This window comes from Sphingopyxis sp. P1IMeth2 (assembly GCF_900185685.1).
Classification (GTDB): domain Bacteria; phylum Pseudomonadota; class Alphaproteobacteria; order Sphingomonadales; family Sphingomonadaceae; genus Sphingopyxis; species Sphingopyxis terrae_A.
The window spans coordinates 387,553-431,493 of the sequence record NZ_FYAT01000013.1; the positions used below are offsets into that span (position 1 = coordinate 387,553).

Below are 43,941 nucleotides of genomic sequence, written 5' to 3' on the forward strand. Positions count from 1 at the left end.
GGCTATCTGCTACGCCAGGGCGCATCGGTGCGCGTCTATTCGCCGACGGTTGCCGAACCCGATTTCGAGCCGACCGGCGATCTTGTCAGCGTGCCGTCGATGGCGATCCCGAACCGCCCCGAATATCGCATTCCGCTTCATTTCTCGGCCCGCGTGCGCGAGGATATCGCGAAATTCGCGCCCAATATCCTGCATATCTCCAGCCCCGACCGCGTTTCGCGGCAAGTGGCGGCGTGGGCTCGGCGGCGCAATATCCCGGTCGCCTGCTCGGTGCACACACGCTTCGAAACCTATTTCCGCTATTACAACCTGTCCTTCCTCGAACCGATTATGGTCGCGTGGCTGCGCCGGCTCTACCGGCGCTGCGACGCGCTGATCGCGCCGTCGGAAAGCTTTGCGCAGGTGCTGCGCGAACAGCGGATGAACTATGACATCGGCATCTGGACGCGCGGCGTCGAGCGCGACATTTTCCGGCCCGACAGGCGCGAGGCGAGCTGGCGCCAGTCATGGGGCATCGCCGACGACATGCCCGTCATCGCTTTCCTCGGACGGCTGGTCATGGAAAAGGGGCTCGACGTTTTCGCCGACACGATCGACGTGCTCGAACGCCGCAAGGTCCGCCATCAGGTCGTCGTGATCGGCGAAGGCCCCGCGGGCGACTGGTTCGAATCGCGGCTCCCGCAGGCGAAATTCGTCGGCTTTCAGGGCGGTCCCAATCTCGCCCGGGCAATCGCGTCGTGCGATATGCTGTTCAACCCGTCCGTCACCGAAACCTTCGGCAATGTGACGCTGGAAGCGATGGCGTGCGGCCTGCCGGTGGTCGCAGCGCGCGCGACGGGCAGCGCCAGCATCGTCAAGCATGGCCAGACGGGCTATCTCGTCGATCCGGGGTCGATCACCGGCTTTGCCGACGACCTTGAGCGCTATTGCACCGATGCCGGGTTGCGCGCGGCGCATGGTGCGGCGGCGCTGGCCGAAAGCATGGCCTATGAATGGGACGCGATCAATCAGTCGGTCGCCGACACCTATTTGCGGCTGATCCGCCAGAAGCAGCGGCAGCGGAGGTAGCGCGGCATGGCCGGGGATCTGTTCGGCGACGATGCGCCGGTCGGGGCAGCCGATGCCACCGGGCCGGTTCCGCTCGCCGAACGGTTGCGCCCGCGCAGCCTCGCCGATGTCGTCGGACAGGAGCATCTGACCGGCGCCGAGGGCGCGATCGGGCGCATGGTTGCGGCGGGGCAATTGTCGTCGATCATCCTGTGGGGGCCGCCGGGCACGGGCAAGACGACGATCGCGCGGCTGCTGGCCGAAGCTGTGGGGATGCGCTTCGCGCCGCTGTCGGCGGTGTTTTCGGGCGTCGCCGACCTTAAAAAGGCGTTCGCCGATGCCGAGAAGATGGCGGCTGCGGGCAAGCGCACGCTGCTTTTCGTCGACGAGATTCACCGCTTCAACCGCGCGCAGCAGGACGGCTTCCTGCCTTTTGTCGAGCGCGGGACGGTCGTGCTCGTCGGCGCGACAACCGAGAACCCAAGTTTTGCGCTGAACGCCGCATTGCTCAGCCGTGCGCAGGTGCTGGTGCTGCATCGGCTCGATGAAGCGGCGCTCGCGCTGCTTGTCGAACGCGCAGAAGCGGATGTCGGGCGGAGCCTGCCGGTGACCGCGGACGCGCGGGCGGCGCTGATCGCCAGCGCGGACGGTGACGGGCGCTTCCTGCTCAACCAGGTCGAAACACTGTTCGCGGCCGCGATCGCCGATCCGCTCGACGCGGCCCAGCTTGCGCAATTCCTGCACCGCCGCATGCCGGTCTACGACAAGGACCGTGACGGTCATTACAATCTGATCTCGGCGCTGCACAAATCGCTGCGCGGATCGGACCCGCAAGCGGCGCTCTATTGGCTTGCGCGCATGCTCGTCGCGGGGGAGGAACCACTTTATGTCCTGCGCCGCCTCGTCCGCTTTGCGAGCGAGGATATCGGGCTCGCCGATCCGCAGGCGCTGACCCAATGCCTTGCCGCCAAGGACGCCTATCAGTTTCTCGGCTCGCCCGAGGGCGAGCTCGCGATCGTGCAGGCGTGTCTCTATCTCGCGACCGCGCCCAAATCGAACGCCGCCTATGCTGCGCAAAAGGCGGCGTGGGCCGTGGCGCGCGAAACCGGCTCGCTTGCGCCCCCCGCGAACATTCTCAATGCGCCGACCAAGCTGATGAAGGATCTAGGCTATGGCGCAGGCTATGCCTATGACCATGATGCCCCCGACGGCTTTTCGGGCGACAATTACTGGCCCGATACCATGGCGCCCGCGACCTTCTATCGGCCCGTCGATCGTGGTTTCGAGAAGCGCGTCGCCGAGCGCATCGCCTGGTGGGACGAGCGCCGCCGCGCCGCGCGGGAGGAGCAGTGAGCGCCTTCCGTTTCGATGACTGGGACGATGTTGTCGCCTTTGCCTGCGCACTGCCCGATGTCGAAATGGCGCTCTTCTATGGCACTCCTTGCCCGAAAGTGAACGGCAAGGCCTTCGTTTCGCCGGGCCGCGAGGCCGGCAGTTTTCACGTCATGTGCCCGATCGAGGAAAAGGAGCTGTTGCTTGAAACCGACCCCGGTATCTTCTGGCAATCCCCGCATTATGAAGGCTGGCCCGGCCTGCTCGTTCGCTTCGCTCCCGCCGATCCCGGCCGGGTCGCCGACGTCATCCGCCGCGCCTGGTGGGATCGCGCCAAAAAGGCCCAGCGCGCGGCGTTCGGCCCGCGGCCCTGACGTGCGCGGGCGCGCGTTTCTCGTCGCCGCCATGGCGCTCACGGCGATGCCGGCGCAGGCTGCGGACGCGGGGGCCGATCTCAATCGCGCCTGGGCGGCGGGCTATCGCGCCGCCTTCACCTGCTCGGCGCTTTGGGACGGCGCGGGCAAGGCGATGGCCGATATCGAACGCGACGAGCTGACGGGCATCTATCCCGAAATCGAGGCCGACGTCCGCGCGTTGACGGCCGATGTCGACCAGACGGCACGCCGCGTTCTTGTCCGCTATCGCGGCGACATGCCGCCGCGCGTCGCGCAGTGGACCGGGCGGGACGGCTGCGTGACGCTGCCGATTGGCGCCGATCCCGCGTCGGGGCCCGGAGTTTCGCCGCAGAAGCGCGCCGACTTCGACGCACGGCCATGGCCGCTCGGCGATCAGGGTGCGCGCGCGCCGATCCCGCGCGGTCTGACGCGCTATGAAGCGGCAGTGATGAACATTGCCGGTTTCGGCGGGCGGACCAGCGCGCTGCTGATCGTCAAGGACGGCCGGATCGTCGTCGAGCACTATCAAGCCGGGCACGACGTCCATACCGCGCAGCGCACCTTTTCGGTCGCAAAGTCGCTGGCGGCGACGCTGATCGGAAACGCGGTGCTGCGCGGCAAGCTCGACGTGGCCGCGCCCGCGGCGATCGCCGAATGGCAATCGGCTGGCGATCCGCGCGCGCTCATCACCACCGAACAGCTCATGCGCATGGCAAGCGGTCTGACGAGCGACAGCGCCGGCAATCGCACCGATGCCATCTATATGGGCGGCGCATCGGTGCGCGCGTGGACGACGCAGTGGCCGCTGCTCAACCCGCCGGGCAGCCGCTATCGCTACGCCAACAACGACACGCTGCTCGCGACGCTGTCGCTGAAGGCCGCGCTGACGAAGGAGGGCGAGGCGCTCGATCCTGCGGCCTTTTTCGACCGGCTGGGCATGACGCGCACCTTCGTCGAACATGACAAGGACGGCGATTTCATCCTGTCGAGCCAGGTGTGGACGACCGCGCGCGATCTTGCCCGGCTCGGCCTCCTCTATCTCAACGATGGCATGGCGGACGGTGAGCGCATTCTGCCCGCCGACTGGCGGCGCTTCGTTTCGACGCCGAGCGGCCCGCAGCCGGACGGGCCATTCGGCTATGGTGCCGGTTTCTGGCTGCTCGACAAATCGGCGGGCGTGCCATCCGATGCCTTCGGCGCTTTCGGCAATCGCGGCCAATATGTGATCGTCATTCCGTCGCGGCGGCTGGTCATCGTCCGGCAGGGCTATGACGACGCGGCGCAGCGGCTCGATATTGCCAAACTCACCGCCGCCGTCGTCGCCGGCGACGACAAGGCCGACGCCCGGAAATAAGGCCTCACTCCTGGCCGGGATAGCGCACGAAGCTGGGCATCTCGTCGAGCTTTTCCATCCAGCCGATCCGTTCGGCGACCTGGATCTGCGCGCCTGCGGGGATCAGGTCGGGATCGTCGAGCGTCCCCGACTGCACGTCGATCTTGCCGGGGAAAATATGGTCGTTGGTATAGAAGAGGCCGGTACCGCAATCGCCGCAGAAATGGCGCCGCCCATGCTCCGAGGAGGCGTAGACCTGCGGCGTGCCGCTGAGCTCCAGATCGGCCTGTGCGACCAGCGCCCAGCCGACCATCGGCGCGCCGGCGTGGCGGCGGCAATCGCTGCAATGACACAGGGCGTGATGTTCTACCGCTGTCGGCATCGAATATCGGATCGCACCGCAATGGCACTGGCCGGAAGCGCGGGCAGGGGAATCGGTCATGTCTCTCTCCTTGGCTGGGAAGAGAACATACCATAAACATTTTCTCCAAGGCAATTACGTCGGCGGTCAAGCCGCGCGGTTACTCGCCCAGATCGACGTGGTGCTTCTGGGCCCAGTCGAGATATTGCCCGCGCGGGTTGGCGGCCGGGTGGGCGAGGATCGCCGGAACGTCGCGGCGCAGCGCGCCAAGGTCGAGCGAGCGGATCATCGCCTTTACCGGACCGACCCCGGCCGGCGTAATCGACAAGCGTTCGATCCCGATGCCGAGCAGCGCCATCGCTTCGAGCGGGCGGCCGCCCATTTCGCCGCAGACGCCAAGCGTGACCTTCGATCCCGACACCATTTTCACGACCCGCGCCAGATAGCGCATCACCGTCGGCGATAGCCAGTCATAGCGCTCGGCGAGCCGCGGGTGCGCGCGGTCGGCGGCGAAGAGGAACTGGGTAAGGTCATTGGTGCCGATCGACAGGAAGTCGAGGTGCGGCAGCATCAGATCGAGCGTCTCGATCAGACCCGGCACCTCGAGCATCGCGCCATAGCGGATCGCCGAGGGCAGCTTCTTGTTGTGCTGTTTCAGCCAGGCGCGCTGGTTGATGAACAACTGGCGCGCCGCCTCATATTCCCAGGGTTCGGACACCATCGGAAACATCACGTTCAGCGTGCGTCCCGCGGCCGCTTCCATCAGCGCCCGCGCCTGGACTTTCAATAGGCCTTCGCGTTCGAGCGCGAGGCGCAGCGCGCGCCACCCCATCGCCGGATTTTCCTCCAGCGCATTTTCGTCGACATTCATATAGGGCAGCGCCTTGTCGCCCCCGATGTCGACGGTGCGGAAGATGACAGGACGGTCGCCCGCTGCGTCGAGCACGTCGCGGTAGAGCCGCTGCTGCCGCTCGCGCTGCGGCAGCGTCGCCGACACGAGAAACTGGAATTCGGTCCGGAAGAGACCGATGCCGCGTGCGCCGGTGAGGTCGAGCGCCGCAACATCCTCGCGCAGCCCGGCGTTGATCATCAGCTCGATCGGGACCCCATCCTTGGTAATGGCGGGCAGATCGCGCAGCGACGCGAGGCTCGCGCGGCGCTTTTGCGAGATAACGAGCTTGGCATCGAAGGCGTCCTGCACCGCCTGCGTCGGGCGCACGTGCAGCGTTCCGGCGGCGGCATCGAGGAGCAGCATGTCGCCCTCGCGGATCGAGGTCCGGACGTCGCGGACCCGGCCCAGCACGGGGACGCCCATCGCACGCGCGACGATGATGACGTGCGCGGTCAGCGACCCTTCTTCCAGGATCACGCCCTTGAGACGGCGGCGATCATATTCGAGCAGCTCGGCGGGGCCGAGGTTGCGGGCGACGAGGATCGAATCCTGCCGCAGCCCGACTTGCGCCGCCGTCCCCATCTGCCCCGACACGATCCGGATCAGCCGGTTCGACAGGTCTTCCAGGTCGTGCATGCGGTCGCGCAGCAGCGCGTCGTCGATCTGGCGCATCCGCATCCGGGTGCGTTGCTGGACGCGTTCGATGGCCGCTTCGGCGGTCAGCCCGCTGTCGATCGCTTCGTTGATCCGCCGCGACCAGCCCTCGTCATAGGCGAACATCTTGTAGGTTTCGAGCACCTCCTCATGCTCGCCGCCGACGCCGAATTCGGCCTGGCTCGCCATGCGGTCGATCTGTTCGCGCATCTTGTCGAACGCGGCGTAGACGCGGTGGCGTTCGGCCTCGATATCGTCGGCGACCGTATGTTCGATATGCACGCGCGGCTGATGGAAAACCGCGATCCCGGCGCCCATGCCGTCGACCAGTTTCTGACCCGACAGGCGCTGCATCGACTGGTCGGTTTCGCCCGCATCGATCCGCGCTGCGGTATCGACCAGGTCGGCGTTGGCGATCAGTTCGGACAGCACCATCGCGACCGTCTGCAGCGTTTCGATCTCGATCTCTTCATATCGGCGCGGTTCGGCATGCTGGACGCACAGGACGCCGACCGCGCGCTCGCGCCGGATGATCGGCACGCCGGCAAAGCTGTGGAACAGCTCCTCGCCCGTTTCAGGACGGTAGGAAAAGTCGGGATGCGCCGCCGCTTCGTCGAGGTTCAGCGTTTCGATCTGCTCGGCAATCGTGCCGACCAGGCCTTCGCCGAGGCCCAGCCGCGTGACGTGCACCGCCTCCTGCTTCAACCCGCGCGTGGCATAAAGTTCGAGCGCGCCTTCGCGCAGCAGATAGATGGAACAGACCTCGCTATCGAGACATTCGCCGATGATGCCGACAACCTGGTTGAGCTTCGACTGCGCGTTGGTGCGCGCTGCCATCACCTCGTGCAGCCGCGTCAGGATCGTGCGGGCCGACTGGGCGGCGGATGTCGGCGGGGGCGGGGCGTTGGTCATCGTGCAATCCTGCTAACAGATGCACGGCGCCAACGCCATTGCCCGGCGCGACTTTTATCCCGCTATTCTGGCGGTTTCAGTTGCCGCCGACGGGCGCCCCGGACGGTCCCGAAACCGCCGTCGTGGTGGGTGCGGTCATCACCGGCGGGGGCGGGGCATATTTCGCGTCCCACGCGGCGACATCGGCCTGATATTTGGCATAGGCTTCATAGAAATCGACGAAGGGCTGGTCGAGCTGCGCAAGCTGGGCCGGAGCCTGCGGGATGACCTGTGCCGACGGGGTCGATGAGACGAGCTGGGCGACCTCGTTGGCGCGAGCGCAGAAGGCGCGCTGCGCCGGGGGCTGCGCGAAATAGTTGAAAAGCTGCGTCGACAGCTTGTCGCGCGCGGCGATGCCGTTGGTGCGCGTTTCCTTGCCCAGATCGGCGATGACCGTCTTTTCGGTAGACCGGATCTGCTTGGCATGCGCCTTGATGATATTGTTGTACGCCGACACCAGTGTCGCTTCTTCGGCGCCGCGGCAACCGATCGCCGCGACGTTGAGCGCAATCTTGAGCTGCCAGAAGGCGCGGTCGCCGCTGATGCCGCTGTTCGCGGTCATGAACCGGCCGTCAAGGCCGCGCGCGGGGAGGATTTGCGTAAGAGAGGCGTTGCCGGGGGGCAGGGGGCGCGGCGGGATGACCACGGCCACCGGCGGCGGCGGCGGCGGCGGCGGCGGCGGGGGCGGGGGTTTCGGCGCACAGGCGGCGACGCTTGCCAGCAGGCCGGCAACGATGATTTTACGCGACAAATTCATGACCTTCTCCCCAGCCGCATGCTTCATGCGGCGTCAACCCCGTGCGTGCAAGGCCGTTTCGGCCTGTTGCACCAAAGATGCGATGATCTCGGCAACGCTCTCTTCCTGCGTTACCATACCGACAGATTGCCCTGCCATTAACGAGCCGTTTTCGACGTCGCCGTCGATCACCGCGCGGCGCAGCGCGCCGGCCCAATAATGTTCGATTTCGAGCTGCGCCGCCGCCATGTCGACGGTGCCCCCGTCGAGCAGATTGGCAACCTCGCGCTGCTTGGCGGTAAAGGCTTCGGTGCCCGCATTCTTTAGCGCACGGACCGGGATGACGGGCAGGCGCGGATCGATCTGGACGCTGGCGATGGCGTCGCGCGCGGAGGCGCGAATGAACGCCTTTTTGAAATTGGGATGCGCGATGCTTTCGGTGGCGCAGACGAAGCGCGTGCCGAGCTGGACGCCCGCCGCGCCCATTTCCAGATAGCCGGCGATCGCCTCACCGCGGCCGATGCCGCCGGCGACGAAGATCGGCACCTCGGAAGCGAGCGCGGGCAGGATTTCCTGCGCGAGTACGCTCGTCGACACGGGGCCAATATGACCTCCCGCTTCCATCCCTTCAATTACCAGCGCATCGACGCCCGAGCGGACCAGCTTCTTTGCGAGCGCCAGCGTCGGCGCGAAGCATATCACCTTGGCGCCCGACGCCTTGATCGCCTCGAGGCTGCCTTTCGGAGGCAGTCCGCCCGCCAGCACGACATGGCCGACGCCATGTTTGGCGCACACCTCGATCAGCTCGAAAAGCTGCGGGTGCATGGTAATCAGGTTGACGCCGAAATTGCGGGTCGCCAGCGCCTTTGTCGCCGCGATCTCGGCATCCAGCAGCTCGGGCGTCATCGCACCGCAGGCGATCACGCCAAAGCCGCCGGCATTGCTGATCGCGCTGACCAGGTGGCGCTCGGAGACCCAGCTCATCGCGCCGCAGAGAATGGCGTAGTCGCTGCCCAGCAGAGCAGTACCGCGCGCCATGAGTTCGTTCAATTTGCTCATTGCTGCGCCTTTGCCAGCAGCCGCGCGCGCGCGCAATCCATTGCCGCGCACAGCCCCGAAGGCGGCACGGATTTCGCCGTTCGGCTGGGCGCGGGAAACTCTCCTTTCGGCGCCCAAAGCAAAACAATCATTGTCAACTAAAACAATTGGGATAGTCTTGGTGCCGAATCCACCAAAGGGGAAAGGAAATGTCATGACGTCGTCCCAAGACCCATCGCCCGGCGAGCGCGAGCCGCCCTCGCGCGCGGTTCAAGCCGTGCTCGATGCGCTTGAAAAGCTCCGCTTCGGCGCCATCCAACTGACCGTCCATGAAGGGCGGCTGGTGCAGGTCGATGTGACCGAACGGCACCGCTACCCCAACTGATACTCAAGCTCCCGACGGGGATAATCCCCGCCACCTGCCGCAGACCGGACCACCGGATGTGGCAATTTCTTGCAACAGGAAATTGTCATGATCCCAAAGTCATCGTCTCGCCGCCGGGTCGCTCCGGCCGCCATCCCGCTTACCCTTCTGCTGCTTCTTGGCGACGGTCCCGCCTTTGCAGCCGAAAATGCCGCTGACGAAACCGCAGCAGCAGACACCGTCGCGGGCGAAGGCCTGCAGGCCGCCTATGGCAATGAAATCGTCGTCACCGCCCGACGCCGAAGCGAAACCGCACAGGACGTCCCGATCGCCATTTCGGTCGTCGGCGGCGACCAGATCGACAGCACCGGCAGTTTCAACGTCGGCCGCCTCCAGCAACTCGCGCCGACGCTGCAATTCTACACGAGCAATCCGCGCAACTCGGCGGTCAATATCCGCGGGATCGGTGCGCCGTTCGGCCTGACCAACGACGGTATCGAACAGGGCGTCGGCATCTATGTCGACGACGTCTATTATTCGCGCGTCGCCTCCGCGACCTTTGACTTCCTCGATGTCGCGCAGATCGAAGTGCTGCGCGGTCCCCAGGGCACGCTCTATGGCAAGAACACGACCGCCGGGGCGATCAATATCACAACGAACCAGCCGACCTTCGATTTCGAGGGCAAGGCCGAACTCAGCATCGGCGACCTCAATTTCAAGCAGGCGAAGGCGGCGATTTCGGGGCCGCTGTCCGACCGGCTGGCGGCGCGCATCGCGGTGTCGGCGACGAGCCGCCGCGGCACCATCTACAATGTCACGACCGACCGCTGGATACAGAGCCAGGACAATATCGGCCTGCGCGGGCAATTGCTGTGGAAACCCACCGACACGCTCAACGTCACGCTCGTCGGCGACTGGAACAAGCAGGACGCTGTATGCTGCGGTTCGGTGTTCGTGCGCACCGGCGCGACGCAGCGGCCGCTCGCCCGCCAATATGCCGGGCTCGCGGCGGCGCAGGGCTATACGGTGCCGAGCACCAATCCCTTTGACCGGCTGACCGACCTCGATGCCAATCTCAATGCCGGGAACGAGATCGGCGGCGTGGCGCTGCGCGCCAAATGGGATGTCGGTCCCGGCACGCTCACCTCGATCACCGCGTGGCGCTATTGGGACTGGCAGCCCGAGAACGACCGCGACTTCACCGGCTTGCCGATCGTCACCAAGTCGCAGAACCCGTCGCAGCAGAATCAATATACGCAGGAATTGCGCTACAATGTTTCGGGCGACCGCTTCGATTTCGTGCTTGGCGGCTTCGCGTTCCACCAGCGCATCGACACGCAAGGGACCGAGGCGCATGGCGCGGCCTCGAGCCGCTGGACGCTCAATCCGGCGAGCGCGCTCGCCAATGATCCGACCGTGCTCGACGGGCTGACGGCGCGCAACATGCAATATCTCAAGAACACCAGCCTCGCGCTGTTCGGGCAGCTGAGCTGGAAGATCACCGATCGGCTGACGGTCCAGCCCGGCGCGCGGATCAACTATGACAAGAAGGAGGGCTATTATCAGCGGCTGGTGTTCGCGGGCGACGGGTCACCGGTGACGCGGGCGCTGAACGACCCGGTGTCGGTCGCGCGGCTGGGTGTGTTTGCGCCGCAGGAATATGCGCCGAGCTTCAGCGACTGGAACTTCAGTTACGACCTGACCGCGACTTACAAGGCGGCGCGCGGTGTGCTGGTCTATGCAACCTATGCCAGGACGTTCAAATCGGGCGGTATCAATCAGAATGGCGTGCCGACCGATGCAGCCGGCAACCCGCTGCTCGGCGCCGCGACGATCAAGCCCGAAGCGGTCGATCATTACGAGGCGGGGTTGAAGACCGAATATTGGAACGGGAAGGGGACGGTCAACCTGGCAGTCTTCCGCACCGACATCGGTGATTATCAGGCGAATGTGAACAACGGACAGTTCGGGGTGTTGCGCGGCTATCTCGCCAATGCCGACAAGGTCCGCACACAGGGGATTGAGGCCGACGTCGCGATCCGCCCGAGCGAACGCTTCAATGCCTATGTTAACGGCGCCTACACCGACGCCAAATACCGGCGCTTCGTCGATGCGCCATGCCCGCCCGAATCGTCGGGCGGTGCGAACAGCCCCGCGAACTGCGACATATCGGGCGCGCGGCTGCCGGGCGTGTCGAAATGGGCGCTGTCTTTCGGCGCCGAAGCCAATGTGCCGGCATCGCTGTTCGGTCAGGAGGGACAGGTCTATCTGGGCTATGACGGCAGCTATCGTTCGAACTTTTCGTCGAACGCGAGCCCGTCGATCTACACCTGGGTCGACGGCTATTCGCTGTCGAATATCCGCGTCGGCTTCCGGGCAGAACGCCGCCTCGATGTCTTTGCCTGGGTCCGCAACGCGTTCGATCGCGATTATATCGATCAGCTTTTTGTCGGTCCGGGCAATACCGGCCTGATCACCGGGCTTCCAGGCGATCCCCGGACGTGGGGCGGGACGATCAAATTCGGCTTCTGACCGGGGCGGCAGCGCAAGGCCGACGGAAAAGGGGCCGCCCGATGGGCGGCCCCTTTCACAGGCCGGCAGCGCTAGCGCTGCTGGCCGGGATTGCGCTCTTCTTCGCGGCGCTGTTCGCCCGGCTGGCGGTTCTGGCCGTCCTGCTGTTGCTGCTGACGGCGCTGTTCTTCTTCGCGATCCGCCTGCGGCTTCTGCTGGTTCTGGTTGGGGGTATTAGCCACTTTCCTTCTCCTTGCAGTCCGGCTGCAAGTATCGCGGCCGGACCCATGAAAAACCCGCGGCGAACGCGCGATGTTCCTCGGTTCGTCGCATCCGCGTCCGGTCGTGGCGGCGGGGCGACGAGTGACTGATCCCGATCGTCCTTCGCGTGTTAATGATCGGAAGGGTCGATCACTGAATACAGCTTATTCGGTTATGTCGATTGGGCCGCGCAGCCTATCCTCGGCCTGTCAGAAGGAGAGGATAGCGCCACCGACTCGGCGCAATGCCGGTCGGCCCGACTTTGCCCGTCACGCGTCCGTCACCGCGCCGCGTCACAATCCAATAATCCAAAAGAGGAGAGATTGCATGAACGACCAGACCCCCATCGACGCCGCAGGCGGCTGTCCCGTCCACAAGGGCGGCATGCGCGCGCTGCTCGGCCGAACGAACAAGGATTGGTGGCCGGACATGCTGGCGACCGACATCCTCACCCCCAACGGGCCTTCCAATCCGATGGGCGAAGATTTCGACTATGCCGAAGCGTTCAAATCGCTCGACTATCAGGCGCTGAAGGATGATCTGACCGCGCTAATGACCGACAGCCAACCGTGGTGGCCCGCCGACTATGGTCATTATGGGCCCTTCTTCATCCGCATGGCGTGGCACGCCGCGGGTACCTACCGCACCGCCGATGGCCGCGGCGGCGCCAATAGCGGGCAACAGCGTTTCGCGCCGCTCGACAGCTGGCCCGACAACGGCAATCTCGACAAGGCGCGGCGCCTGCTTTGGCCGATCAAGCAAAAATATGGCAACAAGATCAGCTGGGCCGATCTGTTCATCCTCACCGGCAATGTGGCGATCGAAAGCATGGGCGGTCCGGTCTTCGGTTTCGGCGGCGGCCGCGTCGATGTCTATGAACCCGAACGCGACATCTATTGGGGCAGCGAAGACAAGTGGGTGAACGAAGGCGTGCAGACGCGCATCGATCCCAAGCACGGCTTCGAAGTGATCGAGGGACCTCTCGCGGCGATCCAGATGGGGCTGATCTACGTCAACCCCGAAGGACCGCAGGGCAATCCGCACGATGACGAAGGCATGGCGCGCGACATGAAGGAGACCTTCGCGCGCATGGCGATGAACGACGAGGAAACCGTCGCGCTGACCGCGGGCGGGCATACATTCGGCAAGGCGCATGGCAATGGCGACGCTTCGAAGCTGGGGGCCGCACCCGCGGGCGGCGATCTCGCTGCGCAGGGCTTCGGCTGGGTCAGCGGCGAGGAGCATGGCGGCATCGGCGAACATGCCGTCACGAGCGGCATCGAGGGCGCCTGGACCAACACTCCCGACAAATGGACCGAAAATTATTTCCGGCTGCTGTTCGACTATGATTACGAGCTGGTGAAATCTCCCGCGGGCGCGAACCAGTGGCAGCCGATCGGTCAGAAGGAAGAGGATATGGCGCCGGCGGCGTGGGATCCGAACATCAAGGTGCCCACGATGATGACGACCGCCGACATGGCGCTGAAGCGCGATCCTGAATACCGCAAGATCAGCGAGAGGTTTCGCAGTGACCATGAAGCGTTCAAGGACGCCTTCGCGCGCGCTTGGTTCAAGCTGACGCACCGCGACATGGGTCCGAAAACCCGCTACCTCGGCCCCGAAGTGCCCGCCGAAGACCTGATCTGGCAGGACCCTATCCCCGCAGGGAACATGCCTTCGGATGCCGAGGTCAAGGCAGTGAAGGACAAGATCGCCGCGAGCGGCCTCACCGTCAGCCAACTCATCAAGACGGCGTGGGCCTCCGCCAGCACCTTCCGCAAGTCGGACTTTCGCGGGGGTGCCAATGGTGCGCGGGTTCGCCTCGCGCCGCAAAAGGACTGGGAAGTCAACGAACCGGCGATGCTGGCCAAGGTGCTCGATACGCTCGACGGGCTGCGCGGGTCCATGTCGATGGCCGACGCCATCGTGCTCGGCGGCGTTGTGGGTCTTGAAAAGGCGATCAAGGACGCGGGCTTCAACGTCGCGGTGCCCTTCACCGGCGGCCGCGGCGACGCCACGGCCGAACAGACCGATGCCGACAGCTTCGCGGTGATGGAACCCGAAGCCGATGCATTCCGCAACTATCTCGGCAAGAAGAAGCTGGCGGTGAAGACCGAGGAAATGATGCTCGACCGCGCGTCGCTGCTCGGCCTGTCGGTGCCCGAAATGACGGTGCTGATTGGCGGCCTGCGCGTGCTCGGTGCCAATCATGGCGATCGCGGGCATGGCCATTTCACCAAGCGTTCGGGCCAGTTGACGAACGACTATTTCGTCAACCTGCTCGACATGACCAATGTGTGGAAGGCCGTCGACGGATCGGATGACCAGGAATATGTGGCAACCGATCGCAAGAGCGGGGGCGAAACCTGGCGCGCAACCCGCGCCGACCTGGTCTTCGGTTCCAATTCGGAACTGCGCGCTGTCGCCGAAGTCTACGCCGAGACGGGCCACGAGGAAAAGTTCGTCAAGGACTTTGTCAAAGCCTGGACGAAGATCATGAACGCCGATCGTTTCGACCTCGCGTAACCGGGCAGGCGCCGGTCCCGAACATGCCTCGGGACCGGCCGCCAACCCTCATGGCGACGGGTCGCGACCCGCCTTCCGGGGACATGGGCTCGGGAGGCGGGTCATATTTTATGAGGGGGTCAATGCCGAAAGCTTCGAACGGTCGTTCATTTGCCCGGCGGCGAACTTACTAGAAATCGACGTCTTCATAATATTTGGGCGGCGTCACGATTTCCATCCGTTCGGCCAGCAGCGGCCGGAAACTCGGGCGCGACTTGAGGCCTGAATACCAGCCCTTAGTCTGATCGTGCCCGGTCCAGTCGATGCCGCCCAGATAGTCGGCGACCGAGATGTGCGCCGCGGCGGCGAGATCGGCGAGGCTCATCGTCGCACCGGCAAGCCAGGTGCGATGGTCGATGAGATAGTCGATATAGTCGAGGTGCTGGTTCGCCGCCTTCATCGCTTCGCGCAGCGCGCCGCCGTCGGGTGGCTGGCGGTGGACGATGCGCTTCTGCATCCGTTCGAAAAGCAGCGGGCCGGTGACTTCGAAATAGAATTCCTGGTCGAACCAGGCGACCAGGCGGCGGATCTCGGCGCGATTGGCGGCGGTGCCGTTGATCATTGCCTTGCCCTCGACCGTCTCCTCGAAATATTCGGCGATGGCGTTGCTGTCGATGAGCACTTGTCCGCGCCCCTCGTCCACCATCACCGGGGTACGCCCGGCGGGGTTCAGGTCGACGAATTCGTCACGGCGTTCCCACGGTGATTCGCGCACCAATTCATAACCAACGCCCTTTTCGCCGAGCAGCAGCCGGACCTTGCGCGAGAAGGGACAGAGAGGGAATTGATAGAGTTGCCACATGATCATCCGCATAGCGTCAGCGAGGCGGCGCGTCCAATGGCTATGGCGGACTTATCAACCGGGTCGGTTCGGGTCAGCACGCAAGCGGTGCGCTATTGCCGCGCAGTGGTGCGTTCAGCTTCCCATTGCGCCAGAAGATCATGCGCCATATCCTTGATAACCGGAGCATAAGCGGCGACGGCAGAAGCGGCATGGCCGGCCATGCGCGCGCTTGCGCGAACGTCGCCGCCCATACGCTCGGCATAGCCGGGGTCGCGCCCCGCGATGTCACCGATGGTTGCGTCGGCGGGTATGCGGGCGGCATCGGACGACGGATCGACGCGCGCGACGGCTTCGGCGAGCGGACCGACGGGCATCTGCATCATTGCACCGACCAGCGCCGTGATCGTGTCGGCCATCCGGTCCTGCGTCGCCGGATCGTTCAGCACGGCGGCAGCGTCGCGCGCATCCGCCGCCGACGCCGGCACGGGGGCGAGGAGTGCGAGAAGCGGAAGGGCGGCGCGGATCGGTCGCATGGAATCATCCTTTCGGAAGCGCGAAACATCAGCGCCGCACATAGCGGCCCGACGCTTTCGCGCGGCTGAATAACCTATCGTCTTGCGGCAGACTGGGGCCTTGATGCGGCAGACGTCCCCGGCGAGGGCCGGGGACACCGGCTATTCGGCGGCGACCGCCTGTGCAGGCCGGTCGCTGAGCGGATGCGCGAGACGCCCGATCATTTCCTTGGGACACACCTGCCAGAAACGCGTGCGCCAGCGATCCCAGTCGGCAAGCACCTCGGCCGACCATTTGCTGCCGGTTGCCGCCGCATGCTCCTCGACAAGTGCGCGCAAGGCGCCTTCCCAATGTGCGCTGTCGAGCCGTTGCCAGACGATCGATTCGGGATTGGCGCGGCTTTCGAAGCTTTCATCGACGTCGAGGACGAAGGCCATGCCGCCGGTCATGCCGGCGCCGAAATTCGACCCTACCGCACCCAGGATCACCGCCGTGCCGCCGGTCATATATTCGCAGCCATTGGCACCGCAGCCTTCGATCACGACTTTCGCGCCCGAGTTGCGGACCGCAAAGCGTTCGCCCGCCTGGCCCGCCGCGAGCAAGGTGCCTGCGGTCGCGCCGTAGAGGACGGTGTTGCCGACGATGCTGTTATGCTGGCTGACCAGCGGGCTCGACACGGTCGGCCGCACGATGATGCGCCCACCCGACAGGCCCTTGCCGACATAGTCGTTCGCATCGCCGAACACTTCGAGCGTGATGCCCTGGCAGAGGAAGGCGCCGAGCGACTGCCCGGCGGTTCCGCGCAGACGCACCTGCACATGGTCGTCGGCAAGCCCGGTCATCCCGAAACGCGCCGTAACTTCGGCCGAGAGGCGCGTGCCGACGGCACGGTGGGTGTTGCGGACGTTATAAGTGAGCTGCATCCGCTCGCCGCGATCAAACAAAGGTTTCGCATCGTTCAAGATCTGCGCGTCGAGGCTGTCGGGCACCGGGTTGCGGAAATTCGGTCCCTGCGAGCGGCGCTGCTCGTCGGGCGCATCAACCTTGGCGAGGATCGGATTGAGGTCGAGGTCGTCGAGATGCTCGGCACCGCGGCTGACCTGGCGGAGAAGCTCGGTGCGGCCGATCACCTCGTCGAGGCTGCGGCAGCCGAGCTTGGCGAGGATTTCGCGCACTTCCTCGGCGATGAAGGTCATCAGGTTGATGACCTTTTCGGGCGACCCCGTAAACTTCTGCCGCAGCTTCTCGTCCTGCGTGCAGACCCCGACGGGGCAGGTGTTCGAATGGCACTGGCGCACCATGATGCAACCCATGGCGACAAGGCTCAGCGTCCCGATGCCATATTCCTCGGCGCCCAGGATGGCGGCGATGACGATGTCGCGCCCGGTCTTGAGCCCGCCGTCGGTGCGCAGGCGGATGCGGTGCCGAAGGCCGTTGAGCGTCAGTACCTGGTTGACTTCGCTGAGGCCCATTTCCCACGGGGTGCCGGCATATTTGATGCTCGTCTGGGGCGAAGCGCCCGTGCCGCCGGTATTGCCCGAGACAAGGATCACGTCGGCGTGCGCCTTGGCAACGCCCGCCGCGACGGTGCCGATGCCCGCCGAGCTGACGAGCTTCACGCAGACGCGCGCCTTCGGATTGATCTGCTTCAAATCGTAGATGAGCTGTGCAAGATCCTCGATCGAATAGATGTCGTGGTGCGGCGGCGGCGAGATCAGCATCACGCCCGGCGTCGAATGGCGCAGGCGCGCGATGAATTCGGTGACCTTGAAGCCCGGAAGCTGGCCGCCTTCGCCCGGCTTGGCACCCTGTGCGACCTTGATTTCGATCTCGTCGCAGGCGCCGAGATATTCGGCCGTGACGCCGAAGCGGCCCGACGCGATCTGCTTGATGTTGCTGTTGGCATTGTCGCCATTGGCATAAGGCTTGTAGCGTTCGCTTGCTTCGCCGCCTTCGCCCGACACCGCCTTCGCGCCGATGCGGTTCATCGCAATCGCCAGCGTTTCATGCGCTTCGGGGGATAGTGCGCCCAACGACATGCCCGGGGTGACGAAGCGCTTGCGGATTTCGGTGATCGCCTCGACGCTGTCGAGCGCTATGCCGTGCGCTGGGAAGTTGAATTCCATCAGGTCGCGCAGATAGATGGGCGGCAGGTCGGCGACCCCGCGCGCGAATTGCAGATAGGTCGAATAGCTGTCGGTCGCGACGGCGGTCTGCAGCAAGTGCATGAGCTGCGCCGAATAGGCGTGCGCTTCGCCGCCCGCGCGCTGGCGATAGAAGCCGCCGATGGGGAGCGTCGTGACGCGCGCGTCGAATGCCGCCTCATGCTTCTCGGTCGCGTTGATGAAGAGCGACTGATAGCCTTCGCCCGAAATCTTGGCCGGCATGCCGGGGAAGAGATCGTTTACGAGCGCGCGGCTAAGGCCGACCGCCTCGAAATTATAGCCGCCGCGATAGGAGGAGATCACCGCGATCCCCATCTTGGCCATGATCTTCAAGAGGCCGTCGTCGATTGCCTTGCGGAAGCGCTGCAGCGCGTCGGCGAGCGCTAGGTCGCCGAACAGGCCGCGCGACAGACGGTCGGCGATCGCCGCTTCGGCGAGATAGGCGTGGACCGTGGTCGCGCCGACGCCGATGAGCACCGCAAAGCCGTGCGTGTCGAGTATCTCGGCCGAGCGGACGTTGATCGAGGCGTAGCTGCGCAACCCCTTGCGCACGAGGTGCGTGTGGACCGCCGCAGCGGCGAGCACCATTGCGACCCCGACGCGATCTTCGCCGATAGTCTGGTCGGAAAGGAACAGCTCGCTCCGCCCCGCGCGCACGGCGTCCTCTGCCTCGCGCCGGATGCGCGCGATCGCGTCGCGCAGCGTCGAGGCGTCGCCGCCGGTTGGGAAAGTGCAATCGATCTCGGCCACTGCATCGCCGAAATAGGCGCGCAGCCGGTCCCAGTCGTCGCCGACGAGCACCGGCGAATCGATGACGAGCACGTGCGGGCTCTGGCCTTTTTCGTCGAGAATATTGGCAAGGTTCGAAAAGCGCGTCTTCAGGCTCATCACATGCCGTTCGCGCAGGCTGTCGATGGGCGGGTTGGTGACCTGGCTGAAGTTCTGGCGGAAGAATTGCGCGACATGGCGCGGCTTGTCGGAAATGACCGCGAGCGGCGTGTCGTCGCCCATCGAGCCGATCGCTTCCTTCGCATCCTCGACCATCGGCGAAAGGATGAGTTCCATATCTTCCATCGTGAAGCCGGCGGCGACCTGGCGGCGCAGCAGTTCGGCGCGGTCAAAGCCCGGCAGGCTCGACTTGCCGCCCTTGGGCAGGTCGGCCATCGTGCGGAAACCCTTCACGCGCGCCGCATAATCGTGCGTTCCCGCGATCTTGTCCTTGATCGCGCGGTCTTCGTAGAGAGTGCCTTCGTCGAGGTCGACGGCGATCATCTGGCCGGGGCCGAGGCGACCCTTCTTGCGGATGCTCGCCTCGGGCAGCAGCACCATGCCGCTTTCAGAGCCAACGACGAGCAGATTGTCGGCCGTCAGCGTGTAGCGCAGCGGACGAAGTGCGTTGCGGTCCATCCCCGCGACTGCCCAGCGGCCGTCGGTCATCGCGAGCGCGGCTGGGCCGTCCCACGGCTCCATCACGCTTGCGAGAAAGTTGTACATCGCCTTGTGCGCGGCGGGCATTTCTTCATCGGTGGCCCAGGCTTCGGGGACCAGAATCAGCTTTGCGGTCGGCGCATCGCGGCCCGCGCGGCATAGCGTCTCGAACACTGCGTCGAGCGCTGCCGTATCGCTGGCGCCAGCCGGGATCACCGGCTTGATGTCTTCCGAATGTTCGCCGAAGGCGAGGCTCGCCATCTTGATCTCGTGGCTTTTCATCCAGTTCTTGTTGCCGCGGATCGTGTTGATCTCGCCATTATGAGCGAGGGTGCGGAACGGCTGGGCGAGCCACCATTGCGGGAAGGTGTTGGTCGAATAGCGCTGGTGGAAAATCGCAACCCGGCTCTCGAACAGCTTGTTCGCAAGGTCGGGATAGAAATCCGCCAGGCTCTCGGCGAGGAACAGTCCCTTGTAGATGATCGATCGCGCAGACAGGCTGCAGATGTAGAAATCGGCGATCTGCGCCGCAATCACCTTCTTTTCGATGCGGCGGCGGACGAGATAGAGCTGCTTTTCGAATTCGTCGATAGACTGCTCCTCGGGCAGGGGGCCGGCAATCATGATCTGTTCGATTTCGGGGCGCGTGCGCTGCGCCTTGTCGCCGATCACCGACACGTCGACCGGAACCTGGCGCCAGCCATAGATGGTGTAGCCCGCGTCGATGATTTCGGATTCGACGATCGTGCGGCATGCTTCCTGCGCGCCCAAGTCGGTGCGCGGCAGGAAGATCATGCCGACGGCGAGGCGGTTCGGCAGCACCTTGTGCCCCGATGCCGCGATCGCATCGTCGAAAAAGCGCTCCGGCAGGTCGACATGGATACCCGCACCATCGCCCGTCTTGCCGTCGGCATCGACGGCGCCGCGGTGCCAGACGGCGCGCAGCGCCTCGATCGCCGCCTCGACGACGCGGCGCGAGGCCTTGCCGTCGGTCGCCGCGACCATGCCGACGCCGCAGGCATCGGACTCGAGGTCGGGGCGATACATGCCGTCTTCGGCAAGCCGCTGGTGATCGGGGGTGGGGTAATGGGTCATGTCTTGGTTCCTGCCGGAATGGGCGTGGGTCAGGTCGAAGGCTTGAGCCGCTTGCGCGCGTTGGCGACGGCTTCCTGTTCGGCGTCATAGGCGGCCGAGGATGCCTTGTCGGCCTCGGCCTCCAAATCTTCTACCTTCTGCAGATCGGCGGCCGACCAGTTGCTGCGATCGTAAGCCTCGTCATAGTCGCCGGCCGCGTCGGCCGTCGCCGCGGCTGCATCCGCGGCGTCAGCGGCCGCGTCTGCGGCATCGCCCGCTGCATCGACGGCATCGACCGCGGTAGCGTCCGTGGTCATGTCGTCGTTCCACATGTCGCGGTTCTCCTTGAGCGTCTTGACGTCGACTTTCATCAGCTTGGCAAGCTTCGCCAGCTCGGCGTCGGTGAGGTCGCTCATCGCCTTTTCCTTGGGCAGATCTTTGAGCTGGCCTTCAAGCTCGGGGCCGCGGTCGATGAACTTGTTGATCAGCGGCGGCACGGCCTTGACCATCGCGATCATCACTTCGGGATCGGCCTGCAGCGACATCCATTCGGCGCCATAGGCCTGGCCCGTCGGGGTTGCGAGAAAGGCGTTGAGGTCGCCGAGCTGCTGCGCGCTGAACTTGCGCGCGTAAGCGCGGGCGAGGCCGTCGCGCATCGGCGGCTCGAGATCGCCGAGCGCCTCGCTGATCAGCGGCTTGATCACCTTGTTGATCTGATCCTCGCGTTCCTTGCGGTGCGGGTCGAACATATCGGCGATCGCGGTCTTGCTCGTCGCATCAAGCGCGGCAATCTTCTCGCTATCGACGCCCGTCTTGATCGAGAGCATCAGGTCGGACATGCTGCTCGTCTGATCCATGAAGGCGCGAAACAGCTTGCCGTACATATTGTCGAGCATCTTCTCGATGCTTCCCGCCGGGATCAGCGCGTTCGTCGTCTGCTGCGCGAGCGCGAGCTGCGCCGGATCGACCGGCGGCAGCTTGTCCACCTCGAAGATTTTTTCAATGAGCGCGATCGCCTGATCGATTTCCTTCTGCATCTTCGCCTTGGCATTAGCGAGCGACTGCTCGCTGTCGGGCTCGCTTTCACTCTCGGCGGGCATTGCAACGGTGACTGCCTCGGCAATCGGCGCTTCCTTGGGCGCCGCATAGGCGTGGGCAGGCGTCAGCGCCACGGCGCCAGCGAGCAGCAGATTTTTGAACGTCGACATTTTGAAATCCCTTCCCCTGTTGGTCAGGCTGCCTTCTTTTCGCTTTTCGCTTTCGCCTTCAACCATTTCGACATCTGTTCGCTGACATCGCGGCCGTCGCGGATGCCCCAGACGACCAGGCTGGCGCCGCGGACAATGTCGCCGGCGGCAAAAACGCCGGGAAGGCTGGTCATCATCGTCTGATGATCGACGCGCAGCGTGCCCCAGCGCGTGACCGACAGATCGGGCGAACCGAACAGGTGCGGCAATTCCTCCGGATCGAAGCCCAGCGCCTTGATCACCATGTCGGCGGGCAGGTCGAAGGTACGGCCCGGATCGGGTTCGGGGCTGCGCCGGCCGCTTGCGTCAGGCGCGCCAAGGCGCATCCCGGCAACCGCGACCTCCTTCACATGCTTGTCGGCGGCAAAGCTTTCGGGGGCGGACAGCCAGACGAACTCGACGCCTTCCTCTTCGGCATTGGCGACTTCGCGCTGCGATCCCGGCATATTCTCGCGGTCGCGGCGATAGAGGCATTTCACCGATTTGGCGCGTTGGCGGATCGCGGTGCGGACGCAGTCCATCGCGGTATCGCCGCCGCCGATGACGACGACATGCTTGCCTTCGGCATTCAGGCTGCCGTCGTCGAAGGCCGGGACCGCATCGCCAAACCCTTTGCGGTTCGACGCGACCAGATAATCGAGCGCCGCGATCACCCCCTCGGCGCCATTGCCAGGGACGTTGATCTCGCGCGCCTTGTAGACGCCGGTGGCGATCAGCACCGCATCGTGGCGCCGGCGCAGCTCATCCAGCGTCGCATCACGCCCGACCTCGAAGCCCTGATGGAAATGGATGCCGCTTTCCGCGAGCCGGTCGACGCGGCGCATCACCACATCCTTTTCCAGCTTGAAGCCGGGGATGCCATAGGTCAGCAGGCCGCCGGCGCGGTCGTGCCGATCGTAGACATGCACCTCATGCCCCTCCGCGCGCAGATATTCGGCGGCGGTCAGGCCCGCGGGCCCCGCGCCGACGACGGCGACCGACTGGCCCGTTGCGGGGCCGACATGGACGGGTTCGACCCATCCCTCGGCCCAGGCGGTGTCGGTGATATATTTCTCGACGCTGCCGATCGTCACCGCCCCGTGACCCGAAAATTCGATCACGCAATTGCCTTCGCAAAGGCGGTCCTGCGGGCAGATGCGGCCGCAGATTTCGGGCATGGTCGACGTTGCGTTCGACAGTTCATAGGCTTCGCGCAGCCGTCCCTCGGCGGTCAGGCGCAACCAGTCGGGGATATGATTGTGGAGCGGGCAGTGGACCGAGCAATAGGGTACGCCGCACTGCGAACAGCGCGACGCCTGATCGTCGGCTTCCGGCTGCGCGTAGCGCGCCGCGATTTCGTTAAAATCGCGCGCACGTTCGTCGGCCGAGCGCTTGTCCGGATAATGTTGTTCGCGCCCCACAAATTGGAGCATGCGTTCGGAAGCCATGCAAAATCCCCTTCGTTGAAGCGCGGATGCATGGCGGGAGCGCCGCTGTCACGGACATTTTGTGGAATAAGACAGTTATGCTGACCTAAAAATTAGGGGTTTCAGTTGACGGATGCGCGGACACGCAATTAAGTTTCGCAATTAGTAAAATATCGGACCTATCGCATGGTGAGCCAGATAAGCGCCGCGCCGCCGACGATGATTCGATACCAGGCGAACGGCGCGAAGCCATAGCGCGTGACTACTGCCAGAAACGCCTTGATGACCGCCCATGCGACGACGAACGACACCGCGGCGCCGAGCGCGATCAGGCCCATATCGTTCGAGGTGATCGCATCGCGATGCTTGGCGAGCTGCAGCACCGTCGCGCCGGTCAGCGTCGGCAGCGCGAGGAAGAAGCTGAATTCGGCGGCGGTCTTGCGGTCTACGCCCATCGCCATCGCCCCCATGATCGTCGCGCCCGAGCGGCTGACGCCGGGGATCATCGCGAGGCACTGGACCAGCCCGACCATGATCGACTGGCGCAGCGTCAGCTTGGCGACCCCGCCACTCTCCTTCGGCTTGGCGAGCTTTTCGACCAGCAGGATCGCGAAGCCGCCGATCACCAGCGCCCAGGCGACGACGACGGCATTTTCCAGCAACGTCTCGATATAGTCGCCGAACGCGAGCCCCAGCACCACCGCCGGAATGAAGGCGACGAGCAGATTGCGCACAAAGGCGATCGCCACCGGATCGCGCCGGAAAAAGCCGATGAACATGTCCCAGAATAATTTGCGATAGAGGACGACGATCGCAAGGATCGCCCCGGGCTGGATAGCGATATTGAAGATCGCCCATTTCGACGCGTCATAGCCGAGCAATTCGGTGGCGAGGATCAGATGCCCGGTGGACGAGACGGGCAGGAATTCGGTCAGCCCCTCGACGATGCCGAGGATGATCGCGGTCAGCCACAGGCTCATCGTCCGGCCTCCACGCGCAGGAGAAGGGCGGGGCGGGGCGATGCGGCAAACTGGATCATGGACTTCCCGAAGCTGGAGATGACAAGCGAAGGGGCGCCCGCGCGGTGCCGGACGCCCCTGTCCTGATGTTGAGACCTACGCAGCGCGGACGGATTTATCCAGCCGCTAATTGCGCCTGTCGTCGCGCGCGCGGCTCAGCGGGCCATCGCTGCGAAGCGGCCATGGCGGCGATACTGGACGAGCCAGCCGTCGGCGACGTCGGCCAGCGCGGTGGGGGCGATGCCCAGCGCGGCAAGGCCGTTGGTTCCGCTGACGATATTGTCGTGCTGCAGCATCAGCCATTGATCCTTGGTGATCGGAGCGCCCGGCGCCCAGCCGAAGCCGCGCGCCAGAAAGCCCGACACGGTATCGGGAATCTCGACGAACAGGCGGTTCCGACCGATCGCTTTCGCAATCCACTGCTGTAGCTCCAGCATGGTGAACTGCTGCGGACCGCCGAGCTCGAGCGTCTGGCCGGGGGTATCGAGTGCCGCGACCACCGCATCGGCGACGTCGCCGACATAGACCGGCTGGAATTTCGCCTTCGGCGCGATGACCGGCACCGCAGGCAGCGCGCGGATGAGGCCCGCGAAGCGGTTGATGAACTTGTCCTCGCGGCCGAAGACGATGGACGGACGCAGGATCGCTGCGCCAGCGAAAGCGGCGCGCACGGCGGCTTCACCGTCGCCCTTGCTGCGGCCATAGCCCGACGCGCTGGCCGGATCGGCGCCAATCGCCGAGATATGGACGAGCGCTTTCGCACCCGCCGCCTTTGCTGCGGCCGCGACATGGCTGGCGCCGGCGGCCTGGACCGCCGCCATATCGGCAAAGCTGCCGACGAGGTTAATCGCGGCGTCGCTGCCCGTCGCGGCGCGGGCGACGCTGCGGGCATCGCGCACATCGGCGGCGACGAACTGCGTCTGGCCCAGCCCGCCGAGCGGCTTGAGAAACACCGCCTGGCGCGGGTCGCGCTGCGCAATCCGCACGCGCGCGCCGCGTGCCAGCAGCCGCTGGACGACATAGCGGCCAAGAAAGCCGCCGCCGCCGAACACCGTGATCAATTGCCCGCTCAGATTCTGCATCACCCTTGCCTGTCTTGCCGATTCTCGAAGCCGGACGCCGCAGCGTCCCTCGCGTCCCCATGCCGCGAAGCGCCCGACGGGGCAAGCGCGAAGGGAAGGGCAGGGCCCGCTAGCGCAACAAAACCGCGCCTTTGAAATAAAATTTGCCGCGGGGCGGGCCGACGCGGTTGACAAGCCCGCCGCCCCGCCGCTAAGCGCCCGCTCCTACCCCGTGCCCAGATGGCGGAATTGGTAGACGCACCAGCTTCAGGTGCTGGCGATCGCAAGGTCGTGGAGGTTCGAGTCCTCTTCTGGGCACCATCGCTTCCTCCGGACATGTCCATAAATGTCCGGAGAAGTCCCCAAAATCAAAGGTTTTTGACGGCTTGCGCGTCCACCCGCATCCGGTCAAATTCGTTGCAATTGACGGTATCCGACGGTATTTTTGACGGTATCGAAACCGACAAAAAGGTGGCGTCATGCTTACCGATCTGGCCGTCCGAAAGGCAGTTGCACGCGAGAAGCCCTACAAGCTTTCCGATGGGGGCGGGCTATACCTGCTGGTCACAAAGGCCGGTCAGCGATGCTGGCGCGTCGATTATCGTTTCGGGGAGAAGCGGGCCACCGCAGCCCTTGGGGTCTATCCCACCGTTTCGCTGGCCGAGGCGCGGGCCAAGCGGCTGGAAATCAAGAAGCAGATTGCCGATGGCATGAACCCGTCGGCCAAGCGCAAGATCGACAAGATTACCGGGCCGCTGGCCAACGTGAACAGCTTTCAGGCCGTTGCCGAGGAATGGCTCGACAAAGCCCGCCGCGAAGGCCGCGCGGAAGTTACCTTGGGCAAGCTGAAATGGCTGCTGGAGTTCGCCCACCCCATAATTGGCGCACGCAAGATTGGTGAGATCAAAGCGCCCGAATTGCTGGCGGTCCTGCGCGCGGTTGAAAAGCGCGGCCACTATGAGACCGCGCGGCGGCTGCGCAGCACCTGCGGACAGGTCTTCCGCTACGCCATCGCCACCGGGCGCGCAGACCGCGACATTTCAGCTGACCTGCGCGGCGCGATCACTGTCCCCAAAGTCACCCATCGCGCGGCCATTACCTCCCCGATGGAGGCCGGTGTGCTGCTTCGGGCAATAGACGCCTATTCGGGCTATCCCGTCACCCATGCGGCCCTGCGCCTCGCGCCTCACGTCTTCGTGCGTCCTGGCGAGCTCAGGCACGCCGAATGGACCGAATTTGACCTGACCAAGAACGTCTGGACCATCCCCGCCGAGAAAACCAAGATGCGCGTCGCCCACCGCGTCCCACTGACCCGGCAGGTGCTCGCCATCCTGGAGGAGCTGCGCGAGATCAGCGGCAACCGCCGCTACCTCTTCCCGGCCCAAGGCAAGCGGGATCGTCCCATGTGCGAAAACACGATCAACCTCGCCCTGCGGCGCATGGGGTTTGATAGCAAGACGATGACCGCTCACGGCTTCCGCGCCATGGCCAGCACGTTGCTGAACGAGCAGGGCCACTGGAATCCCGACGCCATCGAACGCCAGCTTGGCCATGCCGAGACCGATGACGTCCGCCGGGCTTATGCGCGCGGTGAACATTGGGAAGAGCGGTTGGCCATGATGAAAAGCTGGTCCGACTATCTCGACCAGCTCCGATCAGGCGCGAAGATCCTGCAAGGCAGTTTCCGCAAGCCGCCTAGCGCCGCGATTTCTGGATAAGGCGGCGCAGGCTCAGGCCGAACCGACCCGCAGATAGTGCCGCCTCCATACGTCTGGATTCGACCACTTCCAGAAGTTCGCAGCCCGGCGCGTCAATGGCCGATCCTGTCGAAACCTGCCATTTCCGTTCCAGTGAGCGGTCTCGCAGCGGTGCGCTCAAGATGAGCGCTCAATTGGAGTCGTCGATCCTACAACCCGCCATACGGTCATCGTGCAAAGATCTTGATAATTTAAGAGTTCGGCAGCCGGTCGTCTGCGCTAATGCTTGGAATGATCGGCTGTACGAGGGTTATTTTAGGGGCCCGACGTGGCCCTTGCGCTACCCTGTGTGCACTAGGTGATCCGATCACTGGGCCGCCGCTTTACCGATCCCCCGGTAGCGCTCAAGCCAGTGAGCATAAGGCGCAGGGAGCACCCATGATGGCCGGTCCTTGCCGAGCGCCTGGGCCGCGACATAGGGATAATGCGGATCGGCGAGATGCGCGCGCGCGACCATGACGAGGTCCAACTGGACTTGCTCGATCGCCGCATTGGCGATCTTCGGATCGTCGATGCACCAGGCCGTCGCGACCGAAAGGCCGGTTTGTCGTCCGTCACAGGTCGAACCCGTCACCGGGCTGCTGGAGGCGGTGGAAGGTCATGCCAGCCTTCTCGAAATAGGGCTCATAGGTATCGTAGCGCTGCGTCAGGAACCAGTCGCGGGCATAGCCATCGTGGACCGGGAGCACATGGCTTGGACGCATGGACCTGGCGAACTCGTGGGCGCCGATCTCGGTCAGGAACGGCGCCATCACCGGCAGCGCCAGCGCGTCAATTCCAGCAAATTGGCGGAGCCGTTCATCGAAGCTATCGCCGGGATTGAGAAGGCGATCATTGACGACAAATGCCAGGACGGCCGGGATTTCTTCGGCGAGGATCGGCTCATGGCGCACCGGCAGGGCACGGACCGTGAATGGTCCAAGGTCGAGCCCTTCTTCTCTTACCTCGCTGACGGTGAAGCCCTGGCTGCGCAACGTGGCTGCGACCTTGTTGCCTCCGAATATCCGCGGTTCGCCATCGCCGACGATGGTGCGTAGCGCCTCGCCGTCGAGATGATCGGGATGGCCGTGCGTAAATAGGATGAAATCCACGTCGCTGAGGTCGCGAGGATCGACACGCCGATCGACGAACGAGAATTTGCCTGGGTCGAACAACAGCCGCTTGCCCTGGAGCGTCAGCCTCAAGCAGCTATGGACGAATTTCTCGATACGCATCAGGCGCCTCCTTCATCCGATCAACGCGGCGCGCGGCGATAAGTCACTCAGCCAGTCCCGCCCGGCGCGTCGGGAGCGCCCTGACTTCCGGATTCCTTGCCGGCCGGCGCCCCGCTGCCCTGCTTCGCGCTCAGCGCGGTCAGATAGTCGACGATCGCTGGAATATCCTTTTCCGAGACCGGTGCCTTATAGACCTCCTTCATCTTGGTGACCGTCGCCTTCCACTGGTCGGCCGTGAGCGCGGGCTGGGTCAGTGCCATGCTGGCCGAATGGCACGAGGTGCAGTTGGCGTTGATCACGTCGGCGTGCGGGCCGTCGGGATATTGCTGGTCGTCGATCGGCAGGTCGACCGTGTCCGACGTGAGCGCGAACCCGCCAAAAGCGATGCTCGACGGTGCCGGGCCGCTGGGTGCGGGCGGCGGTGGGGGCACGTGGCTGCCGGGCGGGCCGATCGCGATCAGGACTATGGCCGCAAGGCCGATCGCACCGAAGGATAGCATGCCGATCGAAGGGACTTTCATCTCGGCTCTCCTCAGGACGCAGTGATGTTGGTGGTTTCGATATTGCCGCGCATGAACCCGCCCGGGTTCCAAATTGGCGCCATCGGCTGCGCGACCCCGTCCGTGTTCCAGCAGCGCGACATCAGCCGGACATTTCCGCGCGCCGCCAGCGGCACCTGCGTGTCCCAGCGGCGGAAGCTGTACTTGCCGTGATCGGGACCGAGCCGGGTGTGATACCAGGTGCGGCCGCCATCGGTGGAGACGTCGACCTTGGCGACCCCGCAATCGCCGCCCATGGCGATACCACCGAGCGGGATCGTTCGATCATATGCGATGGCCTGGCCTTCGCCGAGACTGGTGACCCAGGACCGCGGGATCATCCGGTTGATCGGGACGGTCGGGAAGTCCTTTGCGCCCGGCTTCACATTGGCGCCCGGGGTCGCCGGGATCTTGTAAGCCTTGGCCATCCAATATTCGTCATCTGGGCCGGGCAGCACCTCGATGTCATTGAGCATCTTGACCCAGTAGGTCGAATACCAGCCCGGCACGATCAGCCGGCAAGGGAAGCCGTTCAGCAGGGGCAATTGCTCACCGTTCATGCCGAAGGCGATCATCACCTCGCCGTCTCGAGCATGGTCGATGTCGAGCGCCTTCTCGAAATCGGGTGCGCCGGCAACGACGGGCTGGTCGAGGGCGCCGAAGCGCACCTGCACCGCGCCGGGCTTTACGCCGGCATAGTCGAGGATGTCGCATAGCCGGACGCCGAGCCATTTGGCGTTGCCCATCGCACCATTGCCCCATTGTGCGCCGGGCACGCGCGGCTGGAACAGGCCGCGGCTGTTGCCCGAGCACTGATTGACCGCCGCCATCTCGACGCGCGGCAACCGGAGCAGCTGCGCAAGGCTGATCGAAAGCGGTCTATTGACGTGGCCGCGGACGGTGAGCCGGAAAATATCGACATCGATCGAGGTCGGGATGTCGGCCCAGTGCCAACGCACGAAAAACTGGTCGTTGGGGGTGAAAACGTCGCGGTCGAATACCTCCATCGGAGTTTCGAGCAGCGGCGGGTGCATGCGCTGAAGGATCATGCTGCCTTTGCCGGGAAAGGCGCTGGTCATCGGCCGCCCGGCATTGCCGCCGGGAAGGTGCAGGTCGACGAGGCTCTGCGCGAGTGCGGGGCCGGCAGCGAGCGCGGCGCCGCCGAGCGCGGCCTGACCCAGAAAGCGGCGACGACTGCTTTCGGCGGCGAACCAAGTGTCGAGCTTGTCCATGATAGCATTCCCTTCTTCGGGCGAACGTGGCCGATCCGGCTCGTCGAGCCAAGCGATCGGATTTTCGATTTTGATCGCCTCAGGCGATCAGTTGGGTGTCGCGATGCAGGGCGATACGAAGAGGTGGCCCTTCCACGCGCCGGCGAGCGTCTTGGCGGCGACCACCACCCACATCATCGCGAGGGCAAGGGTGAGCACCGTCCCGACGATCCCGAAGAAGGCGAGGTCGAAGGTCGTGCCGAGGCGGAAGGTCGCGACCGTGTAGACGCCAAGCGGGAAGGTATAGCCCCACCAGCCGAGATTGAACGGGATCCCGGCGCGCCAGTAGCGCCAGGTGATCAGCATCGCGAGCGCCAGCCACCACAGGCCAAAGCCCCAAAGCAGCAGCCCCGCGATGCTACCGAGACCCTGGGCAATGCCGGCAATTGAGGCGAGACCGTGCGCCGAGAGGATCGCTGGCGCGTCAGCGCCCAGCACGAGCATTCCGAGCGCACCGGTGCCGATCGGGCCGAGCGAGAGCCAGCTCGACGCGGCCATCCCCTCGTGCGGCAGCTTGTGCAGCGCCATGCGAAGGATGAGTAGCGCGAGGATACTGAAGGCGACCGGCACCGAATAGGCCCAGAGCACATAGGAAGTGAGCAGCGTCACGAATTGCGCATGCGGATCGGCGAGATGTGGCGCCAGCAGCCCGCCGCTCGCCGCCGCCACCTCTGCCGCGACCACCGGGAGCAGCCAGACGGCGGTCATGCCGTCGAAGCTGTGCTCGTGACGGGTGAACATGAAATAGGGAATGACGACGCCGCAGGTCACGGCCACCGCGACATCGATCCACCACAGGACATGCGCTACACCGACGATGCCGTCGCCGAACCGGGCGATCCCAAAGGCGAGGCAGCCGTTGATGATCGTGGCGAGGCCCATCGGGATGGTGCCGATGAACATCGACACCGTGTTATGGCCGAAGATCCGCCGTGCCTCATGGCCAAACATTATCCAGCGCGCCGAATAGAGGCCGGTGAAGAGCGCAAACAGCGCGATGTTGAAAAACCACAACGCCTCGCCGACCGGCTTCAATGCCGGGCCGATGCCCGGCACCTGCGGTAGCGCCAGCGCGAGGATGCCGGTGCCCATGGTCGCGGCGAACCAGTTAGGGGTGAACTGGCGGATCATCTCGCGGGGATGATCGAGGCGCGAGAGTGGACGCAGGCCGCCGAGCACGGGCTTGAGGTCGCCGGTCATCATCCATGCTCCTTCACGAGATCGGTCAGCGCGTCGGCCGCTTTGGTGCGGTAACGCTCCTTGTGGCGCAGCGCTTCGAACGGCCGTGCGGGCAGCCCAAGACCCAGGTCATGCAGATGCCCCGCCGCCAGCGCCCTGCGCACGACGAGTTCGGACAGCACTGCCACCCCGGCGCCGGCTTCGACAGCCGAGCGAACCGCTTCATTGGACGGCAGGGTCATGCCGATGCGCAGATCGGCAGGGTCGACGCCGCGGTGGCGCAGCACCTCCTCGAAGGTCGAGCGCGTGCCCGATCCCTGTTCGCGCACGATCCAGTTGGCCTCGCGGACCCAGGTTTCATCGACATTTCCGGTTGGCTCTGCGCCGACCAGTAACATCCGGTCCTCGGCGACTTTCCAGTGCGCAAGTGCCGGCTCGTCGACCGAACCTTCGACAAAGCCAAGTTCGGCCGTGCCGTCGAGCACCTGCGCAGCAGCACCGTCGGTGTTGTCGATCGCCAGTTCGATGCCGATCAGCGGATGGCGACGATGAAATTCAGCGAGCCGCGCAGGCAGCCAGTAGCTGGCGATGGTCTGACTCGCGACGATCCGCAGCGTGCCGCGCTTGAGACCACCGAACTCCGCCAGCGCCAGCCCGGCGCTCGCGGCCCGGCCGAGGACGGCGCGCGCCTCGTCCAGAAACATGCGACCCGCCTCGGTGAGCTCAATGCCGCGCCCGACCCGATGAAATAGCGGCACGTCGTGGCGCGCTTCGAGCGCGGCGATGGCGGCACTCGCCGCCGACTGGGTGACGTTGAGCGCCTCGGCGGCGCGGGTCATATGCTCGCGCTCGGCGACGCCAACGAAAATACGAAGCTGTTCGAGGGTCATATCGATCTCCTGCAGGGATCAATAGACCGGCGCGATAAATCGTTCCAACTTGTTGATTGGATCGTTCCAATCGTCATTCACGATTGGTTGAGCAGGGCCGCTGCTTCGCTGAACGCCGCGCGAAGGCGATCCATAACCTGAGGACTTGTACAGACGTTGGCCGGGCTGGGATGCGGCATCGGCATGACCTTGATCGAAGCATCATGCGCCGACACGAGTTGTCCGGCCTTGGTCGCCACCCGGCCGGCCAGCAAGCAGACTTTCAGCTTGGGCAGCAGCGCGAGAAGCCCGGGGAGCGTGGCCAGCCCGGCATCGATCTCGGCTTTGCGCAGGGTGCGATTGCGGGCACCGGGTGGATGCATGATCCAAGGCACGGTGTTCCAGAGTACAAAATCGGACCGGTCGATGCCGGCCTCGTCGAGATAGCGCCGCAGATTGCGGGCGGTCCCGGACGGATTGTCGCGCGACACGAAGCGGGTGCGCTCAGGCCCGGGACCGGGGGTTTCGAGAAGCAACAGCAGCCGGGCGTCGACCCCGCCGTCCGCCGGGTCGAAATGCGGCACAGGTCTGCCGTCGGCCAACAGCCCTTCGCGCCAGCATTCGAGCTGTGCGACATGCGCATCCGCCAAGGACTGCCGCCGTCGCTTGATCAGGTCGGGGTCGTCGAGCCAGGCCATTCATCTCCATTCGTGATCGGAACGACAAATATCATCGGTTGGATCGATGACTAGCAACGCGCCACCTTGGTCACAGTTACAGCAATGCAGCAATGGCAGCGCTGTCGATCAGGAGATCCGACATGGCAACGCGCATTATGGAGAGCGAGTTTCAGCCCAAGGAAGTGGTGGAAGAACCGACGCGACCGGCATTACGCTTGGTCCGATCCGATGATCCATACGCCGAACTGGAGCGACCAGCGCCCGGCGTCGCCAGTCGCGGGGTTCATCCTAATGTGCTCGTTGCGCTGGTGGGGTTCTATGCAATAATGGTCGGGTCATTCTGGGCCTTCTTCGCACGCGATGCGGCAGCGGCAGGTGTCCTCGTCGTCGTGACGCTGTTCACGGTCATGTATTTCTCGCTGATCGTCGGCGGTATCCTCCTCGCTGACAGTGCTGCGCCGGGCGAGCGGCAGCGCAGCCTTGGCGAGTTCCTGCGCGGCCCGGTCGAAATCCTCGCCGGGACGATCAGCGGCCGCGAGGCGACGATGCAAATATTGCTCCTGCCGGCGGCGATGATGACACTGGCTGCCATCATAGGCGTTATCGCGAGACTATCATGAGAAGGGGCATGCGCTTGAAACTGATACTGGGCCTTGCCGGCCTCGGCCTCGCGGCATCCGCAGGCGCACTCGCAGCGGCGCCTCAGGACTTCGCCACCGACATGGCCGCCGCGATGGAGCAGATGCATCATGAGATGATGGTCGCGCCGTCCGGTGATCCGGACCGCGACTTCGCGGCGATGATGATCCCGCATCACCAGGGCGCAATCGAGATGGCACAGGCGCAACTGCGCTACGGCAAGGACGAACGCCTGCGCCGTCTCGCGCAGGGCATCATCGTTGAACAGCGTCAGGAGATCGCGGTCATGCAGGCGATCCTTGCCGAGAAGGGCGCACCGCCGAGTGTGCCTCACCAGCATCAGGGAGACGGAAAATGATTACGAATCACCTCAAGATGGCGTTTGCCATGTCTGCCCTCGGCCTGCTGGCGAACCCCGCATCCGCGCAGCAGGTGCCCAATGCGACGCCCGACCGGCCGATCAGTTCGCAGGACCGCTTCTATACTTCGGACCAGTTTTCCAACACGGTATCGGTCATCGACCCATCAACCAACCGACTGCTCGGCGTCATCAAGCTCGGCGATCTGACGCCCGCCAATCTGAGCCCACTCTACAAGGGTCAGCTTCTGGTCCACGGCATCGGCTTCTCACCCGATGGCAGGACGCTGGCGGTGATCTCGATAGGGTCGAACTCGGTGACCTTCATCGATACGGCCACCAACGCGGTCAAGCACACCGCCTATGTCGGCCGCTCGCCGCACGAGGCGTTCTTCCGTCCCGACGGGCGCGAGGTCTGGGTCAGCGTTCGCGGCGAGGACTATATCCAGGTGCTCGATGGCAAGACGTTCGAACCCACCACGCGCATCACCGTCCCGAACGGCCCGGGCATGACGATCTTCTCGCCCGACGGCAAATACGGGTACGTTTGCTCGAGCTTCTCGCCCGAGACGGTCGTGATCGACACCAAAGCCAAGAAGGTCGTCGGACGTGTCGCCCAAGCTAGCCCCTTCTGCCCCGACATCGCCGCGACACCCGATGGCAGGCAGGTCTGGCTGACGCTCAAAGATGTCGGCAAGGTAATGGTGTTCGACGCCAAGCCGCCGTTCGCTGTCCTTAAGACGATCGACACCGGCCCCATCACCAATCACGTCAACATCGCCCGCACGTCGCGCGGACAGTTCGCCTATGTGACAGTCGGCACGCAGAACATCGTCAAGGTGTTCCGCACCGACACGTTCGAACAGGTGGCGACAGTTTCGGTCGGCGCGCTGCCGCACGGGTTATGGCCTTCGGGCGACGGCACCCGCATCTATGTTGGGCTGGAGAATGGCGACGGCGTTGCGGTCATCGATACTGCCACCAACCGCCTGCTCACGACCATCCCTATCGGTCAGGGGCCGCAGGGCGTCGCCTATGTACCGGGCGCGGTGCCTTCGGGCGACGGCATGGCCAATCTGGTCCCGCTCGATATGGCCAGCGGCAAGGTCCAGTTGACCCTGTCAGGCCAGGGCCAGAGCCAAGTCACTTTGTTCGATCAGGGGCAGGTCCAGATCCTGCAGGCCGCCGTCGCCGGCCTGCCGCCCAAGCAACCGTTCACGCTCGGACTGGCGACCAAACCCGACGGGACGGGTGCGATTCAACCTCTTGCCAAGTTCATGACCAATCCGGCCGGCGCCGCCATCGTCAACGCCGTCGGGCCGATCCGCCAGATTGTCGCGGATGCTGCCCCGGCCGAGCGCCGTTATTTGGTCATTCGTGCCGGTGATCCGGATTCGCAGGGCGCGGTAGTGCAGAAACAAGCCCATTGAAGCCCGCGCGCCGCTGGCTACCAATTGTGCGCAGCGGCGTTTCATCGCTCTTCGACTCTCCCTAGTTATTGAAGGGAAGCTCATCGACGTCCGCGTTTACCTAAAGCCGTCGGGCACCGTCTAACCTGCTAACGACGGCTTTGTCCCACTAGCCGCCTAGCGCCGCGATTTCTGGATAAGGCGGCGCAGGCTGGCAACGGTGATGAGTGTTGACGCGCCGATCTTGACGACATCGACCTCGCCCGCCGCGATCAGCTCATACAGCTTCGACCGGCCAATTCCTGTCAGCTGTACCGCGACCGGGATACGCACGGTCAACGGCTCCAGCGGCAGTTGCGGGGTTTCCGGTATGGCGGCATTTTTGGGCAGGGCGCGGGGCATGAACTTCGCTTTCGTCAGATGGATTTCGTGCGCGCCATATTGCCTGAAGCGGAGGCAGCTCTCTATCGCCGCCTCTGCGCCTGGCTACTCCTCGCAGCCCAGCGCAGACAAACAGGCTGCCGGAAAGTGGGGGACAGGTAGGGAGGCTTGCGGCGGGTGTTCCGCTTCCCGGCCAAACTTCATCAAAGCAGGGCATTTCGTGCCCATCGCAGGCAAGCGTTGCTTGGCGGCCTTTAGGTGGCTGCGGAATACCATCGGCGGAATCGGCAAGGCAGCAAGATTCGGACTGTTTTGGAGGGCGAGATAAAAGAGGTGCCAGCACTCGGTTGTTAAGCAGATGAGTTATTAGAGCTTTTCCCTATGGCACCGAATTTCCGGTGCCATACGCTCCCGTTGAAACTCCCGGATCTCAGCCCTGAAACGGTATGGCACCGCCCAAAATCGACAGATTGCGCCGCCGGAGGCCGAGCGCCGCCATCGCATCACCGCCCCATCACGGGCACCCATCGCACTCGGCCTATCGTTGACCGAACCGGATCGAGCACAAACGCCCAAAAATCAGCGGTGCCAGACGATAGCGCCGCAGATTTCTGCGCTTTTGCGCAATATCGTATGGCAGCCTTCCTTCGGTGCCATACGAAATTCCTCAACTGAACCAACCACATAAGGGTCAGGGGCTGGCACTGCTTTTATCTTGCCCTCCACACCCTACGCCAGACTACTCACCGGAAACACGCTGGTCTTCACTTGCTGAAAATGCTTTCCGCAAAATTTCGGTCAGTTTTGTCGGGAAAATGGATGCCCCCGCTCGGAGGCGTCAGATCGACAAATCGGCACCGATCGCGCAACCTTCGGATCTAAGTTTGCGAAGGGATTCGATGACCTTCAGGCATTGCTTTTCTGAAGGATTTTTCATCGGAACAGATGCAGCGACGCGCAGAATTCCCAGCTCGGTTGGCGAAAGCAGTTTTCGCGACTGACCCCATCCACTCATTTGCTCCCAAAGCTGCCCTCCGGCAGAAACCACTATCGATTGCGCCTCGATGCCGTTCAGCAGTTTCTGATCTTTGATGCCATCGCGCTTGCCTGCCTCGATGTGATCTTTGCTAATCAGCTCATCCAGCCACGCAGCAGGCCAATCGACGTCGATTGCTTTGACCCTCGCCCAGCACGCATGTTGCTTTCCCCACTCGGTGACATTGCTGATCCCTGCGGGCGGTGAGGCGATGCTGCTCTATCCTCATCACGCCAGCCTTGGCAGTGAGGCGCTGGATGCAGGTTACGGCATGATGGAAGGCGATGAACGCCTGCGGATTGCAAGCGTTGATCTGGTGGTTGGCAAAGGTGCGGTCGTGCAACAACTGGCGGCGCTGATTGCACCTGCCATGGCTGCTTCGTTGGCTGCGGCTTGATTCGGTTTTTCGCCGTTCTCAGGCAGGAAATTGTCGGCGGGTCGCAAAATAAATTTTGGTGTCGCGGATTGATCCGAAATAGACCGTCCGCAGCGATTTGAGTCCTCATTGAGGACCAACGCCAGTGCCAAGACGGTATTTTCGACGGTATCGAAATTCGAAAAATCGCAATAAAGCATTGTGATATAACGCTTTGGCGACACGTCACGGTCCCTCTTCTGGCACCATTTACTCATTCAGCACTGCTCGCGAATGGTTGCGTAACCCGCAGAAATCTGCCATTTTCAACGCCTGATCACTCGCCAGTGTTCGGCTCTATTCGGTACCAATCGGGGGCCTTTAGGGGCCAATATGGGGGCCCAGGCCCCCAAACAGGGGCCAAACTGGCGGGATTTTCGCAAACGAGGCCCCCATGGCGCTGAGCAATGTCCAAATAACCCAGGCAATTCCGAGGGATAAGGAGTACAAGCTCAGCGATGGTGGAGGCCTGTATCTGCTGATCCGACCAAATGGCTCGAAGCTCTGGAAGCACAAGCTGCGAATCAACGGGAAGGAGAAGAAGCTTTCCTACGGAGCCTTTCCTCTTGTCTCACTCAAGGAAGCGCGTCTCAAACGCGACGAAACCAAGCTGGCCATGTCGCGCGGGGAAGATCCCGTTCAGCAAAGGCGTGAGACGAAGCTCGCAGCGATGTTCAATGAAGCCAATCTGTTTCAGGATGTCGCTGAAGAGTTCATAGCAAAACGAGAGTCAGATGGGCTCGCGCCAGCAACGATTGCCAAGAATCGCTGGTTCCTGGAACTGCTGAAAGCTGACCTCGGTCGCCGACCTATCGCAACGATCAAGTCGACCGAGCTGCTTGCGGCGCTCAAGAAGATCGAAGACAGAGGGCACCGAGAAAGCGCACACAGGGCGCGTTCATTTGCCAGCCGCGTCTTTCGCTACGGTTGTTTCACACAGAGGTGCGAGAGCGATCCCGCGCACCTCTTGAAGGGCGCCCTCAAGGTGCCTGAACGAGACGCTGTTCCTCGACCTCGATCATGCCCGCACGGTGATCGCGGCCTGGGCCGAGGATTACAACCAGTCGCGGCCACACTCGGCCCTTGGATATGAGACACCGGCGGCGTTCGCCGCCGAACTGCATAAGCAATGGCCTGCGCAGCTACGCCCTACGGGCTCCGCTGCGCAGGCCATTGCTTACACCGCGCTCATGCGCAACAAAGCTGCTGGGCTCTAATCCCGGCTGGTGGAAACTAGGGGGTCACGTCACTTCCATTACACGTCGATCAATGAACTGCGCCGCCATGTCCGCGACTGGCTCGTCGCTTACAACTTCGCCAAGCAGTTGAAGGCTCTGCGCTTCAAGACAACCTACGAGGCCATCGAAGAGCTCCGGAAATCCAAGCCAGATATCTTCGATATGAAACCACTCCATCACATGCTGGGACTAAACACCTAACAGTCCACGCGGACCACTCGGTGGGGGCCGGTCAGATTCGAGGGGCAGGAGCCAATGTGCCTCCCATATCGCTCGCGCGAGACGCAAGTTTCCGCAGTGCGCACGCCGGACGTATCTCACACCCATTCCTCGCCCAAGACTGCAATTGGCGCATGAAATCGGCGTCGGAGGGCCTGCTACTGGCCCTCCGACGCCGCGATTTTCATGCGGTATAATTTTTCCCGATCGATTGGGACAGCTAAAGCATTAGAATTTTGCGCCGATCGCGACACCATAACGCCGCGGATCAAGCGTGTAGATATTTGTAAAATTACCGGAAGATGCATCGGTGACATAAAGTCCGGTAACTGAGTTGCTATCGAAGATATTCTGAACGAACCCCCGGACAAACCAGCGCTCGTCGGCACCATTCAACTGCAAAACTGCATTAGCCTGTACGAAAGGTTGGATGCGATTAATTCTGCCGTTGAAGATATTGCCATATTGCTTTCCGGTCATGGAAATGTCGACGCGGGGGACGAGTGTCATACCATTCCCGACCTCTGCCGTGTACTGCACGCCCATCGAGACCTTGACATTCGGCGCTTGCGGCAATGTGTTGCCCTTGATGTTAACCTCGACGCCAGGACTCAATACCTGGATCCCGCTGTTCGCAGGGATAGCGCTCGCGAGGACACCGCAAATGCCGAACGCGCCGCTGGAGGCGATATTGCCGTCCGAAGGAAATTCCTGCGGTGCGCGAAGGCCGAGAGCCGCATTTACGCCCGCAACGAACGCATCAGCAACGCCAGGCGCAGGTCCCGTGACAGCGCAGTGCGCACCATTGCTGATGTCCTTGATAATCACGGCATCAGGATCCCCGCCGCCCGGATCACGCGGATTGGAGAAGAATTGATCGCCGGCGACCTTGGCATTGAGATAGCTGAAGGACAGATTGATAAGCCAGTTCGGGTCCGGCCTGATGACAGACTCCAGTTCGACACCCCAGATATTGGCGTCAACCGTGTCATTCACGGACGTTCTTGCCACGATGCGGCTGAGCTGCAGTCCACTATATTTGTAGTAAAATGCGGTGGCATTGAGTTGTAACGCGCCGTTTGCGAAGACGTTCTTGGAGCCGATCTCGAAGGCATCGATCGTTTCAGAGCCGAAACTCTCGCTGACGGCGAAAATCGGAGAAAGCGGAGGATTGATCCCGCCGGATTTGTAACCCCTAGAATAAGATGCATAGAGTGAATTGTCCGGCGTAACCTCGAAGGCCAGAACTGCTCGTCCGGTAATTTCGTCGAAGCTTACTTCGCGAAACTGGGCGAGCTGTTGGCCCGGCGTCCCCGGGTCGGCATCGAAAAGCCCAGACGGCCCGGTGAGGGGCGTTATCGGGGTATCGAACGGATCTCCATCATTGGCATAAGGGTTCAGGAAACTGATCAGCGTCGTACGCGCCGTCACATCCTTCTTGTCATTATTGTAACGCAGCCCCCCGGTCAACGTCAGCCGGTCGCTTAGATCGAAATAGACCTCGCCGAAAATGCCATAGCTCTCTAGATTCGATTCCAGCGAGTTGTTCCGATACATCGACGTCGCGAAATAGGATGGCGGAAGGCCGCCCGACAAGGAGCCGAATGAACCCAATACGGCACTGGCGTAATCGAGCGCAAACGAGTTCACATAATAGCTATTGTCGGTGGTTTTCGATTTCGCGTAAATTCCGCCCAACAGGAAATTGAACGGCCCGTCGAAGTCACTCGTGAGGATGAGCTCTCCGCTCCACGATTCGCGTTGTTCCGAAGATCGATCGAAAGAAAGCGGCGTTTCGGAACACAGCGAGTTCCCTTCGAAAGCGCCTCTGCTTCCATCATCATTATCCGACGTGCACAGCACGCCCTGCGGACCGTCCGGGATTAGAGCGCCGGCAATCGGCGAAAAATAGGCCGAAGAGCCGGGAATGAAGGCTGGCGCCGGCGGAGCAAGACCTGTCGGTAATCCGTTAGCCGCAAAAAAGTCCAACGTATTGAGCGCCGGGGCGAAACCGGCACGGCTTTGAATTCCAAGAAAATAGTCCTGCCTGGAATCGACTTCAGTATCCTGATAAATGCCGGTGGCCGTCAGGGTCATCGCGCCGAATTTTTGCTCAAGGCGCGCCTGCACCTGTAGCTCTTCGGCAAAATAGAAAGGGGTATAGGCCGTGTTGACGACACGCACATCGCCAGGCTCCTGAAACCCGGAAAACCCATCAGGGCCATAAAGGCTGCCGAGGCCGAGCACGGCGGGAATGCCCTGAATGGCGAAGAACTCGGATGAACTGAGCGTCGCACCGACCGTTGAATTTGCGTTCGTGGTATCGAAATCACGTCGATTGTTCAGGCATCCGAGCACGCCCAATGGATCGCGTTGGCACGTTTGTTTCTGGTTTCTGAGGCGCGTGTCCTTTTCCCGGAAATAATAGCCCATGAGATCGATCGTCGTATCAGGACCGGGTTCGAAACGAAGGGAGCCTCGCAACGCATAGAGGTCCCGAGCGTCGATGTCCGATCCATCATAGAGATTCGTCGTATAACCGTCGCGGTTCACATATATGCCCGCCAGCCTCACGCCGATCATATCCCCGATCGGGACGTTGACCATGCCACGCGCTTCGATGCTGTTGAAATTGCCATACTCGAATTGCGCTTCAGCCTCGAAACGGGAGAGTTTGGGTTTCGCGGTCACAACATTCACGACCCCGGAGGTCGCATTCCGGCCGAACAGGGTGCCTTGAGGTCCGCGAAGGACTTCAATCCTTTCCAGATCGAAATATTCGGTCTCGAACAGGCGTGTTCCGAACAAGGGGGATCCATTGACATGGATTGCGGTCGCAGCATCGCAGGTGACGCCGACGCACAGGTCGCCAACGCCGCGAATAGTGAATGAAGCTGAGGTGAAATTGCCTTTCGAGAAAGATACATTGGGCAGCGTCAGCTGTAGATCCGAGGCATTTTCGATCTGCTGGCTTTCAAGCGCCTCAGCGCTGAATGCGCTGACAGCGATCGGTACGTCTTGCAAGCTTTGCGCCTGACGTTGCGCTGTCACGACGATGACATTGTCACCGCCATCTGGCTCTTCGGCTATGACTTCCTGAGCATTTGAGACCTGTGGCAACGCCATCACGACGGCGCTTGCCAACCAATAGGCTTTCTTATTCATCACCCTATCTCTCCCTGTCTCGATTTTTTCGTTTCTTGCGCGAACCCGTCCTTGTCCCCGATTGTCGATGTTCAAAAATGGGGCAGCTCGCCGAGCTGCCCCGAGTTTGAGGAGTGGCCAGAAGGAGATTTCCGGAGAGGAAAAGATTCTCGCCGCTCGGCTGGAAGATGAGCAGTTTTTCGGCATTTGGTAAAGAACTTTATTATGGCACTTTATTATTTTGCTCGGGGCGGTGGGAGGTGTGCCATCTCAGATCCGAAGATATCAGTTTATACATCCGATGCTTGCTGTCAGCGCTTCAGCCTTGGCGCGGTCGAGCGCGCGCCGACGACTTTTGGATGCGGCTGCGGTACGGCATGCCCGATCCGGAGCGCATGACCCGCGTGGTCGAAAGTTGGATAGCAGTGCAAAAGGCCGGGCTCTGATCCCGGCTGGTGGAAACCAGGGGGTCAGGTCAGTTCACCTATTCCTTCCCGTTCATTTTAGAGTCATCAAGATCGTATTAACCACGTCACGGTCCCTGCCGGGCAGGGCTTTCACGTGGGGGCATCCATGACCAGAACCAAACCATCCCTTAAGTCAGCTATCCTGTTGGCCAAATAGGATCAAGGCGACCGGCGCACCAATTTACCTCGTGACTGAGCCATGTGCGCGCGAAAACCGTCACCACTTCGATGGGGATTCGACATGACATTGCCATTTCACATGCCGTCCACAATCCGCCTTTCGGGTGTAGGTCTTGCCGCTTGTGCGATTGCCACGATTGCTGCCGCAAGTGCGCAGGCGCTACCACTATCCAGCTTCAAGGATCAGGGCGTCGACCATATCTTTGGCAGCTACGCCCCGCGCGGCGACTGCTCAAAGGAACCGCGCGTAACCATCGATGAAAAGGGCATGACGTTCCGCGCCAATGGTCGGGAAATAAAGCCCCCTCGGGTGGAATATGCTCTCACCTTCATGGGCCAGAGCTATGACGGCATCATGGCAGTATTTTTTCCCTTTCCAGTTAGCAGCAATGATTTTGGTCGGGTTCTCATGTATGTGAACGACGACGAGAAGCGCGGTGTCATCCGCTTTGAATCCGATCTGCCGCGCGGCCAACGCCCGGCTTCTTTCCATGCGGCCTTCACGGGTGGCGGCCCGTTCACGCTCTGCCAGGGCAGCGCTCTTGCTGGCACGCCACTGCCGCCACGGCCTGAGCCGGCGGTGGCCGTGCAAGGCATTCCAGCGGAATGGACCAATCTCGCCAGCCTCGTCGGCAAATATCCGGGAAGCTACGCCAAGGACAATATCGACCTGTTCGATAAGGGTACCTTGGCTGCGGCATTGAAGGCCCGGATGGGGCCGAAGATGGCTGCGCTGCGGACCAATCTCTCAGCCGTCTCGCCATTGCAGCGGGCTGGGAACTATTACTATCTTTCCGGCAATGCGCAGCATCAGGGCGGTGTGGAGCAGGCCTATATAATAATAGACCCGGCGCGCCGTGCGGTGCAGGTGGGCCTTTGGGAGCGCGGCAAGCTAACAGTTTATCCGTCTGCTTCGGGCGTTAGGCTGCCGATTGCGCCGGAAATCAAGACGCTGTTGGACAAAAGCCCGCCCGAAACGGCAGTGCCGCTTCCCGGTACACCCTGGGAAGTTGTACCGGTGCAAGGTCGCGCGCCCATGGCTTATGTGAGCGCCGCGGCATCGCCCAACATCGAAGCCCTCAGTCTCTATTGTGAAGGCGGAAAGCCCTACATGGCGATGCTGCTCAACAAGCCCTCCGCCGACAATGCGATGACGATGACGTGGAACTTCTCCGGTCGGCTCGTTAGCATATCCGTTCAGCGCGCCAATGCGAACGGCACTCAATGGATCGGCGGCGTGACGGGTACGCAACTTGTTCCCCTGCTCATGCAGCAAAGCGGGACGGTGATGCTACGTATCAACGGGCGGCTGGAAGGCGAAGCCTCGCTCAGCAATTCAATTGCAGTGCTGCGCGATACCCTGCGGGGATGCGTGCGGCTCTGACCTGTGAGAACGGCGCCGCCTCCATTTCAGGTGCTCTGCCACCTGAATTCTGGACCAGTTGCGGTTAGAGTTTTCCGCCGTAGATATCATTGGCTGGGCGAGGAGTTAGAGCGGGATGACATTTGGCTGATTCAAAGGGGATTCTTTTTTGGGCGGTTTTCTGATTCATATGTGGACGCCCCCTATGGCAAGGGCTTTGTGGTCGCGATGGCTTTGATCGGTTGCTTTCATATGTCCGGCCTGTTTGTGCGGCGTTTTGAGTGCCGCTGGCCTTGATGGAAATCCGCCGGTGAGGTCCCTAGGCCGCGTTGACAAAAGACTTCAGCCATAGCCGCGTGGCGGCGAGGTTTAGGAAGCTCTCGAACGAGAGAAGGGTTTTGTCATATCGAGTGGCGATGCGTCGTTGCTGTTTGAGCTTTCCGAAC

Annotated in this window: 35 protein-coding genes, 1 tRNA gene and 2 pseudogenes (1 of these 38 only partly in view); 17 read left to right on the forward strand and 21 right to left on the reverse strand. The window is 63.1% G+C overall.

Annotated features, from left to right (window positions below; translation table 11 throughout):
• The 4 genes in view from P1IM2_RS13265 to P1IM2_RS13280 are tightly spaced (at most 6 nt apart) and all read left to right on the forward strand, a layout consistent with a single transcriptional unit that may run on beyond the window.
• A protein-coding gene (locus P1IM2_RS13265) for a glycosyltransferase family 4 protein (RefSeq protein WP_058813370.1) crosses the window boundary here: on the forward strand, window positions 1–1,068 show its 3' portion. Its footprint begins 90 nt before the window's first position; the window shows 1,068 of its 1,158 coding nt (coding positions 91–1,158); the start codon falls outside the window, past its left edge; it ends in the stop codon at window positions 1,066–1,068.
• 6 nt (window positions 1,069–1,074) lie between these two features.
• Window positions 1,075–2,400 carry a replication-associated recombination protein A gene (locus P1IM2_RS13270; protein ID WP_186402748.1) on the forward strand — a complete coding sequence of 442 codons (1,326 nt, stop codon included), beginning with the start codon at window positions 1,075–1,077 and terminating at the stop codon, window positions 2,398–2,400.
• Window positions 2,397–2,753, forward strand: coding sequence for an MmcQ/YjbR family DNA-binding protein (locus P1IM2_RS13275; RefSeq protein ID WP_234178590.1), 357 nt, complete (start codon window positions 2,397–2,399; stop codon window positions 2,751–2,753). Before P1IM2_RS13270 ends, P1IM2_RS13275 begins: the two co-directional genes overlap by 4 nt.
• Window position 2,754: 1 nt before the next feature.
• Window positions 2,755–4,128 carry a serine hydrolase domain-containing protein gene (locus P1IM2_RS13280; protein WP_260834155.1) on the forward strand — a complete coding sequence of 458 codons (1,374 nt, stop codon included), beginning with the start codon at window positions 2,755–2,757 and terminating at the stop codon, window positions 4,126–4,128.
• A 4-nt stretch (window positions 4,129–4,132) separates the two neighbouring features.
• On the opposite strand, the gene P1IM2_RS13285 is transcribed toward P1IM2_RS13280, so the two are convergent.
• The 4 genes from P1IM2_RS13285 to P1IM2_RS13300 all read right to left on the reverse strand — a co-directional run bounded on the left by P1IM2_RS13285 (window position 4,133) and on the right by P1IM2_RS13300 (window position 8,760).
• Window positions 4,133–4,549: a GFA family protein gene (locus tag P1IM2_RS13285; RefSeq protein ID WP_186402749.1), complete on the reverse strand. Its 417-nt coding sequence runs from the start codon at window positions 4,547–4,549 to the stop codon at window positions 4,133–4,135.
• Window positions 4,550–4,628: 79 nt separating this feature from the next.
• Window positions 4,629–6,926, reverse strand: a complete 2,298-nt coding sequence (ptsP, locus tag P1IM2_RS13290; protein WP_062900471.1) for a phosphoenolpyruvate--protein phosphotransferase — start codon at window positions 6,924–6,926, stop codon at window positions 4,629–4,631.
• 76 nt (window positions 6,927–7,002) lie between these two features.
• Window positions 7,003–7,722, reverse strand: a complete 720-nt coding sequence (locus P1IM2_RS13295; protein ID WP_260834158.1) for a hypothetical protein — start codon at window positions 7,720–7,722, stop codon at window positions 7,003–7,005.
• Between the two features lie 33 nt (window positions 7,723–7,755).
• Window positions 7,756–8,760, reverse strand: a complete 1,005-nt coding sequence (locus tag P1IM2_RS13300) for an NAD(P)H-dependent flavin oxidoreductase (protein WP_062902947.1) — start codon at window positions 8,758–8,760, stop codon at window positions 7,756–7,758.
• Window positions 8,761–8,953: 193 nt separating this feature from the next.
• Here P1IM2_RS13300 and P1IM2_RS13305 point away from each other — a divergent pair, with 193 nt between their 5' ends.
• Window positions 8,954–9,124 (forward strand): YezD family protein, encoded by a 171-nt coding sequence (locus P1IM2_RS13305; protein WP_082813399.1) that lies wholly within the window; start codon window positions 8,954–8,956, stop codon window positions 9,122–9,124.
• Window positions 9,125–9,211: 87 nt separating this feature from the next.
• A complete protein-coding gene (locus P1IM2_RS13310; protein WP_186402751.1) occupies window positions 9,212–11,635 on the forward strand; it encodes a TonB-dependent receptor in 2,424 nt (807 codons plus the stop codon).
• A gap of 71 nt (window positions 11,636–11,706) precedes the next feature.
• Here the strand turns inward: P1IM2_RS13310 and P1IM2_RS13315 are convergent, their stop codons facing one another.
• Complete coding sequence (locus P1IM2_RS13315) at window positions 11,707–11,856, reverse strand: hypothetical protein (RefSeq protein ID WP_186402752.1); 150 nt, start codon at window positions 11,854–11,856, stop codon at window positions 11,707–11,709.
• A 346-nt stretch (window positions 11,857–12,202) separates the two neighbouring features.
• On the opposite strand from P1IM2_RS13315, the gene katG reads away from it, so the two are divergent.
• A complete protein-coding gene (gene katG, locus P1IM2_RS13320; protein WP_186402753.1) occupies window positions 12,203–14,401 on the forward strand; it encodes a catalase/peroxidase HPI in 2,199 nt (732 codons plus the stop codon).
• 169 nt (window positions 14,402–14,570) lie between these two features.
• On the opposite strand, the gene P1IM2_RS13325 is transcribed toward katG, so the two are convergent.
• The 7 genes from P1IM2_RS13325 to P1IM2_RS13355 all read right to left on the reverse strand — a co-directional run bounded on the left by P1IM2_RS13325 (window position 14,571) and on the right by P1IM2_RS13355 (window position 25,158).
• Complete coding sequence (locus P1IM2_RS13325; RefSeq protein WP_062902946.1) at window positions 14,571–15,242, reverse strand: glutathione S-transferase family protein; 672 nt, start codon at window positions 15,240–15,242, stop codon at window positions 14,571–14,573.
• A gap of 92 nt (window positions 15,243–15,334) precedes the next feature.
• Complete coding sequence (locus tag P1IM2_RS13330; RefSeq protein WP_186402754.1) at window positions 15,335–15,757, reverse strand: hypothetical protein; 423 nt, start codon at window positions 15,755–15,757, stop codon at window positions 15,335–15,337.
• Between the two features lie 141 nt (window positions 15,758–15,898).
• Window positions 15,899–20,425: a glutamate synthase large subunit gene (gltB, locus tag P1IM2_RS13335; protein WP_186402755.1), complete on the reverse strand. Its 4,527-nt coding sequence runs from the start codon at window positions 20,423–20,425 to the stop codon at window positions 15,899–15,901.
• Between the two features lie 29 nt (window positions 20,426–20,454).
• The gene (locus P1IM2_RS13340; protein WP_186402756.1) at window positions 20,455–21,612 is read right to left on the reverse strand and encodes a DUF2059 domain-containing protein; all 1,158 of its coding nucleotides are present in this window, start codon (window positions 21,610–21,612) and stop codon (window positions 20,455–20,457) included.
• A 23-nt stretch (window positions 21,613–21,635) separates the two neighbouring features.
• Complete coding sequence (locus tag P1IM2_RS13345; RefSeq protein WP_186402757.1) at window positions 21,636–23,078, reverse strand: NAD(P)-dependent oxidoreductase; 1,443 nt, start codon at window positions 23,076–23,078, stop codon at window positions 21,636–21,638.
• A gap of 158 nt (window positions 23,079–23,236) precedes the next feature.
• Window positions 23,237–24,037 carry an undecaprenyl-diphosphate phosphatase gene (locus P1IM2_RS13350; RefSeq protein ID WP_186402758.1) on the reverse strand — a complete coding sequence of 267 codons (801 nt, stop codon included), beginning with the start codon at window positions 24,035–24,037 and terminating at the stop codon, window positions 23,237–23,239.
• Window positions 24,038–24,231: 194 nt separating this feature from the next.
• Window positions 24,232–25,158, reverse strand: coding sequence for a complex I NDUFA9 subunit family protein (locus P1IM2_RS13355; protein ID WP_186402759.1), 927 nt, complete (start codon window positions 25,156–25,158; stop codon window positions 24,232–24,234).
• Between the two features lie 213 nt (window positions 25,159–25,371).
• On the opposite strand from P1IM2_RS13355, the gene P1IM2_RS13360 reads away from it, so the two are divergent.
• Window positions 25,372–25,458: transfer RNA gene (locus P1IM2_RS13360), tRNA-Leu, on the forward strand.
• A gap of 158 nt (window positions 25,459–25,616) precedes the next feature.
• Window positions 25,617–26,855, forward strand: a complete 1,239-nt coding sequence (locus tag P1IM2_RS13365) for a phage integrase central domain-containing protein (RefSeq protein WP_186402760.1) — start codon at window positions 25,617–25,619, stop codon at window positions 26,853–26,855.
• A gap of 346 nt (window positions 26,856–27,201) precedes the next feature.
• Here P1IM2_RS13365 and P1IM2_RS13370 read toward each other — a convergent pair whose 3' ends face one another.
• The 7 genes from P1IM2_RS13370 to P1IM2_RS13400 all read right to left on the reverse strand — a co-directional run bounded on the left by P1IM2_RS13370 (window position 27,202) and on the right by P1IM2_RS13400 (window position 32,664).
• Window positions 27,202–27,468 carry a hypothetical protein gene (locus tag P1IM2_RS13370; RefSeq protein WP_066768134.1) on the reverse strand — a complete coding sequence of 89 codons (267 nt, stop codon included), beginning with the start codon at window positions 27,466–27,468 and terminating at the stop codon, window positions 27,202–27,204.
• Window positions 27,449–28,108, reverse strand: a complete 660-nt coding sequence (locus tag P1IM2_RS13375) for an MBL fold metallo-hydrolase (RefSeq protein ID WP_066768136.1) — start codon at window positions 28,106–28,108, stop codon at window positions 27,449–27,451. The genes P1IM2_RS13370 and P1IM2_RS13375 overlap by 20 nt, the downstream gene beginning before the upstream one ends.
• Before the next feature lie 47 nt (window positions 28,109–28,155).
• On the reverse strand, window positions 28,156–28,629 hold the full coding sequence (locus tag P1IM2_RS13380) for a c-type cytochrome (RefSeq protein WP_088185277.1): 474 nt from the start codon (window positions 28,627–28,629) through the stop codon (window positions 28,156–28,158).
• A gap of 11 nt (window positions 28,630–28,640) precedes the next feature.
• Window positions 28,641–29,879, reverse strand: a complete 1,239-nt coding sequence (locus tag P1IM2_RS13385; protein ID WP_066768137.1) for a molybdopterin-dependent oxidoreductase — start codon at window positions 29,877–29,879, stop codon at window positions 28,641–28,643.
• An 87-nt stretch (window positions 29,880–29,966) separates the two neighbouring features.
• Window positions 29,967–31,121, reverse strand: a complete 1,155-nt coding sequence (locus P1IM2_RS13390) for a TDT family transporter (RefSeq protein WP_229380725.1) — start codon at window positions 31,119–31,121, stop codon at window positions 29,967–29,969.
• Window positions 31,118–31,987 (reverse strand): LysR family transcriptional regulator, encoded by an 870-nt coding sequence (locus P1IM2_RS13395; RefSeq protein ID WP_017182152.1) that lies wholly within the window; start codon window positions 31,985–31,987, stop codon window positions 31,118–31,120. The genes P1IM2_RS13390 and P1IM2_RS13395 overlap by 4 nt, the downstream gene beginning before the upstream one ends.
• Window positions 31,988–32,064: 77 nt before the next feature.
• Window positions 32,065–32,664 carry a uracil-DNA glycosylase gene (locus P1IM2_RS13400; RefSeq protein ID WP_017182153.1) on the reverse strand — a complete coding sequence of 200 codons (600 nt, stop codon included), beginning with the start codon at window positions 32,662–32,664 and terminating at the stop codon, window positions 32,065–32,067.
• Between the two features lie 122 nt (window positions 32,665–32,786).
• Between P1IM2_RS13400 and P1IM2_RS13405 the strand changes: the two genes are divergently transcribed.
• Genes P1IM2_RS13405 through P1IM2_RS13415 form a run of 3 tightly spaced genes read left to right on the forward strand, consistent with a single transcriptional unit; the run spans window position 32,787 to window position 35,073 of the window.
• Window positions 32,787–33,266 carry a hypothetical protein gene (locus P1IM2_RS13405; RefSeq protein ID WP_017182154.1) on the forward strand — a complete coding sequence of 160 codons (480 nt, stop codon included), beginning with the start codon at window positions 32,787–32,789 and terminating at the stop codon, window positions 33,264–33,266.
• 8 nt (window positions 33,267–33,274) lie between these two features.
• Complete coding sequence (locus P1IM2_RS13410) at window positions 33,275–33,643, forward strand: DUF305 domain-containing protein (RefSeq protein ID WP_017182155.1); 369 nt, start codon at window positions 33,275–33,277, stop codon at window positions 33,641–33,643.
• Between the two features lie 29 nt (window positions 33,644–33,672).
• Window positions 33,673–35,073 carry a YncE family protein gene (locus tag P1IM2_RS13415; RefSeq protein ID WP_260834159.1) on the forward strand — a complete coding sequence of 467 codons (1,401 nt, stop codon included), beginning with the start codon at window positions 33,673–33,675 and terminating at the stop codon, window positions 35,071–35,073.
• A gap of 156 nt (window positions 35,074–35,229) precedes the next feature.
• Here the strand turns inward: P1IM2_RS13415 and P1IM2_RS13420 are convergent, their stop codons facing one another.
• Window positions 35,230–35,454, reverse strand: coding sequence for a helix-turn-helix domain-containing protein (locus tag P1IM2_RS13420; RefSeq protein ID WP_066653771.1), 225 nt, complete (start codon window positions 35,452–35,454; stop codon window positions 35,230–35,232).
• 1,193 nt (window positions 35,455–36,647) lie between these two features.
• Between P1IM2_RS13420 and P1IM2_RS13425 the strand changes: the two genes are divergently transcribed.
• From P1IM2_RS13425 to P1IM2_RS13440, 4 genes and pseudogenes are all read left to right on the forward strand, one after another.
• Window positions 36,648–36,866 carry a hypothetical protein gene (locus P1IM2_RS13425; RefSeq protein ID WP_186402761.1) on the forward strand — a complete coding sequence of 73 codons (219 nt, stop codon included), beginning with the start codon at window positions 36,648–36,650 and terminating at the stop codon, window positions 36,864–36,866.
• 412 nt (window positions 36,867–37,278) lie between these two features.
• Entirely contained in the window at window positions 37,279–37,977 is a 699-nt protein-coding gene (locus P1IM2_RS13430; protein ID WP_186402762.1) for a tyrosine-type recombinase/integrase, read from the forward strand.
• Window positions 37,871–38,101, forward strand: a pseudogene (locus P1IM2_RS13435) (integrase core domain-containing protein); the annotation flags it as partial. The gene P1IM2_RS13430 and the pseudogene P1IM2_RS13435, both read left to right, overlap by 107 nt.
• 30 nt (window positions 38,102–38,131) lie before the next feature.
• A pseudogene (locus P1IM2_RS13440) lies at window positions 38,132–38,323 on the forward strand (IS481 family transposase); the annotation flags it as partial.
• Window positions 38,324–38,569: 246 nt separating this feature from the next.
• On the opposite strand, the gene P1IM2_RS13445 reads toward P1IM2_RS13440, so the two are convergent.
• Window positions 38,570–41,506, reverse strand: coding sequence for a TonB-dependent receptor (locus P1IM2_RS13445; RefSeq protein WP_054588702.1), 2,937 nt, complete (start codon window positions 41,504–41,506; stop codon window positions 38,570–38,572).
• A gap of 687 nt (window positions 41,507–42,193) precedes the next feature.
• Here P1IM2_RS13445 and P1IM2_RS13450 point away from each other — a divergent pair.
• Window positions 42,194–43,516, forward strand: coding sequence for a hypothetical protein (locus P1IM2_RS13450; protein WP_039575466.1), 1,323 nt, complete (start codon window positions 42,194–42,196; stop codon window positions 43,514–43,516).
• The last annotated feature ends 425 nt before the right edge of the window (window positions 43,517–43,941 follow it).

Coding starts and splice junctions, on each gene's coding strand:
- P1IM2_RS13270 (WP_186402748.1), top strand. CDS start 1,075: ATGGCCGGGGATCTGTTCGGCGACGATGCGCCGGTCGGGGCAGCCGAT.
- P1IM2_RS13285 (WP_186402749.1), bottom strand. CDS start 4,549: ATGACCGATTCCCCTGCCCGCGCTTCCGGCCAGTGCCATTGCGGTGCG.
- ptsP (WP_062900471.1), bottom strand. CDS start 6,926: ATGACCAACGCCCCGCCCCCGCCGACATCCGCCGCCCAGTCGGCCCGC.
- P1IM2_RS13295 (WP_260834158.1), bottom strand. CDS start 7,722: ATGAATTTGTCGCGTAAAATCATCGTTGCCGGCCTGCTGGCAAGCGTC.
- P1IM2_RS13300 (WP_062902947.1), bottom strand. CDS start 8,760: ATGAGCAAATTGAACGAACTCATGGCGCGCGGTACTGCTCTGCTGGGC.
- P1IM2_RS13305 (WP_082813399.1), top strand. CDS start 8,954: ATGACGTCGTCCCAAGACCCATCGCCCGGCGAGCGCGAGCCGCCCTCG.
- P1IM2_RS13310 (WP_186402751.1), top strand. CDS start 9,212: ATGATCCCAAAGTCATCGTCTCGCCGCCGGGTCGCTCCGGCCGCCATC.
- katG (WP_186402753.1), top strand. CDS start 12,203: ATGAACGACCAGACCCCCATCGACGCCGCAGGCGGCTGTCCCGTCCAC.
- P1IM2_RS13325 (WP_062902946.1), bottom strand. CDS start 15,242: ATGTGGCAACTCTATCAATTCCCTCTCTGTCCCTTCTCGCGCAAGGTC.
- P1IM2_RS13330 (WP_186402754.1), bottom strand. CDS start 15,757: ATGCGACCGATCCGCGCCGCCCTTCCGCTTCTCGCACTCCTCGCCCCC.
- gltB (WP_186402755.1), bottom strand. CDS start 20,425: ATGACCCATTACCCCACCCCCGATCACCAGCGGCTTGCCGAAGACGGC.
- P1IM2_RS13340 (WP_186402756.1), bottom strand. CDS start 21,612: ATGTCGACGTTCAAAAATCTGCTGCTCGCTGGCGCCGTGGCGCTGACG.
- P1IM2_RS13345 (WP_186402757.1), bottom strand. CDS start 23,078: ATGGCTTCCGAACGCATGCTCCAATTTGTGGGGCGCGAACAACATTAT.
- P1IM2_RS13350 (WP_186402758.1), bottom strand. CDS start 24,037: ATGAGCCTGTGGCTGACCGCGATCATCCTCGGCATCGTCGAGGGGCTG.
- P1IM2_RS13355 (WP_186402759.1), bottom strand. CDS start 25,158: ATGCAGAATCTGAGCGGGCAATTGATCACGGTGTTCGGCGGCGGCGGC.
- P1IM2_RS13365 (WP_186402760.1), top strand. CDS start 25,617: ATGCTTACCGATCTGGCCGTCCGAAAGGCAGTTGCACGCGAGAAGCCC.
- P1IM2_RS13375 (WP_066768136.1), bottom strand. CDS start 28,108: ATGCGTATCGAGAAATTCGTCCATAGCTGCTTGAGGCTGACGCTCCAG.
- P1IM2_RS13380 (WP_088185277.1), bottom strand. CDS start 28,629: ATGAAAGTCCCTTCGATCGGCATGCTATCCTTCGGTGCGATCGGCCTT.
- P1IM2_RS13385 (WP_066768137.1), bottom strand. CDS start 29,879: ATGGACAAGCTCGACACTTGGTTCGCCGCCGAAAGCAGTCGTCGCCGC.
- P1IM2_RS13390 (WP_229380725.1), bottom strand. CDS start 31,121: ATGATGACCGGCGACCTCAAGCCCGTGCTCGGCGGCCTGCGTCCACTC.
- P1IM2_RS13395 (WP_017182152.1), bottom strand. CDS start 31,987: ATGACCCTCGAACAGCTTCGTATTTTCGTTGGCGTCGCCGAGCGCGAG.
- P1IM2_RS13400 (WP_017182153.1), bottom strand. CDS start 32,664: ATGGCCTGGCTCGACGACCCCGACCTGATCAAGCGACGGCGGCAGTCC.
- P1IM2_RS13405 (WP_017182154.1), top strand. CDS start 32,787: ATGGCAACGCGCATTATGGAGAGCGAGTTTCAGCCCAAGGAAGTGGTG.
- P1IM2_RS13410 (WP_017182155.1), top strand. CDS start 33,275: ATGCGCTTGAAACTGATACTGGGCCTTGCCGGCCTCGGCCTCGCGGCA.
- P1IM2_RS13415 (WP_260834159.1), top strand. CDS start 33,673: ATGTCTGCCCTCGGCCTGCTGGCGAACCCCGCATCCGCGCAGCAGGTG.
- P1IM2_RS13420 (WP_066653771.1), bottom strand. CDS start 35,454: ATGCCCCGCGCCCTGCCCAAAAATGCCGCCATACCGGAAACCCCGCAA.
- P1IM2_RS13430 (WP_186402762.1), top strand. CDS start 37,279: ATGGCGCTGAGCAATGTCCAAATAACCCAGGCAATTCCGAGGGATAAG.
- P1IM2_RS13445 (WP_054588702.1), bottom strand. CDS start 41,506: ATGAATAAGAAAGCCTATTGGTTGGCAAGCGCCGTCGTGATGGCGTTG.
- P1IM2_RS13450 (WP_039575466.1), top strand. CDS start 42,194: ATGACATTGCCATTTCACATGCCGTCCACAATCCGCCTTTCGGGTGTA.